Source organism: Sphingomonas sp. 8AM, assembly GCF_902506455.1.
Taxonomy (GTDB): domain Bacteria; phylum Pseudomonadota; class Alphaproteobacteria; order Sphingomonadales; family Sphingomonadaceae; genus Sphingomonas.
Window position 1 is genome coordinate 2,115,427 of the sequence record NZ_LR733844.1, and the last position, 57,671, is coordinate 2,173,097.

The following is a 57,671-nucleotide window of genomic DNA, read 5'->3' on the forward strand; positions in this document are numbered from 1 at the left end:
TATGACGATCCGCCCGCTGCTGCTGCTCGCCGCCCTCGCCGCCGCCTCGCCCGCGCTGGCCGCCGGGCCGCTGCAGGTCGCGTCGAAGGTAATGGTCGAGGCCCGGCAGCGCGCCGCCGACGGCACGACCAGGATCGCGCTGGTGCCGGCACACCGCGTCGTGCCCGGCGACCGCGTCGTCTTCACGCTCGCCTATCGCAACACGGGCGCGCAGCCGCTCGCGGATCTCGTTTTCGACAATCCGGTCCCAAGCGGCGTGGCCTATCGCGCGCCCGCCCCGAACAGCCCCGCACCCGAATTGTCGGTCGATGGACGTCGCTACGGCACGCTCGCGCAGCTCGGCGCGGTCGAGCCCGATGCCGTCACGCACGTCCGCTGGCGGCTCGCGCGCCCGCTCGCGCCCGGCGCGTCGGGCACGTTCGCCTTCCAGGCGGTGCTGAAATGATCCCCCTCCCGTTTCTCGCTGAAAGAAAGACGCTCCCATGTTCGTGAAGAGGACCATCGCCCTCCTGCTCGCCGGGGTCGCGGCCGCCGCGCTCGGCGGCGGTGCGGCGCAGGCGCAGACTCCCGCGGCGCAGCTCACCACCGCCGGCACGCGGATCGATAACACCGCGTCGGTGACCTATTCGGTCAACGGCACCAACCAGTCGATCCAGTCGACCACCGCGTCGTTCGTCGTCGACAAGAAGGTGAACTTCACCGTCGTCACCGCGCAGACCGGACCGACCGTGGTGAACCTCGGCGACCAGAATGTCGTGACCACCTTCCGCGTCACCAACCTGACCAACGACGTGCAGGACTTCCTGCTCGATCCCGATCAGCAGAACCTGTCACTGGGGCTGTTCCCCGGCAGCGACAATTTCGACGTGACCTCGCTGCGCGCCTTCGTCGATTCGAACGGCAACGGCCGCTACGACGCGGGCGTCGATACGCAGACCTATATCGACGAACTCGCGCCCGACGCCTCCGCCACGGTGTTCATCGTCGGCAACGTCCCCAACCAGGCGGGAGCGCAATATGCATACAACTCGCTGCACGTCGTCGCCGCGGCCGGCGGTCAGGCGAACACGCAGGGCGCGGTGCTGGTCGGCACCGACCTCAACCTCGCCGGCGCGGACAATGTCGTCGACATCGTCTTCGCGGACGACGACAGCGACGGCGCGCTGCTCGGCGATGCCGCGCGCAACGGTCAGGGACGCGCCTATTCGGGCTGGCATGTCGCGGTGAACAACGTCGCGCTCAGCGTCACCAAGTCGGCGCGCGTGCTGGCGGATGGCCTCGGCTCTGCCAATCCCAAGGCAATCCCCGGCGCGACGGTCGAATATTGCCTGCTGGTGCGCAACGCGACGCTGACCACCAGCGCGACCGGCGTCTCGCTGGGCGACGTCATCCCTGGCCACACCACCTATGTGCCCGGCTCGATCTCGGTCGGCACCCCCGGCGGGCTGGGAGCGACGTGCAACGTCAACGGCTCGGTCGAGGACGATGACGACAACGACGCCACCGAGACCGATGGCTACACCGCCGCCTTCGACGGCATCGCCAAGAAGGTGACGGTCAACCTTGCCAGTGTCGGCGGCGGCGGTTCCGTCGCGGCGTCGTTCAAGGTCACGATCGACTAGCGCGCTTGCCTCGTCGTCCCGGGCCTGACCCGGGTCCCCGCTTTTTTCCGATCGGTGCGGTCGAAGCGGGACCCCGGGTCAAGTCCGGGGCGACGACCACCAGCAACATGCCTTGCCCACACACCACCCCGGCGACCCCCGCGCGCCGGGCAGGGACCCTTCATGCCCGTCGTCCGCGTCCGATCACTGCTGGCTTATGCCCATGCGCTGGTGATCGCGGCGCTGTGCCTGCTCGCCGCGTTGCCGGTCACAGGACAGACGACGCGCATCGCCAACACCGCGCAGCTCTCGTTCGGCGCGGCCGACATCCGCACCACGATCGCGTCGAACACCGTGACGCTCGACGTCGACCGTACCCGCCGCCCGACATCGCTCAGCTTCCGCCTGCCGCCGATCGGCTATCGGTTCAGCGGCATGCACTGCGACACCGTGCCGGAGCTGCGCTTTTCGCCCGCGCCGGTCGACGCCGCCGACCTCGCCCGCGCCGCACCGCTGCGCACGATCGACACGCGCCAGCCGATGTTCATCGTCCTCGACGCGCCGGCCGAAAACCACGACCCGGCGCTACGCGAAACCGACTATATCGATGTCGCGACCGACCGCGGCACCTACAAGCTGCCGCTGTTCGAAACCGGCCCCAACACCGGTGTGTTCGCCGGCGGGGTGCCGCGAACTGGCGACAATCCCGAGCTGGCGGCCTGCGACCCGACACGTTCGCGCACGCCAAAACTGCGCATGTCGTTCGCGGGCAATGAATTCAGCGATGCCAGCGAAGCGATGCTGCTCGTCGATCCAGCCGGTTACCTCTTCGACTCCGCCACCGGCGCGCTGATCGACGGCGCGGAAGTGTCGCTGCTTGACGCCAACGGCAATCTCGCCACCGTCTACGGCGACGACGGCATGAGCGCCTACCCCGCCACCGTCATCAGCGGCAGCGCGGCGCGCGATGCCAGCGGGCGGCTCTATCCCTTCACCACCGGCAATTACCGGTTCCCGCTGGTCGCGCCCGGCACCTATCACCTGCGCGTCGTGCCGCCGGGCAAATATTCGGCGCCCTCGACCCGCGATCGTGGCGACCTCGCGACGTTGCGGGACCCCGGCGGCAAGCCGTACCTCATCAATGATGCCTCGTTCGGCGCGCCGTTCACGATCGACTCGCCCGAGCCCTTCTATTCCGACATCCCGCTCGATCGCAGCGGCGAGACATTGCTGCTGCTGACCAAGACCGCCTCGACAGGCGAAGCGTCGCCCGGCGATATCGTCCAGTATCGCGTCACCCTCACCAACCGCGGCGACATGCCCGCGCGCGATGTCGCGGTCACCGATCTGCTGCCCGCCGCGCTGCGCTACCAACCCGGCTCGACGCGCGGCGCGGCCGAACCGGTGCGCGGCAGCGACGCGCACAAGCTCGACTTCGTCATCCCCGAGATCGCGCCGCGCGCCACCGCCGAACTGCGCTATACGGTGACGATCGCGATGGGCGCGAAGTCGGGCGAGACCGTCAACCGCGTGCTGGCGAGCGGCGGCGCTGGCGTGACCGGCAACGAGGCGGCGGCGGCGATCCGCGTCCGCCCCTTGCTGTTCAGCGACGGCTTCACCGTCATCGGCCGCGTGACGGAGGGCGCGTGCGGCGATCCGGCGCAGGGCCGGCGCGGCGTGCGCGGCATCCGCTTGCTGCTCGAGGACGGCACGTTCGTCGTCACCGACAAGGACGGGCTCTACCATTTCGAGGGCGTGCGCGCCGGACAGCACGTCGTCGCGCTCGATCGCGCCTCGGTGCCCGCCAGCCACGAACCGGTCGCGTGCGACGCCGACACGCGTCAGGCCGGCAGCGCCACCTCGCGCTTCGTCGAGAGCGACGGCGGCCTGCTCAAGCGCGTCGACTTCCAGCTGCGCCCGACCGGCCGCACCGCCGCCGCCGACGCCGCGCTGCCGGTCCCGGTGCGCAGCGACGGCGCGGCGTCAGGGGCGGGGCGCGACTGGTTCGTCGGCGAGACGCCCGGCACCGCCTTTCTCTTCCCGACCGCCGACCACAATCCGCGCGCGCCCGCGATCCGCGTCGTCATCAAGCATCGCCCCGGCCAGCGCGTCGCGCTGACCATCAACGGCGTCGCCACTGACCCGCTCGCCTTCGACGGCACCGACGCCGACCCGACCGGCACGATCGCGATCGCGCGCTGGTCGGGCGTGCCGGTCGTGGCCGGCGACAATCGGCTGGTCGCGCGCGTGCTCGATGCCGATGGCAATGTCGCCACGACGCTGTCGCAGGTCGTCCATTATGCCGGTGCGCCGGTGCAGGTGATCGCGGTCGCCGACAAGAGCCGGCTCGTCGCCGACGGCCTCACCCGCCCGTTGCTCGCGCTGCGCGCCACCGATGCGCAAGGGAAGCCGGTGCGCGCCGGCACCTTGCTCACCGTCCGCGTCGCTGCGCCGTACTCGGTGGCGGAGGAGATCGCGATCGCGCAGGAGCGCCGCCAGATCGCTGACGGCGCGACGCACAGCGCGCAGGTGGTCGGCGACGACGGCTATGCGTTCGTCGCGCTCGAACCGACGATGCAGAGCGGTCAGGTCCGTGCGCAGATCGACCTCGTCGACCGCGACACGCGCCGCACGATCGACATCACCGGCTGGCTCGCCGCCCCGGCGCGCGGGCTGACCGTCGTCGGCTTCGGCGCGGGCACGCTCGGCTTCGACACGCTGCTTCGCCACGGCGAGCCGCGCGCGCGGGGACAATTGGTCCGCGACGGGCAGCTCGCACTGTACGCCAAGGGGCGGATCCGGGGATCATGGCTGGCGACGCTCGCCTATGACAGCGACCGCCAGCGTGATCGCACGCGCGGGCTGCTCGGCACGATCGACCCCGACCGCTACTACACCGTCTATGGCGACGGTACGCGCCAGGGTTATGACGCGCCGACCGACCGCAAATTGTACCTGCGGCTGGAGCGCCGCGACGTTTACGCCTTGTTCGGCGACTACGAGACCGGGCTGACCGCGACCCGCCTCGGGCGCTACAGCCGGACGCTGAACGGCGTGAAGGCGGAATATGACGGCCGCCGCCTGCTGTTCAGCGCCTTCGCCGCGCACACCGACGAGCGGTATGCGCGCGATGAAATCCCCGGCAACGGCCTGTCGGGACCGTACCGGCTCGCCGCGCGCGACATCGTCCCCAACAGTGACAAATTGCGCATCGAGGTCCGAGACCGCTTCCGCCCCGAGCGGGTCGTCGCCACCACGCCGATGACGCGTCACATCGACTATGACATCGACACCGGCGCGGGGACGATCCGCTTCCGTGAGCCGGTGCTGACCCGCGACCCGAGCCTCAACCCGGTGGTGATCGTCGTCGACTACGAAACCTACGGGCGTGGCCGCAAGAAGGTTGCGGGCGGGCGCGGCGCAGTGAGGGTGGCCGGTGGCAAGGTCGAGGTCGGCGCGACCGTGCTGCACGACGAGACCACCGCCACCGCCGACCTGCTCGCGGTCGACCTGCGCGCGCGGCTGACCGCCACCACCGAGCTGCGCGCCGAGGCGGCGAGCGGCGGACGCGGCGGGCTCGACGCCGGCCGCGCCTGGCTCGCCGAGGCCGAGCATCACGGCCCGCGCGCCGACGTGCTGGTCTACGCCCGGCAGCAGGATCGCGACTTCGGCGTGTCGCAGCAGAATGTCGTCGAGTCCGGCGCGCGCCGGGTCGGGGTCGACAGCCGCGTGCAACTCGCGCCGCGCGTGTCACTGATCGCGACCGGTTGGCACCAGCAACAGCTCGACGGCCCCGAAACGCGCACCGCGCTCGATACACGGCTCGAATATCGGCGTGACCGTGGCACGCTGTTTGCGGGGACCCAGCTCGCCCGCGACCGCGGCGTCACCGGACGCGACCGGACCTCGCAATTGCTGACGCTGGGCGGGACGCAGTCGGTCCTCGACGGCAAGCTGACGCTCACCGGCCAGACGCAATTCGCACCCGGCGGCGCCACCGACAGCCTCGACTTCCCCGCCCGCCACCAGCTGCTCGCCGGCTATCGGCTGACACCCGGCGTACGGCTGATCGGCGGCTACGAGGTCGCGCAGGGTGCCGGTCACGACACCCAGACCGCGCGTCTCGGGTTCGACGTCGCGCCGTGGACTGGCGGCAAGCTGTTGACGACGCTCAATCAACAGGCGTCAGGCAGCGAGGATGCGCCGCGGCTGTTCGCGCAATATGGGCTCAGCCAGTCGCTGCCGATCGGCGCGCGCTGGATCGTCGACGCCTCGCTCGACGCCAGCACCACGCTCCGCGGCCACGCCGATCCGGCCACGTCGCTCGCCGCGTTTGGCGCGCTCGCCCCCGGCATCACCGTGCAGGACAATGGCGGCGGCGATTATACCGCGATTACAATGGGCGCCAGCTATCGGGCGCTGCGCTGGTCATGGAACGGCCGCGGCGAATATCGCGCCAGCGCGCAGGGCAATCGCTTCGGCCTGACCACCAACCTGTTGCGACCATTGGGCGAAGGCCGGTCGCTGGCGCTCGGCGTCCGCTGGTACGGCATCGGCGACGCCGCGTCGCTGGCCGCCGATGCCGCACTGGCGTGGCGGCCGATCGACAGCCGCTGGTCGATCCTCGAGCGATTGCAATGGCGTAACGATCGGGCCGGTGCGGGCACGACTGCCGGCAATGTGCTTGGCATCGCAGCGGGCGGCGACCTGTTCCAGGCGACGCGCCGCGCGATCAACAACATCGCCGTCAATTACCGCAGCGGCGCGGAAGGCGACGGTCACGGCCTCGAATTGACCTTCTATCACGGTATCAAATGGGTGCGCGGCAGCTTCGGCCGTGACGATTACACCGGGCTGACGCAGATCCTCGGCGCAGAGGTGCGCCGCGACCTTGGCGCGCATGTCGACCTCGGGTTGCAAGGCTCGGTCCAGCACGGCGTCACCAGCCGCACGCTGGCGTTCAGCGCCGGCCCGAACATCGGCATTTCGCCAGCGCGCGACTTCTGGATCAGCGCGGGCTACAACGTCAGCGGGTACCGCGACCGCGATCTTGCGCAGGACCGCTACACCCGCCGCGGTCCGTTCGTGACGCTGCGCCTCAAGCTCGACCGCAACGCCGCGCCGCGGTAAGGCCGCTCAGTGCAGCAGGTCGCGGATCTGCGCCCCGAGCGTCAATGGATCGAACGGCTTGACGATCACCCCGACCGCCCCGACTGCGCGCAACGCCGCCAGCTCGTGCGCGCGGCTGTGCGCGGTCATGAAGATCACCGGGAGGTCGGGCATGATCGCGCGCAGCGCCGCGCGCAACGCCGGTCCGTCCATCGCGGGCATCGACACATCCAGCAGCGCCGCGTCGAACGATGGCGCCGAGGCAACCAGCGCTATCGCCTCGTCCGGCGTGCCCACCGCGACCAGTGCGATCATCGGATCGAGACCCAGCGCCAGCGTCACGATCGTGCGGATATCCGCGTCGTCATCGACGAACAGCAGCCGCATCGCCCCGGTCACCGCCGCTCCTCACGGTCGCGCAGCAACCGCCGTATCGTCGCGACCACTGCCGCCAGATCGTGACGCCCCTTCACCAGAACCGCCGTCGCGCGCCGCGTGGCCTCCGGCGGCGCGTCGACGTCGGAAAGCAGCACGAGCGGAACCGGCTGCCCGTTTCGATCAACCAGATCGGGAAGCAATGCGGCGCCCCGACCATCGGCCACGTGCAGGTTGAGCAACACCAACGCCGGTTCCCGCGCGCGCAGCACGGCACGGGCCTCGTCCGGGTCGACGGCGCAGACGGTAGCGGCGACGTCCTCCAGCGCCACGATCATCGCTTCGCACAGCTCGTGATCGTCGTCGACGTGCAGGATCAGCGGCGCCCCCTCGGCCGCGTCGGCGGCGACGGCCAGCAGCGGCAGGTCGAACGCGAACCGCGTGCCCCCGCCGATGCGATCCTCGAACCAGATCGTGCCGTCCAGCCGCCGCACGATCTCGCGCGCGATCGCCAGCCCCAGCCCCGTCCCGCCGGCGGCGCGCTGCGACTGGAAGCGATCGAACAGCCGCGCGCGCAGGTTCACCGGCACGCCCGATCCATCATCGTCGACGCTGACGCGGGCACGTCCCGCCGCCTGCTCGGTGCGCAGCGTGACGGTTGCGCCGCCCGGCGAAGCGTGGATCGCGTTCGAAACCAGATTCGTGACCACCTGCAGCAAGCGTCCGGCATCGCCCGCGACCGGCACCGGCGCGGTCGCGGCGACGTCGACCAGCGTCACGCCGCGGCGGCGCGCCTCGCCTTCCCCGTCGAGCGCCGCCTGCGCGGTGATCGTGCGCAGGTCGAGCGGTGCGCGCGCGATCGTCAGCTGCCCGCTCCCGATCCGGTCGATGTCGAGGATGTCGTTGACCAGGCGGATCAGCCGGCGGGCGTTATTGTCGGCGATATCGACCAGCCGGCCTGCCTGCGGTGACCATTCGCCGGCGGTGCCGGCGCGCAGCAACGCCAACGATCCGACCACCGAGGTGAGCGGCGTCCGCAATTCGTGGCTGACGGTCGAGATCAGCTCGTCCTTGGCGCGCGCGGCGCGCAGCCGCTCCGACGCATCGCGCAGCGAGAGCACGAGCCGATCGCCGTCGGCGCCGTGCATCACGCCGATCGCAACGTCGACACTCACCTCGCTTCCGTCGCGCCGCCGCGCGCGCTGCTCGGGAAAGACCCCGCGCGCCGCGCCGGCGCCGATCTGCGCGCGCAAGTCCGCGCCGCCCGCGCGCGGCGGCAGGATCGTGGTCAGGTCGCGGTCCTTCAGCTCCGCCGCATCATAGCCGAGCAGCGTGTGTCCGGCCGCGTTGATCGTCTCGATCGTCCCGCCCGTGGTGACGATCACCAGCGTGTCGGTGGTGCTCGCCAGGATCGCGGCGTGGCGCGCCGCCGCGGCGTCGCGCGCCGCCTGCGAGCGCCACAACGCGAGCATGACCGCCAGCAGGATCAGGCTGACCAGCGCCCCGATCACCTCGAGCAGCCGATGGCTGTCGTCGCGGTGGAGCCGGAACGACGTCGAACGTTCTGCGCTGCGCGCGCGCTCCGCCACCGCCGCGCGCGCGACCGCGTCGCGCAGCCCGTCCATGATCCGCTTGCCGCGTCCCGACGCGACCTCGCGCCGGACGGCATCGGCCTCCCCGCGGTCGAATAGCGCGATCGTCTCGTCCAGCTCGGCGAACTTGGCGTCGATCGCCGGCCGTAGCGACCGCCCGCCGGCGCCCGCCTCCGCCAGCAGCCGCTCGACCTGCGCACGCGCCGGGGCATAGGGTGCCAGAAACGCCCGGTCGCCGGTCAGCAGCAGCCCGCGCTGCGCGGTCTCGGCATCCTTCACCGCCGACAGCAGCATCAGCAACGACCGCTCACGCTGGAACGAGCTCGCCGCCTCGTCCTGCGCCGCCAGCGAGCGCGCATGTTCGATCCCGGTCCAGCCGATCAGCCCCGCGAGGACCAGCGGCGTCAGCGTCCCGACCAGAATGAAGCGCCATCGCGGCGGCCGGACGGACGGCGCCGCCGCGCTCACTGGTCTGCGCGACCGATCAGCGGGCGCGCAGCGAGCAGCGCCTGCGCGCGATTGCTGACCCCCAGCTTGCGGAAGATCGCGGTCAGATGCGCCTTGATCGTCGACTCGGCGACGCCGAGATCCAGCGCGATCCGCTTATTGGAATGGCCGTCCGCCAGCGCGAGCAACACGGATTTTTGCGCATGGGACAGCAGCATCAGCCGCGCCGTCAGGTCGTCGAGCCCCGGCGCGCCGACCGCCGAAGCTGGCGGAAAGACGCGCTGTCCGTCATCGACTCGCCGCAGCCGCTCGGCCAGTTCGTCGAGCGGCAGGCTTTTGAACAGATAGCCCGCCGCGCCCACCGCCCGCGCCGCCTCCACCAGCCGTGGCTCCTCGCTGGCGGTCACCACGACGATCGGCGTCGTCGGCGCGTGCATCTGCAGGGTCAGCAATCCCGAAAAACCGCGCGCGTCGGGCAGATGAAAATCAAGCAGGATCATCCGCAGCGGGGCGCGTTCCGCAAGCTGGCGCGCCTCGCCGATCGACCCCGCCGCTACCACCGCCACGCCGGGGAGCGCTGCGCGGGCCGCCATCGCCAGCCCCTCGCGGGTCAGCGGATGATCGTCGGCGACCAAAGCGCGCCCTCCCAACCTGCGTCCGTCTTCTGCCATGCCTCGGTGGTTGCAGTTGTTATCGCTCTCGAAGATCGCGATCGAACAGCGTTCTGTCCAGTTCAAAAATTAACAAAAATAACGAAAATAGAGTTACATAACGCATAATGATCCTGCTGGTAGAACCCGTCATCGACGCTGTTGCGGATGCGATTGCCCGCGCCGGTCGCCACGGCTGGACGTATCGTTCGTGTACTGTCGACGACGCGGTCGTCGCGGACGACGACGCGATCCTGCTCCACACCGTCGACATCGCGACGACCGCGGAGATACACCGACTGCGGTCAGCCGTCGCGCCGACGATCGCGGTTGCGTCCGCAAGCTGGATCGCGACCACCGACTGGTCCGGTGAAGGCTATGTCGCAGCGGTTGATCGCAACCAGCTTGCGGCGGCGCTGCCGGGCCTCGTCGCCGAGTGGAGCCATGCCGCGCGGCTCGCGACGATCGACCGGCTCTCCGAGACGTTCGGCGCAGTGCCGGTCGCCGGACTGTTGCGCGGGCTGCGCGGCGCGGTGGAGAACGTACTGGTCACCGACGATCCGGCCCGGCTCGCGGCGGAGGCGCACCGCATCGCCGGGCTCGCCGGGACGCTCGGTTTTGCTGCGCTCGGCCGACACTGGCTGCGCGTCGCCGAAGCCGGCGATCGTCCCTCCCCCGCGACGCGCCGCGCGACCGCGCATGCGCTCGCGACGCTCGATCGCGCCGAGCGTCGCGCTGCTTTCACGATATCTTAGTTACCCGTGTTTTAGGGACGGAGCCTGCCGAGCGGTTTGAGAGCACCATGTCCCGCGCCACCCCGTCCCGATCGTCGATACTGTGTCGCACGCTGTCGCTGGCGCTGGCGATCGTCGTCGGTACGTTCGGCGCAACGCAGGCGACCGCTGCCGCCTGCACCGCCACGGCACTGACCGCCACCGACCTCGGCAGCTACTCGCCCGCCGCGGTTGCCGCTGCTGCAGTGCCGGCGTTGCGCAGCCGCGCCGGGCTGACCTGCTCGCCCGGACTGCTCAAGGTGCTGAGCGGCAATTACATCAAGGCGACCTTCCAGAGCCGCAACGCGCTGAAACTCGCCCCGGCCAGCGGCGTCGCGCTGGCCTATACGCTGTCCGCCGATCCGAACGGCACGGTGCCGATCGCGCAGAACGGCACCGTCGACTATATGCAGAACGATCTGCTCAACGCGCTCGGGCTGCTCGGCGGAACCTCGGCCGACCTCCCGTTTTTCGTTCGCCCGATCGCGACCGCCGGTCTGCCGGAGGGCGTCTATACCGACCGCCTGACGATCAAATGGGACTGGTACATCTGTCAGGGTCTTGGCACCCTTGGCGCGTGCGTTCTCGGGCTGGAGAAGGACACGGCGACAACCGTCGTCGACATCACGCTGACGGTCGCGGCACGCAAGCTGGTTCTCACCGCCACCGGACGCACGACGTGGGACCCGGTCAACGGCACCAGCTTCCCCAAGGCGGTACCGGGCGGCAAGCGCCGGGTCACGGTACAGCTCAACAATCCCGATATCGTCGCCACCGACGGCAACGTCACGGTCGTCACGCCGATCGCGCCGCGCCAGACGCTGGCCCTCGACGGCGACGGCACCAGCACCGGGGTAATGACCTTCGCGGTCAGCCCCTCGGGCAGCGCGGTCGCGCTCAGCTATGATGGCCCGGCGAGCACCAGCGACGACGTGGACTTCTCCGCCGATCAGGGAGTGACCTGGACGCTCGTGCCCGGCGCCGGCACGGCACAGGCCAATGCGATCCGTTTTCGCCCGCGCGGCCGGGTGCCGGCCGGCGCGACGCTGAATTTCTCCTTCCCGGTCGCGGTGCAATAGGCGGCCAGCGGCGGAACCCTCCCACGCTTCCCCTCGGTCGTCAGCCCGGGCATGATACGACGCCTCGCTTCTTCTCGCCGAATGGCGTGCAGGAAGTAGCGGGATCCCGGATCAGGCCCGGGATGACGGAAACTGCGGAGCGCAATGACTGTCGACCCGTCCAGTAAGTCCAACTCCGGGGCGCCCCATCGGACGCCGGATAGCGCCCGTCCAATCTGACCGGATCGCACAAGTTGCGATTGACTCGCAATCCGACACTCGCCAGGGCTTCCAAAAAGGGGAAATGCTAATGCGAACCATTTTTAGCGCGGCCTTGTTGTCGTTGCTGGCTGTCGGGTCGACCGATGCGCAGACTGCCGGGCCGGACGACACCGGGACTGATGACATCGTCGTCACCGGCGAGAAATCGCGGCGCACCGTGCAGGAGACGACGACCAGCGTGGCGGTGGTCACCCCCGCACGCATCCGGCAGGAGAACATCCAGACGATCCAGGACGTCTACAATCGCACCGCCAACGTCGGCGAGACCTATGGCGCGGCAGGATTCACGATCCGGGGCATCAACAACGCCGGGGTCGGCGGGGGCGGACAGGCCGATACCGCGACCGTCTATGTCGATGGCGCACCGATCCCCGGCAGCGCGCTGTTCGGCGGCCCGACCGATCTGTGGGACATCGGCCAGATCGAGATCCTGCGCGGGCCGCAGTCGACCATCCAGGGCTTGAACGCGCTGGCGGGGGCGGTGGTGCTCACGACGCGCGACGCCTCGACCACCGAAACCAGTGCCGACGCGCGGGTGCTGTGGAGCGATCAGCGCGACCGTACCTTCTCCGCCGCGCTCGGCGGGCCGATCGTCGCCGACCAGCTCGGCATCCGGCTCTCCGCCGAGCGCCGCAACGATCGCGGGCTGATCCGCAACGTCACGCTCGGCGGCTATGACGATGCGCTGCGCACGCTCAGCCTGCGCGGCAAGCTGAAATGGACCCCGCTCGCGCTGCCCGGGCTCGAGGTTCAGGCAAGCTACCAGCGCGCGCGCCGCGACGGCGGCTATCTCTACGATAACGCCCGCACCGACGTCGCCGATTTCTACGACCGCCGCATCTCGACCGGCAACGTGCGCGGACGCGGACGCGTGGAGGCGGATATCGCGGTGCTGAACACGGGCTATGACATCCTACCCCGGCTGCGGCTGTCGAGCGTCACCTCCTTCAATCGGGTCAGCTCGCACGCGCTCGCGGATGGCGACGGCGGCCCGGTCGATTCACAGCGCATCGACAATCTCTACCGCTTCCGCACCTGGACGCAGGAGGTGCGGCTCAATTACGATGGCCCGCGGCTCAGCGGCGTCGTTGGCGGATGGGCGTATCGCCGTGCCGGCGGGCTCGACGCCAACAACCGGCTCAACATCGCGACCCCGGTGACGTCGATCGTCGCGCAGCTGCGCGGCAGCGGATTTCCCGCCACCGCCGCGACCGGGCTGGCCGATCGCTATGCCGCCGCACTGCCGCGGATTCCGGTCGCCTATACCGGGGCGCAGCCGCAGCTGGTGCGCACCGCCGCATTCTTCGCCGATGCGCGCTATCGCGTCACCGATCGCCTGTCGCTGATCGCCGGCGTGCGGCTTGATCACGAGGAAAACCGCTATGCGGCACAGGCGCTGGCCCGCTTCACCGGTACCTTGCCCGACCCCGCGACGTTCGGCGCGCCCGGCACCGCGCCGTTCCTGGCGGTGACGGCGATCAACCGTGGCGTGCTGGCGCTGGTCGCCAACGCCGCGTCGCAGGGTGCAGGCAAGACGCGCCGCTTCGACGCCCTGCTGCCAAAGGCCGGCATCAGCATCGACTGGACGTCCGGTCTCACCACCGCGATCAGCGTTCAGCGCGCCTATCGCTCGGGCGGGTCGAGCGCCAATCCGGCGCGCGGGCTGCTGGTGCCTTATGATCCCGAATATAGCTGGAATTACGAAGCGTCATTGCGCTCGCGCTGGTTCGGCGGGCGGCTCACGCTCAACGCCAACGCCTTCTACGTCGACTGGTCGGCGCAGCAGACCAACGTCTTCTTCGGCTCCAGTGCCTATGACTATAACACCGTCAACGCCGGCAGCTCCCACCTTACCGGGTTCGAGGTGGAGGCGAGTGGACGGGTTGCGTCCGGTGTCGAGGCCTATGCCTCGCTCGGCCATGTCCGCACGCGGTTCGACCGCTTCACGGTCCCGAGCGGCAGCACCACGTCGCTCGATCTTACCGGTTCCGAATTCCCTTATGCTGCGCGCTGGACGCTGGCCGGTGGCGTCGATGCGCGCGCCGGATCGATCGTCGGCAACGTCAACGCCAGCTATCGCAGCGCGGTGTTCACCGAAACGGGCGTGATGCAGGGGAGCCGGCGGTTGCCCGGACGCACGATCGTCAACGCCCGGATCGGCCGCGACGTGCGCGACTGGACGCTGTTCGTGTTCGCGCGCAATCTGTTCGACGCCCAATACGAGCAATATACGTTCCAGAGCGGCGACCGCGCGATCCTGGGCGATCCGCAGACCTTCGGCCTGGGTGCGGAACTGCATCTCTGACCCGAACTTTTCCGGTCTCGATCAATCGTTAACCATCGGGCGCTACCGCGGAGGGCGGAGGTGGTGTTTTGACGCTTGATCAAACGATTACCGGGGCTTCGCGAGTCGCGGGCGAGCTGGGGATCCGCACGCTCGACCTGCAGGCGGACATCTCGGAACTGGCAACGCGCGTCACCGCACAGGCACGCACGATCGAAAGCGTCGGCGCCCAGACGAACCGTCTGACAGACGACGTGGAAAACGTCGCCGACGCCGCGCGCGAGGCGTCGGGTGCGACCACCGGCGCACATGGTCTGCTCGCCAGCTCGCATGTGCAGATCGATGCGGCGATGGGCGATGTCGTCGACCTCATCGCGCAGGTCAGCCGCATCCACGACAGCCTCGGCGCCTTCACCTCCGCGCTGGAGGACGTCGGCCGCGTCACCGCGACCATCGATGCGATCGCCAAGCAAACCAATCTGCTGGCCTTGAACGCGACGATCGAGGCCGCACGTGCCGGCAATGCCGGACGCGGCTTTTCGGTGGTGGCGGGCGAGGTCAAGAAGCTCGCGTCCGAAACCGCTGCCGCCACCTCGCGGATCAACACCTCGATCCTCGCGCTGACCACCCAGGCGGATGCGATGCTGGGGCGCGTCGATCTGGGCGTGACCAAGGCGCGCTCCGCGCATCAGGGCACACACGAGGTCAAGGCGTTGGTCGCGCAGCTGCGCGGACTGATGGACGGGCTGGAACGCAACAGCGACAGCGTGGTGCGGCGGATCGGCTCGATGCTGTCCGCGGTCGTTGAGGTGAAGACCGGTCTCGGCGAACTATCCGAAACGTCGAGCGACAATGCCACCGGGCTGCACCGCCTGTCGCAGCGGCTGACCACCGTCAGCAACGACACCAACGACCTGCTCCAGCTGCTCGCGGAAAGCGATGCCGACACCCCCGACCGCCCATATATCCACTTCGCCATCGCTGCCGCGCGACAGGTATCCGAAGGGCTGTCGCAGGCGGTAGCGGCCGGCCCGCTCGACCAGGCGACGATCCTGGGCGATGCCTACAAGCCCGTCGAGGGCACCGATCCCCCGCTGTTCACGCACCCCGCGGTGGCGATCCTCACCGCGCTCGCGCGTCCGCAGCAGGAGGCGGCGCGCGCGCTGCCCGGCTTCTTCGGGATGAGTTTCACCGACCGCCGCAGCTTCGGGGCCGTGGCGATGCCCGAACGCTCGCTGCCGCAGCGTCCCGGGCAGCGGAGCTGGAACACCGAATATTCCCGCGCCGGGGTGTTCTTCCACTTTCCCGAGACCGAAGAGCAGGTGAAGATCACCAAGCCCTTCTGCCTGAAGGCCTATCGCCGGCTGGCCGCGGACGGGAGCGTCATCCTGCTCAAGCAGGTGATCGCCTCGATCAATGTCGGCGGCGCGCACTGGGGCATCCTTCAGCTCGCCTACAAGGATCAGGGCTAGACCGGACAGAGGTACGCCCGTTCCTAGGCGCGCCCGAACAGCTTCGCGACGCTCTTCAGGTCGAGCTTCACCCACGTCGGCCGCCCGTGGTTGCATTGTCCGGAATGCGGCGTGACTTCCATCTCGCGGAGCAGCGCGTTCATTTCGGCTGGCGACAGCACCCGCCCTGCCCGTACTGATCCGTGGCACGCCATCGTTCCCGCGATCGCGTCAAGCCGCTCGCGCAAGCTCAGCGCCTCGTCATAGGCGGCCAGTTCGTCGGCGAGATCAGTGACCAGCCCGCGCGGATCGCCGCTGCCGAGCAACGCGGGGGTGGCGCGCACCAGCATCGCGCGGGCGCCGAACCGCTCAAGCTCGAGCCCGAACTCGGTCAGCTCGGTGGCGCGCGCCTCCAGCCGGTCGCAGGCCGGCTCGTCCAGCTCGACCACCTCGGGGATCAGCAACGCCTGCGAGGCGACGCGCCCGCCGGCGAGTGCGGCCCGCATCCGTTCCAGCACCAGCCGCTCGTGCGCGGCATGCTGGTCGACCAGCACGAGCCCGTCCTCCGCCTCGGCGACGATGTAGGTTTTCGCCACCTGACCCCGCGCCACGCCGAGCGGGAACTGGCTGGTCGCGGGCGGCGGCGTCCAGTCGGGCACGCCGCGCGCGGCCGGTGGCGCGGCGAAGAAGGTCGGGCGCTGGTCGTTGAGCCTGAACCCGTGGTCCGCCGGCGGGTAAGTCGCCGAAGCCACTGACGTTGGCACGTCGATCGACGCCCCTGCCCCATCCGTCGGCGTCAAAGCCGGGACGCCCGGCTCCGGTCGCCACAGCGCCATGATGTCGGTCGGTGCCGAATGCGCGACGCGGTGCCCCGCCGCGTCGAGCGCGCGGCGCAACCCCGAGACGATCATCGCGCGCACCAGCGCCGGATCGCGGAAGCGCACCTCGGTCTTCGCTGGATGAACGTTCACATCGACCTCGCTCGGCGGCACGTCGAGAAACAGCGCCACCACCGCATGGCGGTCGCGGGGCATCATCTCGGCATAGGCGCCGCGGATCGCGCCGATCAGCAACCGGTCGCGCACCGGGCGGCCGTTGACGAACAGATATTGGTGATCCGCCACCCCGCGGTGGAAGGTCGGCAGCCCCGCCACCCCGCCCAGTACATGCCCGTCGCGCTCCAGATCGATCGCGACCGAATTGTCGGCGAGCGCGCGGTCCGTGAGCGCCGCGACTCGCGCCGGGCGGCTGTCGGCGGCGGCGACCGACAGCGCGCGACGGCCATCATGCTCGAGCGAGAAGGCGATGTCGGGCCGCGCCATCGCTAGCCGCCGGACGACATCGAGACAGGCGGCATATTCCGACCGTGCCGATCGCAGGAACTTGCGCCGTGCGGGCACCTGCGCAAACAGCGCCTCGGCGACGACGCGCGTGCCCGGCGGCAACGCGGCGGGGCCGTCGCGATCGAGCACGCCATTGTCGATCGTCCGCGCCCAGCCCTCCGCCCCCGACGGGCGGCTCTCGATCGTCAGCCGCGCGACCGAGGCGATCGAGGGCAGCGCCTCGCCGCGGAAGCCGAGCGTCGCGACCCGGTCGATATCTCCGTTCTCGCCCAGGAGGCTTTCCGGCAGCTTGGAGGTGGCATGGCGTTCCAGCGCCAGCGCGATTTCAGGCGGGGCCATGCCGCAGCCGTCGTCGGCGACTTCGATCCGTTCGATGCCGCCCGCGGCGAGCACAACCGCAATTCGGGTCGCCCCGGAATCGATCGCGTTTTCGACTAACTCCTTTAACGCGCTGGCTGGTCTTTCCACCACTTCACCGGCGGCGATACGGTTGACCAGATGCGAGGGGAGACGGCGTATTGACACGGGGCAACACCTAGACCAAGCCGCGGCATCCCGCGACCCCGCAGATACCATCGCCAGCATGATTCCTGCGGGATGCGCGGACTTGGACGATCACTGCCGGCGCCCCTTATCCGGCGACAAAGACACGGACGACAACGTCAATGATATTCTCGCGCCTGTTCAAGATGACCTCGCACGACATGGCGATCGATCTCGGAACCGCGAACACGGTCGTCTACGTGCGCGGCCGCGGCATCGTGCTCAACGAGCCGTCCGTGGTGGCGGTCGAGACGATCAACGGCGTCAAGCGCGTGAAGGCGGTCGGTGAAGACGCCAAGCTGATGATGGGCAAGACGCCCGGCTCGATCGAGGCGATCCGTCCCTTACGCGACGGCGTGATCGCCGACATCGACGTGGCCGAGCAGATGATCAAATATTTCATCGAGAAGGTGCACGGACGCAGGCGGTTCATGCGCTGGCCCGAGATCGTGATCTGCGTCCCCTCGGGCTCGACGAAGGTCGAGCGCCGCGCGATCCGCGACGCGGCGCAGAATGCCGGCGCCAGCGCGGTGTATCTGATCGAGGAACCGATGGCCGCGGCGATCGGCGCCGATATGCCGGTGACCGAGCCGGTCGGCTCGATGGTGGTCGACATCGGCGGCGGCACCACCGAGGTCGCGGTGCTGTCGCTGCGCGGTCTCGCCTACACCACCTCGGTGCGGGTCGGCGGGGACAAGATGGACGAGGCGATCGTCAGCTACGTGCGCCGCAACCACAATCTGCTGATCGGCGAGGCAACCGCCGAACGGATCAAGCAGGAGCTGGGCTGCGCCAAGCCGCCGGTCGACGGCATTGGCAAGACCGTCCACATCAAGGGGCGCGATCTGGTCAACGGCGTCCCGAAGGAAATCCAGATCAACCAGGCGCAGATCGCCGAGGCGGTGAGCGAGCCGGTCGCGACGATCGTCGACGGCGTCCGTATCGCGCTCGAGAATACCGCGCCGGAACTGGCGGCGGATATCGTCGACCAGGGCATCGTGCTGACCGGCGGTGGCGCGCTGCTGCAAGGGCTGGACGAGGTGCTGCGCGACGAAACCGGGCTGCCGGTGACAGTGGCGGACGATCCGCTGATCTGCGTGGCAATCGGCACCGGCCGCGCACTGGAGGACCCGATGTTCCGCGCGGTGTTACAGAACGGGTAAGTCGGGGATGACCGCGGGTCGTCCTTGCCGTCATCCCGTGCGCAGCGAAGCGAACCGTGGCAGCGCGCGGAACACCGGACTGTTTCGCAGCGCCCGCAATGACTGATCAGGCTGGCATCATCACACTCTAGTTACCAAGGCGGGAGGTGACGGCAATGGCGCCGTCGCGGGATCGGCGCCCCGGCTTTTCGCGGCGCGCGCAATACGGGCTGTTCGTCACCTACATCCTCGGCATCGCCGGGGCGGTGGTGGGGGCGGTGCTGCTCGCGCTCTCGACCTTTCAGCCGGCCGCTTTCTCGATGGCCCGCGCCGCGGTCGCGGAACTGACCGCGCCCGTTTCGGCGAGCACCAGCGCGATCGTCCGCACGGTCGCGACCGTGCCGCAGGAGATCGGAACCTGGTGGCGCGTCCACGACGAGAACAAGGAGCTGCGCGCGCGACTGGCGCGCGCGCGCGGAGCGCTGCTGGTCGGGCGACAGGCGCGGCTGGAGAACGTCCGGCTGCGCGCCTTGCTCGCGCTGCGTGATCGCGCGCCCGAGGTCGTCATCGCCGCCCGCATCGTCAGCACCAGCGGGTCGAGCACCCGCCGCTACGGGCTGCTCAACGCCGGCAGCTGGCAGGGGGTCGCCGAAGGACAGCCGGTGCGCGGGCCGGAAGGACTGATCGGGCGCGTCCTGTATACCGGGCCGAACACCGCGCGCGTGCTGCTGGTCACCGACGCCGAGAGCGTGGTGCCGGTCCGCCGTACGCGCGACGGCCGTCCGGCGCTCGCGGCCGGGCGCGGCGACGGGTTGATCGACATCCGCACGATCGACACGGCCGACGGCAAGTTCCGCCCCGGCGACATCTTCGTGACCTCCGGCACCGGCGGAATGTTCGTTCCCGGCGTACCGGTCGCGCGCGTGTTGCGCGACGGCACCGACGCGGCCCCGGCGCGGCCGTTCGCGCGCCCGGACACGCTGGATGTCGCGATCGTCCACCGCGCGTTCATGCCGCCCGCGCCACCGACCCCCATGCCCGCCCCTTCGCCGACCCCGACGCTTACCCCCGAATCGTGACGCTACCTCCGCGCCCGCCCTTCGAGGAACCGCTCGGCCGTGGGCGCGCGCGGCTGTTGCCGTGGGCGACGGTGATGGTCGGATCGCTGGTCACGATCCTGCCATGGAGTGCCACGCTGCCGTTGCTGCCGCCGGTCGGGCTGCTGATCCTGCTCTCGTGGCGACTGCTCGCACCGCTGTCGCTGCGTGTATGGGCGCCGGCGCTGCTCGGACTGTTCGACGACCTGCTGTCCGGCCAGCCGCTGGGCAGCGCCATGCTGCTCTGGACGCTCGCTTATTTCCTCGTCGATGCGATCGATGCGCGGTCGGGCGTGCACGATTTCCAGCAAAGCTGGTCGATCGCCGCGCTGGCGATCGCGCTGGTGCTGCTCGGCGGGCGACTGGCGGCAACGCCGCTCGATGCCCATGTCGATAGCGTGCTATTGATCCAGATCGTGACCTCCGTCCTCCTCTTCCCCGCCGCCGCGCGGCTGGTCGCGTGGATCGACCTGCGGCGGGCGCTATGAGGCCGCGCGCGCCGAAGATCATGACCGAGGCCGCGCAGAGCTACAGCTTCTCGCGCCGCGCCTGGCTGCTCGGTGCGGGTCAGGCCGGGCTGGGCGCGCTGCTGATCGGGCGGATGGGCTATCTCGCCATCGCGCAGAACGAGCATTACAATCTGCTCGCCGAGAGCAATCGCGTCAGCATGACGATGATCCCGCCGCGCCGCGGGTGGATCGTCGATCGCTACAATCAGCCGATCGCCAGCAATCGCACCGACTTCCGCGTCGACGTCATTCCCGATCGGCTTGAGGACAAGGATCGCGTGCTCGCGCACCTGCGCGGGCTGCTCGGGCTCTCCGACGAGGATCTCGCGCAGATCAACGCCGAGCTGGAGCACGCCCCCGGCTTCCGCCCGATCGAGATTGCCGAGAACATTGACTGGGAACGCTTCGCCGCGGTGCAGGTCCGCCAGCCTGAATTGCCCGGCGTCGCGCCGACCCGCGGCTTCGCGCGCCACTATCCCGCTGGCCCGGCGGTCGCGCACCTGATCGGCTATGTCGGCGCTGCCTCCGCCGAACAATATAAGAAGACCCGCGACCCGCTCTACGTCACGCCCGGCTTCAAGCTCGGCAAGGACGGGCTGGAGAAGACCATGGAGCCGCTGCTGCGCGGCACCGCCGGTGCCAAGCGCGTCGAGGTCACCGCGCGGGGCAAGCTGGTCAAGGAACTTGCCACCCGCCCCGACGTGCCGGGCCGCACGCTGCGGCTGACGATCGATGCGGGGCTTCAGGAATATGCGGCACGGCGGATCGGCACCAATTCCGGTTCGGCGGTGGTGTTCGACTGTACCAACGGCGAGATGCTGGCGATGGTCTCGATGCCCGCCTACGATCCCAACACCTTCTCCGAAGGCATCAGCCAGCTCGAATGGAAGATGCTCAGCGAGGACGATCACGTCCCGCTCATGAACAAGGTGACCCAAGGCCTCTATCCGCCGGGTTCGACCGTGAAGCCGATGAACGGGCTGGCGCTGCTCGCCGCCGGCGTCGGAGCGAACGAGCGCGTGTTCTGCTCGGGCGCGATGCGAGTCGGCAACGGCGTCTTCCATTGCCACAAGCGCCACGGTCACGGCCCGCTCGATCTCAAGAACGCGATCATGCAAAGCTGCGACATCTATTTCTATGAGATGGTGCGCCGCGTCGGTTACGACAAAATCGCGCCGATCGCGCGCGAGCTGGGGCTGGGGCAGAAGTTCGACCTGCCCTTCTCCACCCAACGTTACGGCACCGTACCCGACAGCGCGTGGAAGCGGCGCAAGTACAAGACCGACTGGAAGGTAGCCGATTCGCTCAACGCCTCGATCGGTCAGGGCTATGTGCTCTCCAACCCGCTCCAGCTGGCGGTGATGGCCAGCCGGCTGGCCTCCGGGCGCAGACTGGTGCCCACGCTGATCCGCGATCCGTTCAAGCCGCAGGCCGAGCTGCTGCCGATCGACCCCGAGCATTTCCGCATTGTCCGCGAGGCGATGGACGGCGTCGTCAATCATGGCGGCACCGGGGGGGCGGCGCGGATGCTGGTGCCCGGTGTCGCGATCGCGGCCAAGACCGGCACCGCGCAGGTCCGCCGCATCACGATGGCGGAACGGCGCTCCGGCGTGCTCAAGAACGGGCAATTGCCGTTCAAGCTGCGCGATCACGCGCTATTCGTCTGCTTCGCCCCCTATGACAATCCGCGCTATGCCGCGGCGGTCGTGCTCGAACATAACGGCCATACGGTCCGCAACCTCGACACGCCGATGATCGGCCGCGACATCATGACCTATCTGTTCGACCGCGACCGCGCGATGAAGAGCCTTGCCGAGGTCGAGCCGACCTGGGGTGGCGACATCGCGACGCGCATGGCCGCGCAGCGTGCCGCCTATCGCGCCGCCCACCCGCCGGCGCCCCCGGTGATCGACGACGACGACGTGCCCGCCTCGAACTCGCCCGCCGTCGAGGCCGCGACCGACGCGTCCAACGCGAGCGCCGAGGCGACCGCGCGCGACGTGGCGGCCGGCGACGGCCCGGCGCGCACCGGCTCGCCCGAACCCGACAACGAGGGCGAGCGCCGCGCCACTCCGCTCGACCGCGCCGCGGACCCGCAACGGTGAGCGGCTTCGTCCCCGCTCCGCTGGCGGTGCTGCCGTGGCGGATTCTGCTGCTGGTCACCGCGATCGGCGGCTTCGGGCTCGTCGTCCTCTATTCCGCCGCCGGGGGAAGCCTGCGCCCGTGGGTGATCCCGCAGGGGCTGCGCTTCGCGATGTTCATGATCGGGGCCGTGGCGCTGTCGCGCGTGCCGCTCGACTGGTGGAAGAAATCGGCCTTCTACATCTACGGCACCTTCCTGATCCTGCTGATCCTCGTCGAGCTGCTGGGTGCGGTGCGCGGCGGCAGTCAGCGCTGGCTCGGTTTCGGTCCGATCCGCATCCAGCCGTCCGAGATGATGAAGCTGGCGATCGTGTTGGCGCTCGCGCGCTTCTACGACCTGCTTCCTGCCGCCGAGACGCGCCGTTTCCAGGCGATCTGGCCGGCGGCGGTGCTGATCGGGATGCCGGCGCTGATCGTCATGGCACAGCCCGATCTGGGCACCGGGCTGATGATCTGCGCCGGTGGCGCGACGCTGATGTTCCTCGCCGGCGTCCCGCTACGGCTGTTCGTCGGCGGCGCCCTGGCCGTGGCGACCGCGATCCCGCTCGCCTTCAACTATGTCCTCCACGAATATCAGCGTCACCGCATCCTGATCTTCATGGACCCGGAAAGCGACCCGCTCGGCACCGGCTATCACATCAGCCAGTCGAAGATCGCGATCGGTTCGGGCGGGCTGTTCGGCAAGGGCTTCCTGCAGGGCACGCAAAGCCACCTCGATTATCTGCCTGAAGGCCACACCGACTTCGTCTTCGCGACGATGGCGGAGGAGTGGGGGCTGGCAGGCGGCGCCTTCCTCATCATCGCCTTCCTGCTCGTTATTCGCTGGGGCGTGAACGTCGGCGTGCGCGCCGAGGATCGCTTTGCCAAGCTCGCCGCGGCCGGTCTGGCGACGACGATCTTCTTTTACATGGCGATCAACCTGATGATGGTGATGGGGCTGGCGCCGGTGGTCGGTATCCCTTTGCCGCTGGTCAGTTTTGGCGGCTCGGCGCAAATGACCGTGCTGATCTCGCTCGGCATCCTGATGGGGATCGACCGTTCGATCTCGACGCGTCAACCGACGCGCTGGTGAAAAAAGTCAAAAAAGGGGTTTGCGAATCCGGGAAGCGCTGTTAGAGGCGCGCTTCCCGATCGCGGGGCGGTTCTTCGGAAACGCTTCTCCCACGATCGCTGGACGCATAGCTCAGTTGGTAGAGCAGCTGACTCTTAATCAGCGGGTCCTTGGTTCGAGCCCAAGTGCGTCCACCAGTTTCCTCAACGGCCTTGCGAGCAATCGCGAGGCCGTTGTTTTTCGGTCGGGCGTCACCGCGACGCGTAGAAACCGGACAACGGCGCTGCCAGCCTTCAGTGAGATCGGCCTGGCACGCGGCAGCAGTCTCGCCCTTGCCTCTGCCGCGCAAACATATAGGCAGCCATCTGGCCATTTCGCTTCCGTATGGCCCTGTCGAACCGGTCGGACGAGTCGGCTAACGTTCCTCGCCGTCGAGGCGTCCCGCCCTGGCTCCGGCACATCATTTCTCGTAGGAGCAAATAAGGCAGCCTCGCTCCCGTATATGCTCGTGCAAGCCGTACGGTCATGCCCAGCGACCGCCTTCATCGCTGTTTCATCTCAGTGGTTTGTCTCGCCAGCTTTGACGAAGACGCTTGCCAATTCCTGCGCGCCTGCTAGGCGAATGTAGGAGTAATGGCCGACGACAGATCGGCCATCTTGAGACGTCACGACAAAAATGGGGAGGATCACCATGGCACCCAAGCTGCTTTTCCTGGCATCGGTCTCGGCCGCATCGCTGCTCGCCGCTTCGCCGGCGGTCGCACAAAGCGAGGCGGGTGCCGCCGTCGCCTCACCCGGCACCGCGCAGGCGATCGACGGCAGCCAGCCGCCCGCCGCGCAGGAGCAATCGCCCGATGACATCGTCGTCACCGGCGTCCGCGCCTCGATCGTCGGCGCGATCAACCGCCGTCGCGAATCGACGCAGATCGTCGACTCGGTCGTTGCCGAGGATGTCGGCAAGCTGCCCGACAACAACGTCGTCGAGGCGCTGCAGCGCGTCACCGGCGTGCAGGTCACCGATCGCGGTCAGGGCGAAGCCGCCGGCATCCAGATCCGCGGCCTCCCCGACGCCCTGACCACACTCAACGGCCGCAACATCTTCACCGCAGCCGGTCAGTCCTTCTCGTTGCAGGACATCTCGGCCAACCTCATCAAGCGCGTCGACATCTTCAAGACGCGTGCCGCCGACCAGATCGAGACCGGCCTGGCCGGGCAGGTCGACGTGGTGACGCGCCGCCCGTTCGATTTCGACGGCTTCGCGATCTCGGCGCTGGCGCGCGGGATCTATGATCAGGAAGCCGACAAGTTCAATCCGAACGGTGCCTTGCTCATCAGCGATCGCTGGGAAACCGGGATCGGCGACATCGGCGTGCTGGTCAACGGCAGCTACACGCGCTCGAAGTTCCGCACGATGTCGACCACTGCGGGCGCGTTCGTGCCGTTCGCGACGCTCAATCCGCCGGCGGGCAGCGGGCTGGCCGGCTTCCAGCGGATTTTCCCGGCGGCAACCGACCCGCTCACCGGGCAGTTCATCAACGCGCCTGCGCTCGGCAATTGGCAGGTCGGCACCGAGACGGGCCTCCCGACTGCGCCGGGTTCGACGATCAACGTCAATGGCGTCGATACGCCCTATTACCTGTCGCGTGACGCGGTGTTCAGCTCCGACCTGTACGGCAAGCGCGAGCGTCCGTCGGTCAACGTCGCGCTGCAATGGGCGCCGAACAGCAGCTCGGTGTACACCGCCGAGGCCTATTACGCCGGCTTCCGCAACGAGACGTTCAACAGCCTCCAGTTCAGCTTCGTCGACTTCTGGGCGAACCCGGTCGCGCCGGAAGTGTACGACGGCACCAATATCGTGAAGTCGCGCGTCGCCAACAGCGTCTACGGCTTCAACAGCGCCGATTATTCGCGCAGCCAGACCGACAGCTTCGTCTATGCGCTGAACGGCAAGTGGGACGTCGGCGAGCATGGCGGGATCGTCGCCGACGTCGCCTATCAGACCAGCACCAACAAGACCGCGTTCTTCGCGATGCGGACCGATCGGGTCGCGAACCAGATCACCACCGACTTCAATGCCGGTGGCGGCATCCCGTCCTACCATTTCGACAATGACGCGCTGCTCGCCGATCCGAGCGTGTGGAACGTCGCGCAATTGTATGACAATTCCGGCCGTGACAAGGGCAGCGCGATTACCGGGACGCTTGATGGCTTCTACCGTTGGGACACCGGCTTCCTGCGCCAGATCAAGGCCGGCTTCCGCTTCGACAATCGGCGTGCGTCGAGCGAGATCCGCACCGCCGATGCCGCCGCGCTCAACCGCCCGCTCTCCAGCCTGCCGGCGGGTGCGACGTTCACCAATTCGGACTTCTTCGAAGGTCGCGGCGACGTCCCGACCAGCTGGGTCTCGGCGAACGGCTATTACAATTACGCCAATGCCGATCAGATCCGCGGGCTGTACGGGCTGAAGACGTCGGATCAGCTGACGCTGACCAAGGTGTTCGACGTCGATGAGACGACGCTCGCCGCCTATATGCAGGCTGACGCGCAGGTCACGATCTTCGGGCGTCCGCTGAACCTGCAGGGTGGCTTCCGCTACGTCACCGTCGATACCGACGCGACGTTCCGCGATCGCTTCAACAACGGCGCGATCTCACGCGCCTCGCCGGGATCGGCGCGCTTCCTGCCGAGCTTCACCGCGCGCTACGACATTACGTCGGCGATCCGCGCGCGCTTCAACTATGGCGAGACATTGCGTCGTCCGAACTTTGGCGACATCAATCCGAACTTCAATCTCGTCGGCGATCTGACCAACGTCGGGTACGGCAGCGGGTCGGCGGGCACCGCCGGGCTGAAGCCGACCACGTCGAAGAATTATGACGTGGCACTGGAATGGTATTTCGATCGCAGCAGCGCGATCACCGTCACCGGCTTCCGCCGCGAGATCGACGGACTGGTCGTTCCGGTCAGCCAGCTCGAATCTATCCCCAACAACGGCATCGTCGCCGGCGCGACGAACAATTTCGTCATCAGCCGTCCGGCGAATGCCTCGAACGGCGTGCTCAAGGGCGTCGAGGTCGGGCTCACCTATTTCCCGACCTACCTGCCATCCGTGCTGAACGGGCTTGGCTTCCAGGGCAGCCTGACATTGCTCGACTCAGACCAGAACGTGCCGATCTACAACAATTCGGGGCAGCAGGTCGGCGAGCAGCGTTCGGGCTTCTTCGGCGTGTCGGACCTCTCGTACAACGCCACTTTGGCCTATGATAATGGCCCGGTCGGCGCGCGGCTGTCCTATGTCTACCGCAACGCGTGGCAGGCCCGCTACGAGGCACGGCTGTTCGCCAATCCGCTCGGCGTGTGGCGTCGCGCGGAGGCGAGCCTCGATCTTCAGCTGACCGCGCGGCTGACCGACCGGCTTGGCCTCACCTTCGACGCGGTCAACCTGACACGCACGAAGCAGCAGGAATATTACCGCTTCGACAATGTCGGCGACAAGGATCGCTACAACCTCGGCACGGTGCTGATCCCGCGCACCTTCGCGGTCGGCGTCCGCTACAGCTTCAACTGACCTCATCAAGGGGCGGACCAGCCGGTCCGCCCCTTTCTTCTGTCGCAAAGGAATTTGCCGTGAAGCGCTTCCCCACGCTCGCGTTGCTCCTGCTCGCCTCCGGTTGCGGCGGCAGCGACGGCGCGCCGTCCGCCAGCACCGCCCCGTCCGCCACGCCGACCCCGGTGCCGTCACCGACGCCCTCGCCCAGCCCTGCACCCACGCCCACGCCAACCGCCAGCGCCACGCTCGCGCTCACCGGCAATTTCGCGCCCGCGCACGATCCGGCGATCCTGAAGGACGGCAACACCTATTACCTGTTTACCACCGGCAATGCCGGCGATGCCGAGGGGCTGCTCGCGCTGCGCACCTCCACCGACCTGCGTGACTGGACGCTGCGCGGCGGCAGCTACACCGCGCTGCCGGCGTGGACCGCCACCGCGGTGCCGGGCGCGACCGGCATGTGGGCGCCCGACATTTCGAAGGTCGGTAACGAGTACCGGCTCTATTATTCGATCTCGACCTTCGGGAAGAACCAGTCGGCGATCGGTCTCGCCACCGCGACGGTCATCGACCCTGCCAGGCCGGCCGCCAACTGGGTCGACCGCGGCCCGGTGGTGCAGTCGCAGACCAGCGACGATTACAATGCGATCGACCCGATGGCGTTCACCGACACCGACGGCCGCGCATGGCTGGCGTTCGGCAGTTTCTGGACCGGGATAAAGCTGATCCGGCTCGATCCGGCGACGGGCTTGCGGCTGTCCGGCGATTCCGCGCCGCGCGCGCTGGCGCAGCGCCCCTTCCCCGGCGCGATCGAGGCACCGTACATCATCCGCCACGGTAATTTCTATTATCTGTTCGTGTCGTTCGACACCTGCTGCGCGGGTGCGAACAGCACCTACAACACCGTCGTCGGCCGCGCATCGGCACCCGATGGCCCGTATGTCGATCGTGACGGCACGCCGATGCTACAGGGCGGAGGCACGCCGGTGCTCGGCAACGGGCAAAGCGACGGCAGCCGCTTTGTCGGGCGCGGGCACGTCGCGGTGCTGCAACAGGCGGACGGCGACTATATCGTCTACCACGCCTATGACCGGCAGAAGAACGGCTTTCCGACACTCCAGATCCAGCCGCTGACGTGGAGCGCGGACGGCTGGCCGGGCGTGCAATAGCCAGTCGTTGACCGTGTCGCCCCGGACAGTGACCGGGGTGACGGACGCTGCGACGTCAGCCGGCGTACAACCAGGCGCGCGCGTCCTCGACGTTGTCGAACAAGGCGCAGCGCTCGTCCGCGATGCGCTTCACCTGCATCCGGTGCAGCGGGCCCGAGAACACCAGCGCGATCCGCTTCGAGGGCGAATCGGGCCGCACCATCTTCGCAAAATCGGCGACGACGGTTTGCGGCAGCACGTTCTTGCGCTTCATATCGATCAGCGTCCGCAGATAGCCATGCCGGGTGCCAGCCGCCAGCATCTGCCGCAACGTCACTGCGACCTCCGCACCGAAGCGCGCCGACACGGCCGAATCCCAGTCGCCCGCCAGCGTCAGTTTCAGGAATTCTCCCGGCGCGTCGGCTTCGATATGGAAGGTGGGCGGTGTCATCCCCTTTGATCGCACACCAATGCTTGCATAATCGTTTCCCCGACACGTCAGAAAGGCCGCCATGATCCTGCGCAGCGATGAAATGCTCACCGTCGAGGTGCCGGGCAGCGGTGCGATGCAGATGCACCTGTTCCGTCCGGTCGCGGAGGGACGTTATCCGGGCGTGCTGCTCTATTCGGAAATCTATCAGGTCACCCCGCCGATCCGGCGGCTGGCGGCGATGCTGGCGGGCAACGGCTATGCCGTCGCGGTCCCCGAGGTCTATCACGAGTATGAACCCGCCGGAACCGTGCTCGCCTATGACGCGGCCGGGACCGAGCGCGGCAACGCGCTGAAGTTCACCAAGCCGGTCGCGTCCTTCGATGCCGACGCCACCGCCGCGATCGGCGCGCTGGCGGCGCATCCCGCCTGCACGGGGAAGCTGGCGACGTTCGGCGTCTGCCTCGGCGGGCATCTCGCGTGCCGCGCCGCGCTCGACCCGCGCGTGGCGGCGGCGGCGTGCTTCTATCCGACCGACATCCACTCGGGCGCGCTCGGAGAAGGGCGGAGCGACGACACGCTGGCGCGGCTGGCGGAGCTGGAGGCCGAACTGATGCTGGTGTGGGGACGGCAGGACCCGCACGTCCCGCTCGACGGCCGCGCCGCGATCCGCGCCCGGCTGGAGGCGGTCGGCGCCAGCTACGAATGGCACGAATGGAACGCGCAGCACGCCTTCCTGCGGGACGAAGGCCCCCGCTACGACCCCGCGCTGTTCCTGCAGGCGATGATGCAGACACTCGCCTTCTTCCGCCGCACGATCGGGTGATCACCTCGTCATTGCGAGCGTAGCGAAGCAATCCAGGGCCGGATCAGGACGCCCTGGATTGCTTCGCTACGCTCGCAATGACGAATGAAGGCCGGATCAGCTATCCTCCGCAGCTTACCGCTACCGCGCCAGCCACCCCCCATCGACCGCCAGCACATGCCCTTGCACATAGGCCGCCGCGTCGGAGGCGAGGAACACCGCCGCGCCGCCCAGATCGGTCGGCGCGCCCCAGCGCCCCGCCGGGATACGCTCGACGATCGCACGATTGCGCTCCGGATCGGCCTGCAACGCCGCGGTGTTGCTGGTCGCGATATAGCCCGGCGCGATCGCGTTGACGGTGACGTTATGCTTCGCCCATTCATTGGCGAGCAGCTTGGTCAGCCCGCCAACCCCGCTTTTCGCGGCGGTATAGCTCGGCACGCGAATGCCACCCTGAAAGGTCAGCATCGACGCGATGTTGATGATCCGGCCGCCGCCCGCCGCGATCATGTGTCGCCCGGCGGCCTGCGACAGAAAGAACACCGACTTCAGATTGGTGTCGATCACCGCGTCCCAGTCTTCCTCGCTGAAGTCGACCGCATCCGCGCGTCGGATGATCCCGGCGTTGTTGACGAGGATGTCGACCCGGCCGAACGCCTCCAGCGTCTCCGCAACCACCCGCCTCACCGGCTCGATCGTGGCGAGATCGGCATGGATCACCGCCGCCCGCCGGCCCAGCGCTCGAATCTGCGCCGCGGTCTCTTCCGCCGCGGTACGCCCGACGCAGGCGACGTCAGCCCCCGCCTGCGCCAGCGCAACCCCGATCGCCTGCCCGATCCCGGTGTTCGCCCCGGTGACGATCGCGACCCGGCCGGTCAGGTCGAACGGATGGTTCAGCGCAGCTGGCATATGTCGCACACCTGCATGTCGTTATAATCCTGGTTCTCGCCCGCCATCGCCCAGATAAAGGTATAGTTGCTGGTCCCCGCGCCCATGTGCACCGACCACGGCGGACTGATCACCACCTCCTCGTTGTCGACGACGATATTCCGCAGATCGTCGGGGCGCCCCATGTAATGGAAGACGCGATTGTCATCCTCCAGATCGAAATAGAGATAGATTTCGCTGCGCCGCTCATGGACGTGCGGCGGCATCGTGTTCCACACCGATCCCGGCTTGAGCTGCGTCAGCCCGAGGCACAAGGACGCGCTGGCGCACAGATGCGGCAGCACCAATTGATAGATGGTGCGGTCGTTCGACGTCTCCAGACTGCCGCGCTGCATCGGATTGGCATCATCCAGCGTCACCTTGCGCAGCGGGAACGGCGCATGCGCGGGGACGCTGAGCAGATAGAAGCGCGCCCCATCGCCCGCGAACGTCACGTCCGCCGATCCCATCGGCACGTACAGCGCCTCATATCGCGTCAGCTCGAACACCTGCCCGTCGACGGTCACACTGCCGGTACCGCGCCCGATATTGACCACCCCCAGCTCGCGGCGTTCGAGCAAGGGATGCCCCGCCGCGCTCTCCGGCTCGCTGTGCGTCGGCAGCGCCAGCGGCGTCGCGCCCGGCACCGCGCCGCCGATGATGAAGCGCTCGCCATGCGAATAGGTCAGCACGATCTCGCCGTCACGGAACAGCCCGCCGACCAGATAGCGGTCGCGCAGCGCCTGATTGGAGGCGCCGTCCATCATGTCGGGGTGGGTAGCGTAATAGGTCTTGGCGTACACGTCGGTGCTCCTGTTCAACGGGCGCGGTCGAGCTGCGCGACCTGCGTCGCTGCCAGCAGGAACGCGCCCACGCCGTAATATTGCGTCTCTTGTGCGGCGACCTTGTCGGGCCGGTCGCTGACCTGCTGCACCCAGCCGAGCCGCCCATCGGGCTGGATCGAACGCTCCAGCGCCGCCCAGCCACGCTTCGCGACCGGCGCATAGTCGGCGCGCGGCAGCACCCCGGCATTGACGCCCCACGCCATGCCATAAGTGAAGAAGCCGGTCCCGCTCGACTCCGGCGGCGATTCCTCCGGGGCCAGCAACGACGGCGCCCAATAGCCATCGGGCTTCTGCAACGCCTTCAGCTTCGCCGCCATCTTGCGGAACAGCCCTTCCATCTGCACGCGGTCGGGGCTGTTCTTCGGCAGCAGCGGGATGATCCGCGCCATCCCCGCAAAAACCCAGCCGTTGCCGCGCGCCCAGAATTGCTTGCGGCGTTGCGCGTCGCGGCGCTCGAAGAAGCGGCTGTCACGGTAATAAAGCTGTTCGACGGGATCGAGCAGGAAGTCGGTCGTCGCCCAGAACTCCTTCAGCGCGAAGTCGCGATATTTCGGATCGCGCGTCTGGCGGCTAAGTTCGATCAACGCGGGCGGTGCCATGAACAACGCGTCGCACCAGCACCAGCGCGTCAGGCACTCGGTCGCGCCATAGCCTTCCGGCGGCACCGCAAAGGCGAGCGTCGTCACCGCCGGCTTGTCCACCACCCGGTCGAACGTCGCCTTTGCGCTGGCCAGCGCCTGCGGCGGCCCGCCATGCGCGGCCGCCCACAGATAGCTCTGCACGATCGTATGATCGTCCGCGAAATAGGGCTTCTCGCCCGCGCGCCAGCCGTTCGCGCGCCCCATCGCCATGATCGCATCCTTGATGCGCGGCGGTGCGCCGGCATCGGCGAGCGCGGTCATCCCGACCCAGAACACCGCCGGCTCCCACGCGCGCATGTCGCCGCTGCGCGGGTTCACGTCCATATGCGCAAGCTGCCAGTCAGCCAGCTTCACCGCCTGCGCAATCGGCCCCTGTTGCTGCGCCGCCGCCGACGCAGCGACCGCCACCAGGCTGGTGGCGAGGGCAAGGTGTCGAAGGATCATGCGGCGCTCTCCATGGACGCGAAACGGGCCGGTGTCAGCTGGGGGCTGATGACGTGCAGCGACAGCAATGCCAGCAGATAGGCACCCCCCGCCACCGCGAAGATCGGCGCATAGCTGCCCGATATACCAAGGACGTGCCCGACGAACTTGGCGATCAGCATCCCGCCGATCGCCCCCGCGGTCCCGCCGATTCCCACCACCGAGCCGACCGCGGCGCGCGGGAACAGGTCGGACGGCAGGGTCAGCAGATTGGCGGAAAACGCCTGATGCGCCGCGGTCGCCAGCCCGATCAGCGCGACCGCGATCCACAGGTGGTCGACATACTGGACGGTGACGATCGGCAGCACCGCGATCGCGCAGCCCAGCATCGTCGCCTTGCGCGCGGCGTTCGCGGACCAGCCGCGCCGCAGCAGCCGCGACGAGGTCCAGCCGCCCAGCACGCTTCCCGCGTCCGACAGCAGATAGATGACGACCAGTGGCGGCCCGAACGACTTGAGATCCAGTCCGTACCGCTTGCCGAGAAAATCGGGCAGCCAGAACAGGAACATCCACCAGATCGGATCGGTCAGGAACTTCGGCACCGCATAGGCCCAGGTCTCGCGATACGCGAACAGCCGCAGCCACGGCACGCGCTGCACCGCCGGCGCGGGATCGCTGCGGATCAGCGCCAGCTCGCCCGGCGTGACGCGCGGATGCTCCTCGGGGCGGCGATAGATCGCGACCCATGCGATCAACCACAGCACGCTGAACGCGCCGGTCGCGATGAACGCCATCCGCCAGCCGTAGGCGAGCGTGATCGCAGGGACGAGCAGCGGCGTCGCGATCGCCCCGACATTGGCCCCGGCGTTGAACAGCCCGACCGCGAACGCACGCTCGCGCTGCGGAAACCATTCCGTCACCGCCTTCAAGCCGGAAGGGAAATTGCCGGCCTCGCCCAATCCCAGCGCGAACCGCGCCGCGCCGAATTGCGCGACGCTGCTCACCAGCCCGTGCGCGACATGCGCCAGCGTCCAGAACGAGAAAGCCAGCGCATAGCCGAGCCGCGCGCCGAACCGGTCGATCAACCGACCCATCATCAGGAACCCGGCGGCATAGGCGGCCTGAAACCAGAAGACGATGTCGGCATATTGCGCCTCGCTCCACCCCAGATCCTTCTGGAGCACCGGCTTGAGCACGCCGATCATCTGCCGGTCGATGTAATTGATCGCCGTCGCCGCGAACAGCAACGCGCAGATCGTCCAGCGATAGCGCCCGGTCGGCGGCGCGGCGGCGATGTCCGGCATGGCGGTGGCGCTCCGGGAAGAAAGGACGCGCGACACCGCCGCGCGCCCAGGTGGGGGACGGGTCAGAACTTGCCGCGGATGCCGAAGGCGATCGTCGTGCCATTGAAGAAGGAATTGTCACGGCGCGACGACCCGTTGCCCTTCGCCTGATCCGGGTTCTCGTAATAGGTGTAGAGGTTGGTGTTGGTGATGTTCAGCGCATCGACGCGCAGCTCGAAATTGTCGTTCAGGCGATAGCTGACGGTGGCGTCGAGGAAACCTTGCGGCGCGGTATAGGCGATCTGGTCGTTGCCGCTATTGACCGAGCTGCCACCGGCACGCGCACGATAATTCCATGATCCGCGCAGCGCAAACGGACCCTTCTCGTAGAAAGCCGTCGCGCTGTACGAATAGTCGGGTACCCCGGCCATGCTGACGCGCGTCCCCTTGCTGGTGACGAAGTCGTTGCCGTCGCGCCAGACCTTGGTGAAGCTGCCCAGCACGCCCAGCCCGTCGAACGGCGCGGGCAGGAAGGTCAGGTTCTGCTGGTAGGCGATCTCCAGCCCCTTCAGCCCCAACGTGCCGAGGTTCTGCACCGTGGTGACGGTGAATGGCTGATCGGGCGCAATCGTGCCGGTGTCGCTGCCCGTGATCGAACGCCGGTCGAACAGATCCTGCGATAACTGGAGCGTGCTGAACGGCACGCCATAGATGGTGACCGACGAGGGCGTATCGCGCAGCGACTTCTTGAACACCCCGATGCTCAGCACCGACGCCGGCTGGAAATACCATTCCGCGCTGAAGTCATACTGCGTCGCGACCTGCGGGCGCAGGTTCGGGTTGCCGACCGTCACGTCGGGGTTGAAGCGATTGGGGATCGCGATCCCGCTCGCGATATCGACCAGCGCCGAGCGGGTGATCGTCTTGCCCGCCGAGCCGCGCACCAGCACCTTGGGCGTGATGTCCCATGCCAGGCTGAGCGACGGCAGCCAGTTGTCATACCCGCCCCGGCGCTGACGCGGCCCGAACGCGCCGCCGCCAGTCGGCGCGTAATTGTCGATGATCGTCTCCGTCTTGGCGTAGCGCATCCCGAAATTGCCACGCAGACTGCCCTGCCCCAGCGGCAGCTTCATGTTCGTCTCGACGAAGGCTGCCTTCACCTGCTCTTCGGCGCGGAATTTGGAATTGAGCTGTACCGGTGCCGCAGCATTGGCGCCATTGGCGTCCAGGTAATCCATCACGAAAGCGCGGGGGAAGGTCGCGAATTGCGACGGAAAGCCCGCGTTGCCGCCGTCGCGCGTCGCGCCATAGGGCAGGAACGGCACCATGTGCGAGAAGACGTCGATCGTCGCGAACGTGCCGCCGCCCGGCAGCGTCCGGGTACGCCCAATCGCCGTACCATCCCGCCGCTCGATCTCCTTGATGCTGGAAATGTAACTCGCGCCGACCAACGCTGACCATTCCGCGCCCGCGAACTCGCCCGCCTCCCAGGTCGCGACCAGCCGGCCGCTCTTCTGCTCGTCCAGCTCCCGCGCCGAACCGAAGCCGAGGCTGGGATCGGTGAAATTGCGCGGGTCGGTGAAGGACACCGGCGAGCTGATCGTCGGATAGCTGACGTTGACGGTCGGGTCGAAGGTGGTGCGGATCGAATAGATGTTCGACACGATCCGGTTGCCCGACGAAAAGGCTTCGCTCTTGTTGATATTGCCCTGCGCCGAGAGTTTCAGCGTGTCGGTCGGGCTCCAGACCGCGCGCACGATCCCGTAGCGGAATTGCGTCTCGGCGTTGCGATAGAAGCTCTCGGTCAGCAGCGAGCTGTTGTCGAAGGTGCCGTACAGATTATTGTACTGGTCGATCTTCACGTCGACGGGGATCAGGCCCGAATTGGTACCACGTCCTGGCAGGCTGGTCGTCCCCTGCACCGTGCGGGTGTTGCGCACCGGCACGCCGAACGTGAATTCGTCGTTCACGTCGGTGACCCGCGAGTAGATGCCATCGACGCTCGCCTCGAACCGGTCGCTCTTATATTGCAGCGAGCCGACGAACCCGAGCCGCTCGCGCTGGTTGCTGGAAGTGAACACGCGGTAGAAGCGCGGCAGATACGCGCCCGCCACCTGCTCGCGGGTCAGATTGCCGAGATTGGCGGCCGGATTGTCGAGGTCGAGCGCGAACGGCGTGAAGGGCCCGCGGTTATCCGGCTGCCCGGCCGTGGGTGCCGGTCGATTGGCGAGCGTCGTCGAATTGTACCCGCCAGTCGATTGAAAGCCGGACCGCTCGTTGACGTTCTGCGCGTAAGCGACGCCGAACAGCGCGCCGAAATTGCCGACCGTATCGCTGACCAGCAGCGAGGCGCGCGGGCGGATCTGCCCGGAGCCTGTGTTGTAGTTCTGCGCGAGATTGTAGCGGACTACCCGCCCCTTGCTGTCGAACGGCCGCGGGGTCTGAAGATCGACGTTGCCCGAGATCCCGCCCTCCTCGAGGTTGGCGAGCGGGCTCTTGTAGATGTCGACGCGCCCGAACAACTCCGACGGGAAAACGTCGAAGTTGAACGTCCGCGACGAATTGCCGACCCCACCGGTCGAGGTGGTGCGCACCGGGGCGCCGTTGATCGTCGTCACCGAAAAAGACGGACCAAGTCCGCGGATACTGATCTGCTGCCCCTCGTTCGATGCACCGTCGCGCGACAGGAAGATGCCCGGGATGCGCTGCATCGAATCGGCGACGTTCGCCTCGGGAAACTTGCCGATGTCCTCCGCGACGATCGAATCGCGAATGCCGACCGCCTCGCGCTTCAGCTCCAGCCCTTCGGCAAGGCTGCGGCGGAAACCGGTGACGACGATATCCTCGCTCGCCGCCTCGGCGGGTGCCTGATCGGCGGGTGTCTGGGGGTCGCTGGCCGGCGCCGTGGCAGGCGCCGCCGCTTCGGTCTGCGCTGCGGCGGGAATCGCCACCAGCGCCAATGCGATGGCATGCGCCGAAGCCATGCCGATGAACAACGACCTGCCCACGATAACCCCTCCTGCTACGCCGCTGATCGCGGCTTATGGATCGGGTTATCATACAACTTTCGGATCGCGTCAATCCGCTTGAATCATCCGTCGCGAGACAACCCCGCCGCCTCGCTCAGCTCGGTATGGCGACTGAGGCTTTCCTGCATGTGGTGCCGCGCGGCATCGCGCGCGCCGGCGGGGTTCATGCGCACGATCGCGTCGACGATCGCCTCATGCTCGATACGGACTTTCTCGACATAGGCGCGCTGCGCTTCGGGCGGCTGGTCGCGCAAATACAGGTTGCGCGGCGGCACCAGCCGCACGCCCAGGAAGTCGATCAGCTTGACGAAGGTCTCGTTCTGCGTCGCGCGCGCGATCGCGGTGTGGAAGCGCGTGTCCGCCGCTGCCGAGGCGACCGGATCGTCGGCGACCTCGGCCATGTCGCGCAACGCCGCGCGCATCGCGGAAATGTCGGTCAACGTGCGCCGCGCCGCCGCAAAGGCCGCCATCTCCGACTCGACCGACAGCCGCACCTCGAGCAGCCGGATCACATCGGCCAGCTCGCTCATATCCTGCCGCGTGATCTGGAACGCCTGATACCGCGCGTCGTCGGACACGAACACGCCCGACCCCTGTCGCGCGATCGCGATCCCGTGCGCCTCCAGCCGCGCGACCGCCTCGCGCACGACCGTGCGGCTGACCTTCTCGTCCTCGGCGATTTCCTTCTGCGTCGGCAGCCGCGCGCCCGGCGGCATCTCGCCCGAGCGGATCCGCGCCTCCAGCTTCACGTACAAGGCATCGGCCAACGACATGCTTTTCGTCATTCGCGCTCTATATCAAGGTCGCGCGTCCAGCCCCACAGGCAAAAGCGCCAGCTTGGCAAAATAGATATGATACCCTAGGTTGTCGTACAACATTCAGGGAGTGGCTCGGCATGAGGATCACCGCGCGAATATACGCATCAGCGGCCGTGTCGCTGCTGGCCGGCGCCCCCGCGGTCGCGCAACAAGCGCCGCCGCTGCCGGTCGTGTCACCGCTTCCGCCCCCGCCCGACCGCACGCCGCGCGCCGTCGCGCTGCTCGCCGACTATCGCTACGACGATCTGCTGTGGGAGAATGACCGGACCGCGCACCGCATCTACGGTCACGCGCTGGAGGCGGCAGAACCGCCGTCGGGCTCCGGGATCGACAGCTGGGGCAAGAACGTCCGCTGGCCGTTCGCCGACCGCCAGCTCCGCACCGGCGACCAGCACGCCTATCATGGCGAGGGAATCGACTTCTACAATGTCAGCACCACGCGCGGCGCTGGCGGGCTGGGCATCTGGCACGACAACAAATTGTGGACGTCGCGCAATTTCGTTCGCCACCGCATTCTCGCGAGCGGGGGCGACCGCGCCGACTTCACCGTCGATTACGCACCGTGGCCGGTCGATACGGTGCGCAAGGTGTGGGAGACGCGCCGCTTCACGTTGCCGCTCGGCACGCATTTCACGCGCATGGTGTCGACCCTCAATTCCGACCGTCCCGAGCCGTTGCTGGTCGGCATCGGCATCGGCAAGCGCACCACGGGTCAAGGCGCGGGCGAGCTGACCGTCGACCGCGCGCGCGGACTGCTCTCGTGGTGGGGGCCGGACGATCCCGGCCACGGCCGGATCGCGATCGCGATCCGCGTCGACCCGCGGATGATCGCCGATGTGCGCGCCGATGCCGACAACCAGCTGGTGCTGCTGCGCGTCACGCCGGGTACGCCGTTCGTCTATTATTCGGGCTCGGCATGGAATCATGGCGAAGGCGACTTCCGCACCCGCGCGCAATGGGACGATTATGCCGAACGTGCGGCGCTCGACTTCACGGTACCGAAGGCAGGGCAATAGTGATGCGACTGGATCGACGCGCGGTGCTGGCCGGCGGGCTGACCGCGACCGCTCTTGCGACGACCTCCGCCGATGCGCAGGCACGCCCCGCCGACACGCCGCTCCCCGATGGCGCGACCGACCGCGCCGACGCGCTTGCGCTGCTGCGCCGGATGGCCGAGCCGGTGCTCGGACGCATGGCGCGCGGCCGGCTCCGCGCCGAATGGACACCTGAGCTGAGCCCGACATGGGACGGCCGCAACCCCGGCGTCGCCTATCTCGAGGCGTTCGGGCGGCTGATCGACGGCATCGCGCCGTGGCTCGCGCTCCCCGACGACGCCAGCGCCGAGGGACGGCTCCGCGCGCGGCTGCGCTCTCAGGCGCTGAAGAGTTACACCCATGCGGTCGACCCGAAGAGCCCGGATTATCTCCTGTGGCGCGGCCACGGACAGGCGCTGGTCGATTCTGCTTACTTCACCAGCGCGTTGCTGCGTGCGCCCGATGCCTTGTGGAAGCCACTTGACACGAAGACGAAGGCGCGGATCGTCGAGGAGATCAAGGGCCTGCGCCGCATCTCCCCGCCGTACCAGAACTGGCTGCTGTTCGCGGCGATGAACGAGGCGTTCCTGTTCGCGATCGGCGAGGACTGGGATCCGATGCGCGTCGACCTGACGATCAAGAAAATGCTCGAATGGTATGTCGGCGACGGCTGGTACGGCGACGGCGAGCGCTTCCACTACGACTATTACAACAGCTACGTCATTCACCCGATGCTGGTGCAGATCCTCGCCACGCTCGCGGCGGGCAAGCCCAGCTTCAACAATCTCCGCCCCGCCGAGGAACTGGCACGCGCGGTGAAGCGCGAACAACGCTACGCCGAACATCTCGAACGCATGATCGCGCCCGATGGCAGCTATGCCGCGATCGGCCGCTCGCTCACCTATCGCACCGCCGTGCACCAGCCGCTCGGGCATCTGGCGTGGCGCGGGCAATTGCCCGACACGCTGCCGCCGGGACAAGTGCGCGCCGCAACGATGGCGGCGCAACGGCGCGTGTTCGCCGATCCGGGCAACTTCAACGCCGATGGCTTCCTGACGATCGGCTTCGCGCGCCACCAGCCGACGCTCGGCGATGTCTATTCCAACGCCGGCAGCATGTATATCGCATCGGAAAGCCTGATCGCGCTCGGCCTGCCCGCCTACCACGCGTACTGGACCGCGCCGCCCCAACCATGGACGATGCGCCGCGCCTTCGCCGGGCAGGATTTCCGCAAGGACTACCCGGTCAATTATTGAAAGCCCCGTCGTCCCGGACGGCGTGAAGCAAGGGGTGAGATCGTAAATCAGAGCGGGATCATGCGGGCTGAAATCGTTCACCCGTCATTGCGAGCGTAGCGAAGCAATCCAGAGCCGGATCAGGAAGCCCTGGATTGCCGCGCTACGCTCGCAATGACGGATCAAGTCGTGGTCTACCCACCCTAATCCCCCGCCGCCGTCACCACCGGCTGCGTCTCACCGTCCAGCTCGGTCAGCTCGCGCTCGACCGCGATCGTATCGCCCAGGTCACGCATCGCATACAACTTGCCGCGCGCCTTCTCGAACGGGCGGTGCAGCACCATCGTCAGCTTGCCCGCGAACGTGCGGAACAGCATGCCGTGCCCGCTGTCGCCGCGCACCAGCGGCGGCAATTGCTCCCACGGTCCCCTAACCTCGCCGCTCTTCGACCGTGCGAGCGACTGGACATAACCGCGCCGGTCATAGCTCGACCACAGCATCAGCAACCTGCCGGTACGGGTACGAAACAGCTCCGGCCCGTCGGTGACGTTGCCGCCCTTCACGTCGGCGGGATCGGCCCGCTTCACCCACGGCGCGTCGGAGGCGCGAAACAGCAATTGTGGCGGCCCCGCGGCGGCGAGCGTGGCGTCGAGCGGCACCGCCTCGATCGTCCCGTCGCCGACCTGCACCCATTCGTGCGCATAGACCATCCACGGCTTCCCCGCGCGATCGACGTGCAGCGACCCGTCGAGCGTCATCCGCCCGGCGGCGACGATCGGTGCCCCGCCGCGCTCCAGCCGGTATGGCCCGCCCAGGGTCGCCGACGAGGCGAGCAGGGTCGAGCGCCGCACCGGCTGACGCCCGTTCTCCTCGGGCAGCTTCAGCCCGTCATTGTAGAAGGTCGAGAACAGATACCATCGCCCCTTCCAGCGATGCACCTCCGGCGCCCACGCGCCGTCGTTCGCCCAGCTATCCTCGGGTAACGCGAACACCATCACCGGCCGCTGCCAATGCTTCAGGTCGCGGCTGCGATAGGCCATGATCCCCAGCCGATTGTCGCCGGTCAGCTGCTGCTCGTTGCGGGTGAACAGCCAATAGGTGCGGGTGGCGCGGTCGGCGACGATCCATGGGTCGTGGAGCGGCATGTCGGGCAACAGCAACGGCGCATCCGGCGTGCCCGGGGCGGCAGCGGTCGCCACCGGCAAAGCGACGCAGGCGAGCGCCATCAGGAGAACAGCGCGCAGCGCGGCGGTGGCGCCGGTGCGGCCGGCAGCAAGGATGGTCATCCGTCGTCTCTCCCAATTATGTCGGACATAACCGGGCGCGAGAGCGGGTCAACCCGCCGCCACGACCTCCCCGCTTCGCTCGCGCGCCGGATTGCCCGCGACGGTCGCGCCCGCCCGCACGTCGCGCGTCACGACGCTGCCCGCGCCGATGATCGCATCGTCGCCGATCGTGACGCCGGGCAGGATCAGCGCGCCGCCACCGATCCACACGTTGCGTCCGATCACGATCGGTCGCCCCCATTCCGCGCCGGTCGCGCGCGCCGCCGGGTCGCGCGGATGATCCGCGGTCAAAATTTGCACCGCGGGCCCGATCTGCGTCCCTTTTCCGATCGTGACCGCCACCACATCGAGAATGATGCAGCTATAATTGAGGAACACATCGTCCCCGAGGCGGATATTATAGCCATAGTCGCAATGGAACGGCGGCCGGATCACCGCCCCCTCCCCCACCGCCGCCAGGCGCTCGCGCAGGATCGCGCGCCGCTCCGCCGCCGGCAACGCCGCCGCGGCATTGTAGCGCTCCATCCACGCCAGCGCCGCCTGATGGTCCGCGATTAACTCAGCATCGGCAGCATGATAGGCCTCCCCGGCCAGCATCTTCTGCTTCTCGCTACGCTCTGTCATCGCCCTCAATCCCGCGCCGTCAGCGGCACCGAGGATCGCCCGGCTGCACGCGCGTCTTCTCCCGCCGCCTCCTGCCGCGTCGCGTAAAGATGCCGCAATATCAACGCCAGATCCGCCTCGCTCAGCCCCGACGCCGGGTCGATCACGACCCCGGCCGGCAAGGGTTCGACCCACGCCGCAAGACGGTTGCACGCAGCGCCGAGCGCCGGATCGGTGGAATCATCGAAAGCAGCCATAGACTTACGTATGCCGCGCCCGCCGCATCCGACCAAGCCTCAGCGCAGCGTCAGTTCGACCACTTGATCCCAGCGCTCGCCGAGCGGCGGTAACCCGCTGATTTCAACGCGGTCCCCGCGCCGCGTCACCGCGACGCCTGCTCCGCCATCGAGCAACCGGGCCGTTGCGACCTGCGCCTTCAGCGGCAGCGCCACCCGCCCGTCATGCGCGCGCAGCAGATGGACGTACACCGTCTTCCCCTTCTGCGTGGTGACGCCCCACTCACCCGCCGACACCGGTCCCCCGCGCGTCCCGTAGATGCTGGCGCCGTTCACCTTCAGCCACTCGCCAATCGTATGAAATGTCGCCAGATTGTCCGGCTGGATCTCGCCATTGGGCATGGGCCCGGTGTTGAGCAGGAAGTTGGCGTTGCGCCCCGCCGCCCCGACCAACGTCTGCACCAGCGTCTTGGGCAACTTGTATTGATCGTCGGTCAGGTTGAAGCCCCAGCTGCCGTTCATCGTCTCGGCGGTTTCCAGCGGCAGCGCGCCGATCGTCGCGGTGCCGCTGAACCCGGTCTTGTTCTCGCCGGGCAAATCGCGCTCAAACGTCTGATAATCCTCGCCCGCGAAGGGCGCGTGATGGTGGTTGTTGACGATCAGCGCGCCGGGCTGAAGCTGGTGGATCAGTCTGTAGGTGCGCTCCAGCCGCCAGCGGTCGCGCAGCGGCGTCTTCTCCTGATCCCACCAGCCGTCGAACCAGATGCCGCCGATCGGCCCATATTGCGTCAGCAACTCGCGCAGCTGCGCGTCCTGATAGTCGAGATACTTGTCCCAGTTGCCCGTCTCGGGCCGCCCGGCCGAATGACCGGTGCGGCCGCGCGGGAAATAATCCGGATGGTGCCAGTCGAGCTGCGAATAATAGAAGAACAGCTTTACGCCCTGCCGCCGGCACGCCGCGGCCAGCTCCGCGATCGGATCGCGCTTGAACGGCGTTGCCTTCACGACATTGTACGGCGACACCTTGCTGTCGAACATCGCGAAGCCGTCGTGATGCTTGCTGGTGATGACGATATAGCGCGCGCCGGCATCCTTGAACGAGCGCACCCAGGCACCGGCGTCGAATTTCTCCGGATAGAAGAACTTCGCGAGCCGCTCATATTTGGTGGCCGGGATCTTGTTGTCCTGCATGATCCATTCGGCACCGCCCGACGACCCCGTCCCGCCCAGCTCGCTGTACAGGCCCCAGTGGAGGAAGATGCCGAACTTGGCGTCCTGAAACCATTCGCGCGCGGCGAGATTGGCGGGGGCCGGGGTGTAGGTCTCGGCCGATTGCGCGTCGGCGGCTGGCACGGCGAGCATCGCCGCGATCGCCACAGTGAAACCCCTCCACAAGCGACGTCGTACGCACTTCATCCCGCTCTCCCGCTTTGTCTTTCAAGCAGGATGACGAGGAAGCGTCGCCCTGTCATCCTCTCCGTCGCCCTACTTCCTTGAGAAATACGCCCGCAGCCGCTCGGCCTCTTCAGGCGTGATCGCCATCACCGTGCCATGCTTGGGCGCGGTGAAGTTCGTCGTCTTCATTGTCGACCCCGGATCGTTGAACCGCCCGATATTGCGGAACGTCTTGAAATCGGTCGTCTCGGCGAAACCCATATTGTTCGGCTTGGCCCCGAACACGTCGTACATCAGCACATAGGTGCTGGTGCCGTACCGCTTCCACAGATTCGGCGCCTCGGCCGCGACCGTCTCGGGGTCGATCTTCTGCGCGTCGTAGACGTATCCGCCGTCGACCCGCCGCGACACCGCCTGCCGAATGCTGCCGGGCTGCTCATGCGCGACATAGAACATGCGATAGCGGTCGCCGACCTTGGTGATGTCGGCGTCGATCGTGTTCACGGCCGGGCGCGGATAGTGCAGGATCTGCTTGGGCTCGGTCGTCAGCGTCGTAAAGGCTGGGTCGGCGAGCGACTGCACCATGAAGTTCGGCCCGTTGCCGATCCGCGTCGTGAAATAGACCATCATCCGCTTGCGCGTCGGATTCCAGATGGTCTCCGGCGCCCAGGCGTTGCCTGCCTTAGCAAAGGCCGGGAACAAGACGCTGACGTTCACCTTCGCCAGCGTCCAGTGCAGCAGGTCGTGGCTCTTCATCAGGATCAGGTTGCGGTTGTTGCCCCAGCCGTAATCCTTCTCGGGCCGCTCCCAGTCGGTCGTGCGCAGCCCCTCGCGCTTGGCGAAAATGTGCAGGTCGGTCATCGACATATAGAAGTCGCCGTCCGGCCCGCGCATGATGTGCGGATCGCGGATACCCTTCTGGTCGGCGACCACGCGTCCTGACAGCACCGGCGCGCCATGGTTGACGTCCGTGAAGGTATAGCCGTCGGCCGAGGTCGCGAAGTGCAGGGAGTGCGTCTCGTCCTTGAAGTAAGCAAGCAGATACGCCGATCGCGCGGAAGCAGTGACGTCGGGCGCGGGATGGCCGGCAAGCGCGGGCACCACGGCCAACTGCCGCGTGGCCAGTGGAGCGTCCGGCGCCGTCGACTGCGCGGACGACGCCGCCGTGCCAAGCACGAGCGCCATAGCCGTAGCTGCAAAAAACGCCTTCATATCCTCTCCCTCGCCGGCCGCCGGGCTGGTCACTGCACGACCTAAATACTCCGACAAGAGGTTGCAACGATTACGATTTGTTTCGCCCGTTCTGCGCAGCCGCCGCGGCGCGCGCCAAGCTGACCTTCTCCGCCGCAAAGAATTGGCCCGTTCGCTAATCCCATCTGATTAGTGTGGATTACGTAACGACTCATCCGGCGGGGGGCCGGGGCGACGAACGGATCGGCAATGACTCGCACGACATCGACCGGATCACGCTTTTCCCGGCACCGGGCGCGGCGCGCCCATGCGGCAGTGGATCGCGCGACGATGGTCGCGCTGCCGGGTGCCACCTTCGCGATGGGATCAACGCGCTTCTATCCGGAGGAAGCGCCGGTGCGCCACGTGCGGGTCGACGCGTTCTGGATCGACCCACACCCGGTCACCAACCGGCAGTTCGCCAAGTTCGTTGCCGCGACCGGCTATCGCACCGTGGCGGAGGTCGCGCCCGATCCGCGCGACTATCCGGGCATGGCCCCCGGCATGGCGCAGGCGGGATCGGCGGTGTTCATGCCGCCTGCGCAGCTGACCGACCCGCGCGACCATCACGCATGGTGGCGGTTCGTCTTCGGCGCCGACTGGCGACACCCGACCGGACCTGGCAGCACGATTGACGGGCTGGACGACCATCCCGTCGTCCATGTCGCGCATCCGGACGCCGCTGCCTATGCGGAATGGGCAGGCAAGTCGCTCCCGACCGAGGCTGAATGGGAATATGCCGCACGCGGCGGGCTCGACGCTGCCGATTACGCCTGGGGTGACGAGCTCGCGCCGGGCGGGCAGATCCTCGCCAATTACTGGCATGGCGCGTTCCCGCTCGCGAACGAGACGCCCGATGGCTGGCTCCGCACATCGCCGGTCGGCAGCTATCCCGCCAACGGCTTCGGCCTGTCCGACATGATCGGTAACGTCTGGGAATGGACCGACGACTGGTATGCGGTCGCCAGCACCGCGACGCGCAGCTGTTGCGCGCCCGCCAACCCGCGCGGCGGCACCCGCGTCGACAGCGGCGGGCGCAAGGTGCTCAAGGGCGGCTCGCATTTGTGCGCGGACAATTACTGCCGCCGCTACCGCCCGGCGGCGCGCCACGCGCAGGCGACCGACACCGGCACGACGCACATCGGCTTTCGCTGCGTCTGGCGCCCCGCGCCGCCCGCTACCGCATTCATCCAAAAGGGGAAGAGACGATGAGACGACCCATGACCGCGCTCGCCGCGATCCTGATGCTGACCGGACAGGCGCAGGCGCAGACGCAACAGCCGTTTTCGGGCAAGATCGGCCGCACGCTCGCGGACTCGGTCGAGGCATGGCCCACCCCGGTCCGCGCGCCGGCCGGTGCGCCCAACATCGTGTGGATCCTGCTCGACGACGTCGGTTATGGCGCCGCCAGTGCGTTCGGGGGCGGGATCAGCACGCCGCGGCTCGAGGAGCTGGCGCAACAGGGGCTGCGCTACACCAACTTCCACACTACCGCGATCTGCGCCCCGACCCGCGCCGCGCTGCTGACCGGGCGCAACAGTTCGTCGGTGCACGTGGCGGGCTTCTCGCATCATCGCCTCGCCGCCGGCTTTCCGGGGTGGGACGGCTATCTGCCGTCTAGCGCGGGCACGGTCGCCGAGATCCTGCACGACAATGGCTATGGCACCTTCGCGGTCGGCAAATATGGTGTGACCCCTGACGAGGACGCGACGGATGCCGGACCGTTCGACCGGTGGCCGACCGGCAAGGGCTTCGACCATTTCTTCGGCTTCCTCGGCTCGCAGACCGACCAGTACAAACCGGATCTGGTGGAGGATCAGGCGCATGTCACCCCTGACGGTCGTCACCTGGGCGAGCAGATCACCGACAAGGCGATCGCCTTCATCGACCGTCAGCGCCACGCCGCGCCGGCGCGCGCCGACGCCGCCGCACCGCCTCCCAAACCATTCTTCCTCTATTATGCGCCCGGTGCGACCCACGCCCCGCATCAGGTACCCGCCGAATGGAGCGACCGCTATCGCGGCAAGTTCGACGCCGGCTGGGACGTCTATCGCCAGCAGGTGTTCGCGCAGCAGCAAAAGCTTGGCACGATCCCGCGCAACGCCGTCCTGCCCGATCGCGACGCCGGGGTTACCGCCTGGGCGAAACTCGGTCCCGACGAGCGACGCCTCTACGCGCGCTTCATGGAGGTCTATGCCGGCTATCTGACCTACACCGATGCGCAGATCGGCCGGCTTGTCGATCACCTCAAGCAGATCGGCCAGTATGACAACACGTTGTTCGTGGTTATGGTCGGCGACAATGGCGCCAGCAAGGAAGGCACGCTCAACGGCGACGTCGATCGTGCGATGACTGCGCCGCCGCTCGGCGCAAAGGAGAATATCGCCTATAACCTCGCGCACATCGACCAGATCGGAAAGCGCGAGGGGATCGAGGCCAATTATCCGCTCGGCTGGGCGCAGGCCGCCAACACGCCGTTCCGCTGCTGGAAACAGGACGCCAATTGCGAGGGCGGGACGCGCAACCCGCTGATCGTGACCTATCCGAAAGGGATCGCGGCCCGTGGCGTTCGATCGCAATACGGCCATGTCATCGACATCCTGCCGACGACGCTCGAGCTGGCGAACGTCGCTGCGCCGACCACGATCCGCGGCGTCGCGCAGCAGCCAATCGAGGGCATTTCGCTCGCTTATTCGATCACCGACGCCGCGGCGCCGTCGCGCCACCGGACGCAATATTACTACATCTTCGGCGCCCGCGCGATCTACCGCGACGGCTGGAAAGCGTCGCTCGCCGCGCACAATCCGCTCATCAACGACGCTGATGTAGGCGTGCCACGCGGCGCGCCGTCGTGGCGGCTGTTCAACCTCGACACCGACCCGACCGAGCGCAACGATCTGGCCGCGAAAAACCCGTCCAAGCTCGCCGAGTTGCAAGCGCTGTTCGACACCGAAGCGCGCACGCACAACCTCTATCCGCTCGTCACCTGGGACGACGTGCGCGCGCGGGGTCGTGCGGCGGCGCCGGAAAGCGGGGCGCATTGACCCCCGCCACACTCCCGTTCACCCCGTCAGCGAAGGCCTCGATACGATGACCGATCAACAATCCGCCGTTGTCGACCGTAAGGACTCCGCCCCGCGCGCCGCCGTGCTGCGCGCGGTCGAAGAGGCGATCGCTGGCCTCGACTATGGCTCGATCATCCTCACCGTGCACGGCGCGCGGGTCGTCCAGCTCGACGTCACCCGCCGCCGCCGCTTTGCCGATTGAACTTTTGGCGTTGATACCAAAGCTTTCGTGACCTGATCTCCTATTAGAACGATAGGTATTCATACAGCGGACTGGCCCGCCGCTTCCGGTTCACCGGGAAAAGGGCCCGCGGCTTTTGATCGGGATGCAGCTTGCTCCGCGTCACCAACGGCTAAAGCGCACGATGCCGAGGCGACCGCGCCAGGTCTCGTGTCTTCCCCCTGATGCGAAGGGGAATGTGATGCGCTTCATCGACTAGACGATCACGCGCCGGCGTACCGTCCGGCGCGCCTTGGACCCAACGACAATGCAGCGACCGGTTTGTGCCGCCTTCGGGGGACGGGCGCCGGATCGCGACGGGAGTTCCACATCTTGTTGCCATCGACCACCTTGGCGGGCGGCGTATCGCGCCGTGCCTGGCGTATCCTGCTGACCGGCCTGCTGGGCGCCACCGCGACCGGCGCGCTCGCCGCCGAACCGCGCGCGGACACCGACCTCACCACTGTTGCCCCGGTTGATCCCGCCGGCACGCCGACCGCCGATCCCGCCACACCCGACGAGGCCGGCGCTGAAGTGCTGGTCACCGCACGCCGCCGGCAAGAGCGCGCGCAGGACGTGCCGATCGCGCTCAGCGTCGTCGGATCGGAAGCGCTGGAACGCACCGGCAATTTCACGCTCGGGCAGGTGCAGCAACTGGTGCCGAGCCTGCAGGTCTTCAGCTTCAACCCGCGCAACACCAACATCAACATTCGCGGGCTCGGCTCGAACGTCGCCCTGACCAACGACGGGCTGGAGAATGGCGTCGGCATCTATATCGACAACGTCTTCTACGGCCGCGTCGGCCAGTCGCAGTTCGACCTGGTCGATCTCGACCGCATCGAGGTGCTGCGCGGGCCGCAGGGAACGTTGTTCGGCAAGAACACCACCGCCGGCGCGATCAACATCTCCACCCGCGCGCCGAGCTTCACGACCGAGTTCGCGGGCGAGGCGACGCTCGGCGATTATGGCTATCATCAGGTGCGCGGCTCGCTGTCGGGGCCGATCGTCGCCGACACCATCGCCTATCGGCTGAGCATCGCCGACACGCATCGCGACGGCTTCCTCACCAACGTCACTACCCGGCAGCGTGCGCAGGACTATGATAATTTTTCCGCGCGGGGACAGTTGCTCATCACGCCGACGCCGACGCTCGCGATCAAGCTGATCGGCGATTACGCGCAGCAGAAGCAGCATTTCGTACTCGGCATCTTCGCCGATTATTTCGGCACCTACGACAACGGGGCCGCGATCCCGAACAACTTCCGCGATCGCACCGCCCGCGCCGGCTACACGCCGCTGCCAGTCGACCCGTTCGCGCGGCGCGGCGAAGCCGACAGCCATTATCAGTCGGACATGAAAAGCTATGGCGCCTCGGCGCAGCTCGACTGGGATCTGGGGCAGGCGGCCCTCACCTCCATCACCGCGTATCGCTGGTGGGACTGGGACCCGGCGAACGATGGCGACAATACGGGACTGGCGGTCACCACCAGAGCCCAGCAGGCGAACCGCCAGCGCCAGTTCAGCCAGGAGATCCGGCTGGCCTCGACCGGCACCAATACGGTCGATTACGTCGTCGGCGCCTATTACTTCTGGCAGATCGTCCGCGGATACGGCGCGACCGCCTACGGCCCCGCTGCCGCGAACTGGAACCTGCCGGCGGTGTCTGCGACAATCGGCAACGCCGCGCTGTCGGGGTTCGAGGCACGCTCGACCTCGACGCCGGAAACCAAAAGCCTCGCCGCCTTCGGGCAGGCGACGTGGAACGCGACCGACGCGCTGCACCTCACGGTCGGGCTACGCTACACCACCGAGCGCAAGAACGGCCGCTTCCAGCAGTTCCATTTCACCGGCGCGGATTTGTCGTCGCTGTCCGCGCAGGCGCGCGCCGCCGCACTTGCGATCCGCAGCCAGTTCAACCCGGTCATGGATTTCACCACCCGGCTCAACGACGACAGCCTCTCGGGACTGGCGACGCTCTCGTACCGTGTCGCGCCGGACGCGTTGCTTTATGCCTCCTATTCGCGCGGCAGCAAATCGGGCGGGCTCAACCTCACCGCGCTGCCCGCCGGAATCGACCCGAACGTCCGGCCGGAAGGCGTCAACGCCTACGAAGTCGGGCTGAAATCGCAATGGTTCGATCGTGCGGTAACGCTCAACCTCGCCGGCTTCTGGACCGACGTCGCGGATTATCAGACCGGCATCACCGAGCAACTCGCCAACACCGTCACCTATCGCCAGTATATCGCGAACATACCCTCGGTGCGCTCGCGCGGGGTCGAGGGCGATCTCGTCTGGTCCCCGACCCGGCACGCCTCGCTCAACGCCTCCTTCAGCTACACCGACGCCACCTACCGCGATTACCGCAACGCGCCACAGGCGCCCGAGCGGCTCAATCTCGGCGGCATCCAGAACCTGACCGGGCAACAACTCGCGGGCGTGCCGAAGTTCACCTACACGCTCGGCGCCGACGCCGCGCAGCCGCTCGGCGGCGCGCTCGAACTGTACGGCCATGCCGATTATGCGCATCGCTCGTCCTTCAACACCACCGCCGGCAACTCGCGCTACGGCATCATCGACGCGTACGGCGTGCTGAACCTGCGCGTTGGCCTGCGCACCGAAGACGCCCGCTGGGACCTGTCCGCCTGGGTCAGGAACGCCGGCGATACCGATTACTTCCAGACGCTGTCGCCGACCAACTTCGGGCTGGTGACCGGCATCGTCGGCGACCCGCGCACGTGGGGCGTCACCCTCCGCACGAAGCTGTGAGGATCCAGCGTTATGGCCACACTCCACGCATCCGTCCTCGCCCCGGTATCGCGCAGCGGCGCGCGGCTCACCCCGCTGCGGCTGGCGGCTTTCTCGTCGCTGACGCTGCCGATCTATGCCGCGCAGGGGCCGCTGGCGGTCTATCTGCCTGCGATCTATGCCGAGCATTACGGGCTGTCGCTGGCGACGATCGGGCTGATCTTCCTGCTCGAACGGGTTTGGGGCGCGGTTGCGGACCCGTTGATCGGCGTGCTCGGCGATTACGGCAGCAGCCGGCTCGGCCGGCGGCGAACGTGGATCCTCGCCGGCGCGATCGTCTATGCCGCCGCCGCCTCGACCCTGTTCTTCCCGCCGGCCGGGTTCGGCGCGCCGCTGCTCGCGGTGGCCCTGTTCCTCTTCTATCTCGGCTGGTCGATGATCCAGATCCCGTATCTGGCATGGTCGGGCGAAATCTCGCGCGACTATGACGAGCGCACCCGTATCGCCACCTATGGCACGGTAGCGGGGTCGATCGCGCTGTTGCTGGTGCTGATCCTGCCGACGATTATCGACCAGCTGCGTCCCGACGATGCCGCGCTGAAGCTCGCCTCGTTCGGGCTGGTGGTGATCGGCGGGCTCGTCGTGACGCTGCCGCTGACGCTGGCCGCGGTCGAGGATAACGGTCGCCCGCCGGTGGCAACCGCGCGGATGCCGTTCGCGCGCGCGGTGCGGCTGATCCTCGGCGAAACGTTGCTGCTGCGCGTGATCCTGTCCGACTTCGCGGTCACGACCGGACAGCTGATCCGCTCGGCGCTGATCGTCTTCTTCGTCAGCGCCTATATGGGGCGCCCTGAATGGGCGAGCGGGCTGTTCCTGTTCCAGTTCGTCTTCGGCATTGCCGCGGGGCCGATCTGGCTGCGGATTTCCACGCGGCTCGGCAAGCACCGTACCGCGATGGTCGGCGAGCTGGTGCAGGTCGCGATCAACCTCGGGCTGTTGCTCGTCACCCCGGCGCGCTTCCCGCTGCTGCTCGCGCTTACGCTGGCGCAGGGGCTCGCGCAGGGCTCGGGCAATCTGATGCTGCGGTCGATGGTCGCCGACGTCGCCGACAAGCACCGGCTGGAGACGGGCGCGGATCGCACCACGCTGTTCTTCTCGGTGTTCAGCCTGACCAGCAAGGCCGGGATGGCTGCCGCGATCGGCATCGCGCTGCCGCTGGTGGCGTGGCTCGGCTTCACGCCGGGCGCGCCGAACAGCGCCGCCGCGCTGCATGGGTTGCTGCTGGTCTTCGCGCTCGGCCCCGCGCTCGCGCACCTGATCTCGGCCGCGAGCCTCTACCGTTTTCCGCTCGACCAGGCCGAGCACGCGCGCATCCGCCGCGCGCTCGCCGACTGAACCATTCCCGCCATCAACCACGAAGAAGGAGAAGTGCCATGACGTCTCTCGTCCACCGGTTCGTGAACGCCGCCGAAGCGGAAAGCCCGCTCGACATCCACCCCGTCGCCGGACGGATCGGCGCCGAGATCCGCGGCGTGAAGCTGGGCGGCGATCTCGACCCGCTGACCGTCGCCGCGATCGAGGCTGCGCTCGTCCGCCACAAGGTGATCTTCTTCCGCGAACAGCATCTCAGCGATGCTGCACACGAGGCGTTCGCGGCGTTGCTCGGCGCGCCGATCGCGCACCCGACGGTGCCGGTCGCCGAAGGATCACGCTACCTGCTCGAACTCGAATCGAAGGAAGGCTACGCCGCGTCGAGCTGGCATACCGATGTCACCTTCGTCCCCGCCTATCCCAAGGCATCGATCCTGCGCGCTTTGGTGATCCCGGACGCAGGCGGCGACACGCTGTGGGCAAACGGCGAGACCGCCTACGAGGAGCTGCCCGACTCACTGCGCACGCTCGTCGACGGGCTCACCGCGATCCATAGCAACGACTATGACTATGCCGAGGTCCTCGCCGGCGCGTCGAAGGCGCAGGAGGAACATCGCAAGGTCTTCACCTCGACGATCTACGAGACCGAACACCCGGTGGTGCGCGTCCATCCGGTAAGCGGCGCACGCTCGCTGCTGCTCGGCCATTTCGTCAAGCGCTTCGCCGGGCTGAACACTGCGGATTCGCAGCGGCTGTTCGCGATCCTGCAGGATCACATCACCAAGCCGGAAAATGTCGTGCGCTGGCGCTGGCAGGCCGGCGACGTGGCGATCTGGGACAATCGCTCGACGCAGCATCGCGCCGTCGCGGACTTCGGATTGCAGCGCCGCCACCTGCGCCGCGCCACCGTCGCCGGTGACGTGCCGCGCGGCGTCGATGGCCGCACCAGCCGCGCGCTCAAGCCCGAGCCGGCGGCGGCCTGACCCGGTCCGGCCCGCCCCGCCAAGGGGCGGGCCACGATCGGCGATCCTCAGCCGGTTTCTGTAAATTAACGCTTATGCTTCATGTGGTTGCGCGACCGCCCCTCAGGCGTCCAGCAAAACAACAGGAAATTGGAAGCGTCTTATGCCGGGTCTGGCAGCAAGGATTCGTGATCTCAGCCTTTCGGCGAAGGTGACGTGGCTCATCGCGCTGTCGCTTTGCCTGCTCTCGCTGGTCACGGCGGGCGTCACCGCCACCGTCCTGGCCGTCAATGCCGAGCGAAGCGCGACCGAACGTCAGGAAGCCAACATGCGCGTCGCGTGGAGCGTCCTCCAGCGCCACGGACGCTCCGTCGCGGTCCACGGAGACCAACTGTCGATCGACGGGCACGTCCTCAACGGCGATCACGGCGCGGTCGACCGCGTCAAGGAACTGGTCGGCGGCACCGCGACGATTTTCCGCGGCGACACGCGCATCGCCACGAACGTCAAGAACAAGGACGGCAGCCGCGCGACCGGCACCAGGCTGACCAGCGATGCGGTGCGCGAGACCGTGCTGCGCGACGGCCGCAACTATCGCGGGCGCGCCGACATCCTCGGCACCAATTATTTCACCGCCTATGATCCGATCAGGGATGCGCACGGGGCTGTCGTCGGCATCCTCTACGTCGGCATCCCCGCCGCTGATTTCCTCGCCAGCGTTCATGAGGTCCAGCGCAGCATCGCGATCGTCGCGGTGCTGGTGACGCTCTGTGCGGCGTTCGCCTGTCTGGCGGTGACGCGCAAGATGTTCCGCCCGCTCGGCGAGATGCGTCACGCCATGACGGCACTGGCCGGCGGCCGCCTCGACGTCGCCGTACCAGGCACCGACCGCCGCGACGAGATCGGCGCGATGGCCAAGGCGCTGGTCGTGTTCCGCGATGCCGGCGAGGCCAAGGCGCGCGCCGATGCCGAGCAACGGCAGGTGGTCGACACGCTCGCGGAACAGCTTGCCGCGCTCGCCAACGGTCGCCTGACCCAGCGGCTCGGGCAGACGCTACCCGCCAGCTATGCGACGCTCGCACGCGATTTCGACCGCGCGCTGTCGTCGATCCATGGCGCCCTGCGAGGGATCAGCACCGGCAGCGAGACTGTCTATCGCTTCACCGCCGAACTGACGCAGGCGTCGGACGATCTGTCGTGCCGCACCGAGCAACAGGCGGCGAGCCTTGAGGAAACCGCCGCGGCGATGAGCGCGATCGCCGATACGGTGAACAATGCCGCCACCGGCGCTGCGGGCGCGCAGGAGGCGATGCACCGCGTCCATGGCGAGGCGCGCGATGGAGGGCAGGTGGTGCGCGAGGCGGTGGCGGCGATGGGCCGGCTGGAGCAGGCCTCAAACGAGATCTCGGAGATCATCGCGGTGATCGACGGCATCGCCTTTCAGACCAACCTGCTGGCGCTCAACGCCGGTGTCGAGGCGGCGCGCGCCGGTGACGCGGGCAAGGGCTTTGCGGTGGTCGCCAGCGAGGTGCGCGCACTCGCCGGGCGCTGCTCTGACGCGGCCACCGACGTGCGGCAGCGGATCGTGCTGAGCAGCCAGCAGGTCGAGACCGGCGTGCGGCTGGTCAACGACACCGGCAGTGCGCTGGCGCGGATCACCGACCAGATCGGCGCGATCACGATGCAGGTGTCCGACATCGCCACCAACGCCGCCGCGCAGGCCGAGGGCCTGCGACAGATCGACATCGCGCTGGCGCAGATCGACGGCACGACGCAGCAGAACGCCGCGATGGTCGAGGAAGTCACCGCGGTGACGCGCAAGCTGGAGGCGCAGGCCGGTGCGCTCGGCAGCCAGATCGCACGCTTCGACGTCGCGGAAAGCCCCGCACCGCTTGCCCGCGCGGCGTGACCGCGGCGCGTCAGCCGACCTCGAAGCGGTAGCCGCCCGCCGGGACGCGGAGGATCGCTTCGCGATCGGTGCGTTCCGCGGTGGCGACCGGCTTGCCGGCTTCGAGAATACGCGCGCCCGGTGCCGCGGGCAGGTGGACCCGTGCCACGCTGCCAACCGGCACGGTCAGGTCGAGCGCGAAGCGATCCTTCTCCTGCGTCCACCGCGTGCTGATCCGCCCCAGCCGCGAGTCATAGGTCGCGCCCGCTGTCGTCATCCGCGCATCGCGTAGCGGGCGCACCGTAAAGCGCGTGAAGCCCGGTGCGGCCGGCGCGATCCCGGCAATGCGCCGGAACATGAAGCCGACCACCGCGCCGAGCGCGTAATGGTTGAACGAGTTCATCGACCGGTCACCCGCGTCGCTGTTCCAGCGTTCCCAGGTCGTCGTCGCGCCCTTGGCGATCATATAGCCCCATGACGGATAGCCGGTGCGCAGCAACAGGTCGTAGACCAGCGCGATCTCTCCCGCATCCGCCAGCACGTCGAGGCTGTACGGCGTGCCGAGGAAGCCGGTCGACAGCAACGTGCCGCGCCGCCGGATGTCCGCCACCAGCCGCTGCGCCGCCCCTGCACGCGCGCCCGGCGCGAGCAGATCGAAATGCAGTGCAAGGATGTAGCCGGTCTGCGATCCGTTGCCGATCGTGCCGTCCACCTTGACGAAGGTGCGACGGAACGCCTCGCCCAGCCTGCCGGCCAGTGCCGCATAATGCGTCGCCTCCGCGGCGCGTCCGCTGGCGCGCGCCATGTCGGCCATCTGGTCGGCCGCGCCTTTCCAGAAAGCGGTGCCGATCAGATCCTTGGGCGTGGTCGGATCGCCGGGATTGACCGCGTCCAGCGCCAGCCAGTCACCATAGTCCACGCCGCGCGCCTTCGACCAGACGAAGCCGGGATTGCTGGCCTCGATCGACGCAAGGAAGCGCGCCATCGACGTCCAGTGCTGGTCGATGATGCCGGTATCGCCGTAACGCTGCCACACCGTCCACGGCAGCGCGACCCCGGCATCGCCCCAGCCGGGCGAGGAACCGGGTTCGGCGAAATGATCGTGGCGCGCGACCGGCGCGATGTCCGAATAGGCGCCGCTGTCGCGCTGTGCATCGCGCATGTCGCGCATGAAGCGCTGCGTGAACGCAGCGGTGTCCATGTTGAAGCTGGCCGCGTCCCAGAAGACGTGCGCGTCACCGGTCCAGCCCAGCCGCTCGTCGCGCTGCGGGCAGTCGGTCGGGAGGCCGGTGAAGTTCGAGCGCTGGCTCCACCGGCTGTTCTGCCACAGCCGTTGCGGGACGTAGCTGCCGAGGCGCAGGTCGCTGGTCTCGGTCAGGTCGCTGCGGATCGAGATGCCGGTGATCTCCGCCGCGGTGATCGGTCGTCCCAGCCCTTCGACCTGCACATAGCGGAAGCCGTGGTAGGTGAAGCGTGGTTCGTAGCGTTCGATGCCATCGCCAGCGAACGTATAGTGATCGGTGGCGTCGGCGGCGCGCAGGTTGCTCTGGTCGACGCTGCCATCGGGGTTGAGCAGCTCGGCGTAGCGAAGCCGCACCGTCTGCCCGCGCCGTCCGGTCAGCGCGACGCGCACCCAGCCGGTGAAATTCTGGCCGAAGTCCACGACCGACGCGCCATCGGCGAGCGTGGTGACCGCCAGTGCCGGCATCCGCTCCTTGCGGCGGATCGGTGGGACCGTCGCTGCGATCAGCGCCGCGGTCGCGGATGTGGCCGGCACCGCCGGTGACCAGTCGGCCCCGGGCGTGACATCGGCGCGGCTCCACCCTGCCCGCGCGCGCCGCGCGTCATAGCGTTCGCCGTCATAGATCGTCGCGCTGGTGACCGGCGATTCCGCGACCGTCCAGCCGGGTCCGGTCGCGACCGTCTGCACACGTCCATCGACATAGCGAATCTCGAGCTGCCCGAAGATGCGCAGCGGCGGCTCGCCGAAGGAATAGCGACCGTCGGGCGAGATATAGCTGCCGTACCAGCCATCGGCGACATGCACGCCCAGCACATTGTCGCCGGGCACCAGCGTGTCGGTGACGTCCTCGACGCAATACAGGCAGTGCTTTCGATAGTCAGTGAACTCCGGGCGCAGCAGCGCGTCGTCGAGCCGCCGGCCGTTCAGCTCGGCCTCGTACATGCCCAGCGCGGTCAGGTAGAGTCGCGCGTCGGCCACGCGCCCGTCGACGCGGAACGGGCGCCGCAGCAGCGTCGCCGCGCGCGCGGGCATCGTCGCCTGCCCGCCGGTCGCACCGGTCGGCAACCAACCGTCGTCGGCGGCGCGCTCGCCGATCCGGTATTCGAGCGTTTCGCCGCCGACGCGGAGCGTGCGCCTGCCGCGGGTGGCGATCCGCAGCAACGTCGCCGCCTGCGCGGGCGCGGCTCCCGACGCGCGCGTTTCGATCGTCAGGACATGCGCACCGGCCGCCACCGGAACCTGCGCGCTGCGCGGGCCGGGTGCGCCCCAGCCGCCACGCTTCGGCGCGATGATCTCGGCGTCGTCGAGCCGCACCCGGCCATTGCCGCTGCAGCCGATCAGCGCAGTCAACTCGCCGTCCTGCGCGGCGTCGAAGCGCAGCCGGAACGTCACGCGCTCGCCGCGCACCGCGGGTGCCGCGCTACGCCACGGCAGCCCGAGGTCGCGATCGTCGCGCTGCGCCGGTGTCTCGGCCGACAGCCACGCCGCCGACCAGTCGGACGGCGCGAGCAACCCCATCTCCCAGAACGCGACCGGCGAGGTGGCGACGGCGCCGGCCTCGTCCCATGCCGTTACCCGCCACCACGCCCGCTGGCGCGCGGCGAGCGGCGCGCCGGCGTAAGCGACGTCAAAGCATTGCTCGCCCGCGACCCGGCCACTGTCCCAGAGATCGTACCGGCCAGCCGCCGCCGCGGCCGCCGACGAAGCGACCCCCACGCGCCACGCCGCTTGCCGCGCGCCCCGGCGGTCCGAGCGAAGCTGCCACGACAGCCGCGGGCGCGCCTCATGCAGCCCCATCGGATCGCGCAAC

Annotated in this window: 41 protein-coding genes and 1 tRNA gene (1 of these 42 running past the window's edge); 25 read left to right on the top strand and 17 right to left on the bottom strand. The window is 68.0% G+C overall.

Going from position 1 to position 57,671, the window contains the following annotated elements:
• Nucleotide 1: 1 nt before the first annotated feature.
• The 3 genes from BACI71_RS09925 (at nucleotide 2) to BACI71_RS09935 (ending at nucleotide 6,731) form a co-directional block, all read left to right on the top strand.
• The gene (locus tag BACI71_RS09925; RefSeq protein ID WP_159758212.1) at nucleotides 2-445 is read left to right on the top strand and encodes a DUF11 domain-containing protein; all 444 of its coding nucleotides are present in this window, start codon (nucleotides 2-4) and stop codon (nucleotides 443-445) included.
• A 37-nt stretch (nucleotides 446-482) separates the two neighbouring features.
• Nucleotides 483-1,622 carry a hypothetical protein gene (locus BACI71_RS09930; RefSeq protein ID WP_159758213.1) on the top strand — a complete coding sequence of 380 codons (1,140 nt, stop codon included), beginning with the start codon at nucleotides 483-485 and terminating at the stop codon, nucleotides 1,620-1,622.
• Nucleotides 1,623-1,784: 162 nt separating this feature from the next.
• On the top strand, nucleotides 1,785-6,731 hold the full coding sequence (locus BACI71_RS09935; RefSeq protein WP_159758214.1) for a DUF11 domain-containing protein: 4,947 nt from the start codon (nucleotides 1,785-1,787) through the stop codon (nucleotides 6,729-6,731).
• 6 nt (nucleotides 6,732-6,737) lie between these two features.
• On the opposite strand, the gene BACI71_RS09940 is transcribed toward BACI71_RS09935, so the two are convergent.
• From BACI71_RS09940 to BACI71_RS09950, 3 genes are read right to left on the bottom strand one after another with little or no spacing between them, the layout of a single operon-like run.
• Entirely contained in the window at nucleotides 6,738-7,109 is a 372-nt protein-coding gene (locus BACI71_RS09940) for a response regulator (RefSeq protein ID WP_159758215.1), read from the bottom strand.
• Complete coding sequence (locus BACI71_RS09945; protein ID WP_159758216.1) at nucleotides 7,106-9,145, bottom strand: ATP-binding protein; 2,040 nt, start codon at nucleotides 9,143-9,145, stop codon at nucleotides 7,106-7,108. Before BACI71_RS09945 ends, BACI71_RS09940 begins: the two co-directional genes overlap by 4 nt.
• A complete protein-coding gene (locus BACI71_RS09950) occupies nucleotides 9,142-9,795 on the bottom strand; it encodes a response regulator (protein ID WP_159758217.1) in 654 nt (217 codons plus the stop codon). Before BACI71_RS09950 ends, BACI71_RS09945 begins: the two co-directional genes overlap by 4 nt.
• 107 nt (nucleotides 9,796-9,902) lie before the next feature.
• Here BACI71_RS09950 and BACI71_RS09955 point away from each other — a divergent pair, with 107 nt between their 5' ends.
• From BACI71_RS09955 to BACI71_RS09970, 4 genes are all read left to right on the top strand, one after another.
• Complete coding sequence (locus BACI71_RS09955) at nucleotides 9,903-10,529, top strand: hypothetical protein (protein WP_159758218.1); 627 nt, start codon at nucleotides 9,903-9,905, stop codon at nucleotides 10,527-10,529.
• 47 nt (nucleotides 10,530-10,576) lie between these two features.
• The gene (locus BACI71_RS09960) at nucleotides 10,577-11,626 is read left to right on the top strand and encodes a spore coat protein U domain-containing protein (RefSeq protein WP_159758219.1); all 1,050 of its coding nucleotides are present in this window, start codon (nucleotides 10,577-10,579) and stop codon (nucleotides 11,624-11,626) included.
• Nucleotides 11,627-11,915: 289 nt separating this feature from the next.
• On the top strand, nucleotides 11,916-14,192 hold the full coding sequence (locus tag BACI71_RS09965) for a TonB-dependent receptor (RefSeq protein ID WP_159758220.1): 2,277 nt from the start codon (nucleotides 11,916-11,918) through the stop codon (nucleotides 14,190-14,192).
• A 68-nt stretch (nucleotides 14,193-14,260) separates the two neighbouring features.
• On the top strand, nucleotides 14,261-15,643 hold the full coding sequence (locus BACI71_RS09970; RefSeq protein ID WP_159758221.1) for a methyl-accepting chemotaxis protein: 1,383 nt from the start codon (nucleotides 14,261-14,263) through the stop codon (nucleotides 15,641-15,643).
• Between the two features lie 23 nt (nucleotides 15,644-15,666).
• Here the strand turns inward: BACI71_RS09970 and mutL are convergent, their stop codons facing one another.
• Nucleotides 15,667-17,490: a DNA mismatch repair endonuclease MutL gene (mutL, locus tag BACI71_RS09975; RefSeq protein WP_159758222.1), complete on the bottom strand. Its 1,824-nt coding sequence runs from the start codon at nucleotides 17,488-17,490 to the stop codon at nucleotides 15,667-15,669.
• Between the two features lie 140 nt (nucleotides 17,491-17,630).
• Between mutL and BACI71_RS09980 the strand changes: the two genes are divergently transcribed.
• The 8 genes from BACI71_RS09980 (at nucleotide 17,631) to BACI71_RS10015 (ending at nucleotide 28,168) form a co-directional block, all read left to right on the top strand.
• Entirely contained in the window at nucleotides 17,631-18,671 is a 1,041-nt protein-coding gene (locus BACI71_RS09980; protein WP_159758223.1) for a rod shape-determining protein, read from the top strand.
• 155 nt (nucleotides 18,672-18,826) lie between these two features.
• Complete coding sequence (gene mreC, locus BACI71_RS09985; RefSeq protein WP_159758224.1) at nucleotides 18,827-19,729, top strand: rod shape-determining protein MreC; 903 nt, start codon at nucleotides 18,827-18,829, stop codon at nucleotides 19,727-19,729.
• The gene (locus BACI71_RS09990; protein WP_159758225.1) at nucleotides 19,726-20,235 is read left to right on the top strand and encodes a rod shape-determining protein MreD; all 510 of its coding nucleotides are present in this window, start codon (nucleotides 19,726-19,728) and stop codon (nucleotides 20,233-20,235) included. The genes mreC and BACI71_RS09990 overlap by 4 nt, the downstream gene beginning before the upstream one ends.
• On the top strand, nucleotides 20,232-22,361 hold the full coding sequence (mrdA, locus tag BACI71_RS09995; protein ID WP_159758227.1) for a penicillin-binding protein 2: 2,130 nt from the start codon (nucleotides 20,232-20,234) through the stop codon (nucleotides 22,359-22,361). Before BACI71_RS09990 ends, mrdA begins: the two co-directional genes overlap by 4 nt.
• The gene (gene rodA, locus BACI71_RS10000) at nucleotides 22,358-23,470 is read left to right on the top strand and encodes a rod shape-determining protein RodA (protein ID WP_159758229.1); all 1,113 of its coding nucleotides are present in this window, start codon (nucleotides 22,358-22,360) and stop codon (nucleotides 23,468-23,470) included. Before mrdA ends, rodA begins: the two co-directional genes overlap by 4 nt.
• A gap of 100 nt (nucleotides 23,471-23,570) precedes the next feature.
• Nucleotides 23,571-23,646, top strand: a tRNA-Lys gene (locus BACI71_RS10005).
• Between the two features lie 494 nt (nucleotides 23,647-24,140).
• The gene (locus tag BACI71_RS10010) at nucleotides 24,141-27,017 is read left to right on the top strand and encodes a TonB-dependent receptor (protein ID WP_159758231.1); all 2,877 of its coding nucleotides are present in this window, start codon (nucleotides 24,141-24,143) and stop codon (nucleotides 27,015-27,017) included.
• A gap of 59 nt (nucleotides 27,018-27,076) precedes the next feature.
• Nucleotides 27,077-28,168: an arabinan endo-1,5-alpha-L-arabinosidase gene (locus BACI71_RS10015; protein ID WP_159758233.1), complete on the top strand. Its 1,092-nt coding sequence runs from the start codon at nucleotides 27,077-27,079 to the stop codon at nucleotides 28,166-28,168.
• Nucleotides 28,169-28,223: 55 nt separating this feature from the next.
• On the opposite strand, the gene BACI71_RS10020 is transcribed toward BACI71_RS10015, so the two are convergent.
• Nucleotides 28,224-28,598, bottom strand: coding sequence for a hypothetical protein (locus BACI71_RS10020; RefSeq protein WP_159758235.1), 375 nt, complete (start codon nucleotides 28,596-28,598; stop codon nucleotides 28,224-28,226).
• A 61-nt stretch (nucleotides 28,599-28,659) separates the two neighbouring features.
• On the opposite strand from BACI71_RS10020, the gene BACI71_RS10025 reads away from it, so the two are divergent.
• Nucleotides 28,660-29,403, top strand: a complete 744-nt coding sequence (locus BACI71_RS10025) for a dienelactone hydrolase family protein (RefSeq protein WP_159758237.1) — start codon at nucleotides 28,660-28,662, stop codon at nucleotides 29,401-29,403.
• Between the two features lie 120 nt (nucleotides 29,404-29,523).
• Here the strand turns inward: BACI71_RS10025 and kduD are convergent, their stop codons facing one another.
• From kduD to BACI71_RS10055, 6 genes are all read right to left on the bottom strand, one after another.
• Complete coding sequence (gene kduD, locus BACI71_RS10030; RefSeq protein ID WP_159761076.1) at nucleotides 29,524-30,279, bottom strand: 2-dehydro-3-deoxy-D-gluconate 5-dehydrogenase KduD; 756 nt, start codon at nucleotides 30,277-30,279, stop codon at nucleotides 29,524-29,526.
• Nucleotides 30,276-31,112: a 5-dehydro-4-deoxy-D-glucuronate isomerase gene (gene kduI / locus BACI71_RS10035; protein WP_159758239.1), complete on the bottom strand. Its 837-nt coding sequence runs from the start codon at nucleotides 31,110-31,112 to the stop codon at nucleotides 30,276-30,278. The genes kduD and kduI overlap by 4 nt, the downstream gene beginning before the upstream one ends.
• A gap of 14 nt (nucleotides 31,113-31,126) precedes the next feature.
• Nucleotides 31,127-32,239: a glycoside hydrolase family 88/105 protein gene (locus BACI71_RS10040; protein ID WP_159758241.1), complete on the bottom strand. Its 1,113-nt coding sequence runs from the start codon at nucleotides 32,237-32,239 to the stop codon at nucleotides 31,127-31,129.
• Complete coding sequence (locus BACI71_RS10045; RefSeq protein ID WP_159758243.1) at nucleotides 32,236-33,522, bottom strand: MFS transporter; 1,287 nt, start codon at nucleotides 33,520-33,522, stop codon at nucleotides 32,236-32,238. The genes BACI71_RS10040 and BACI71_RS10045 overlap by 4 nt, the downstream gene beginning before the upstream one ends.
• Nucleotides 33,523-33,584: 62 nt before the next feature.
• On the bottom strand, nucleotides 33,585-36,509 hold the full coding sequence (locus tag BACI71_RS10050; RefSeq protein ID WP_236552933.1) for a TonB-dependent receptor: 2,925 nt from the start codon (nucleotides 36,507-36,509) through the stop codon (nucleotides 33,585-33,587).
• Between the two features lie 83 nt (nucleotides 36,510-36,592).
• Entirely contained in the window at nucleotides 36,593-37,303 is a 711-nt protein-coding gene (locus BACI71_RS10055; RefSeq protein ID WP_236552934.1) for a FadR/GntR family transcriptional regulator, read from the bottom strand.
• A 122-nt stretch (nucleotides 37,304-37,425) separates the two neighbouring features.
• Here BACI71_RS10055 and BACI71_RS10060 point away from each other — a divergent pair, with 122 nt between their 5' ends.
• Nucleotides 37,426-38,364: a DUF4861 family protein gene (locus BACI71_RS10060; protein ID WP_159758247.1), complete on the top strand. Its 939-nt coding sequence runs from the start codon at nucleotides 37,426-37,428 to the stop codon at nucleotides 38,362-38,364.
• A 2-nt stretch (nucleotides 38,365-38,366) separates the two neighbouring features.
• Complete coding sequence (locus tag BACI71_RS10065) at nucleotides 38,367-39,638, top strand: DUF2264 domain-containing protein (protein ID WP_236552935.1); 1,272 nt, start codon at nucleotides 38,367-38,369, stop codon at nucleotides 39,636-39,638.
• 182 nt (nucleotides 39,639-39,820) lie between these two features.
• Here BACI71_RS10065 and BACI71_RS10070 read toward each other — a convergent pair whose 3' ends face one another.
• From BACI71_RS10070 to BACI71_RS10090, 5 genes are all read right to left on the bottom strand, one after another.
• Nucleotides 39,821-40,903 carry a glycoside hydrolase family 43 protein gene (locus BACI71_RS10070; RefSeq protein ID WP_236552936.1) on the bottom strand — a complete coding sequence of 361 codons (1,083 nt, stop codon included), beginning with the start codon at nucleotides 40,901-40,903 and terminating at the stop codon, nucleotides 39,821-39,823.
• Nucleotides 40,904-40,951: 48 nt separating this feature from the next.
• A complete protein-coding gene (locus BACI71_RS10075; RefSeq protein ID WP_159758249.1) occupies nucleotides 40,952-41,527 on the bottom strand; it encodes a sugar O-acetyltransferase in 576 nt (191 codons plus the stop codon).
• 5 nt (nucleotides 41,528-41,532) lie between these two features.
• Nucleotides 41,533-41,763, bottom strand: coding sequence for a hypothetical protein (locus tag BACI71_RS10080; RefSeq protein WP_159758251.1), 231 nt, complete (start codon nucleotides 41,761-41,763; stop codon nucleotides 41,533-41,535).
• 39 nt (nucleotides 41,764-41,802) lie between these two features.
• Nucleotides 41,803-43,119, bottom strand: a complete 1,317-nt coding sequence (locus tag BACI71_RS10085; RefSeq protein WP_201297347.1) for an alpha-L-fucosidase — start codon at nucleotides 43,117-43,119, stop codon at nucleotides 41,803-41,805.
• A 108-nt stretch (nucleotides 43,120-43,227) separates the two neighbouring features.
• Complete coding sequence (locus tag BACI71_RS10090; protein WP_201297348.1) at nucleotides 43,228-44,322, bottom strand: glycoside hydrolase family 43 protein; 1,095 nt, start codon at nucleotides 44,320-44,322, stop codon at nucleotides 43,228-43,230.
• Between the two features lie 336 nt (nucleotides 44,323-44,658).
• Here BACI71_RS10090 and BACI71_RS10095 point away from each other — a divergent pair, with 336 nt between their 5' ends.
• The 7 genes from BACI71_RS10095 to BACI71_RS10125 all read left to right on the top strand — a co-directional run bounded on the left by BACI71_RS10095 (nucleotide 44,659) and on the right by BACI71_RS10125 (nucleotide 54,639).
• On the top strand, nucleotides 44,659-45,579 hold the full coding sequence (locus tag BACI71_RS10095; RefSeq protein WP_159761084.1) for a formylglycine-generating enzyme family protein: 921 nt from the start codon (nucleotides 44,659-44,661) through the stop codon (nucleotides 45,577-45,579).
• A complete protein-coding gene (locus BACI71_RS10100) occupies nucleotides 45,576-47,411 on the top strand; it encodes an arylsulfatase (protein WP_159758257.1) in 1,836 nt (611 codons plus the stop codon). The genes BACI71_RS10095 and BACI71_RS10100 overlap by 4 nt, the downstream gene beginning before the upstream one ends.
• A gap of 46 nt (nucleotides 47,412-47,457) precedes the next feature.
• The gene (locus BACI71_RS10105) at nucleotides 47,458-47,634 is read left to right on the top strand and encodes a YezD family protein (RefSeq protein WP_159758259.1); all 177 of its coding nucleotides are present in this window, start codon (nucleotides 47,458-47,460) and stop codon (nucleotides 47,632-47,634) included.
• Nucleotides 47,635-47,988: 354 nt separating this feature from the next.
• Complete coding sequence (locus BACI71_RS10110) at nucleotides 47,989-50,418, top strand: TonB-dependent receptor (RefSeq protein WP_236552937.1); 2,430 nt, start codon at nucleotides 47,989-47,991, stop codon at nucleotides 50,416-50,418.
• Between the two features lie 12 nt (nucleotides 50,419-50,430).
• On the top strand, nucleotides 50,431-51,792 hold the full coding sequence (locus tag BACI71_RS10115) for an MFS transporter (RefSeq protein ID WP_159758261.1): 1,362 nt from the start codon (nucleotides 50,431-50,433) through the stop codon (nucleotides 51,790-51,792).
• Nucleotides 51,793-51,830: 38 nt separating this feature from the next.
• A complete protein-coding gene (locus BACI71_RS10120; protein ID WP_159758263.1) occupies nucleotides 51,831-52,751 on the top strand; it encodes a TauD/TfdA dioxygenase family protein in 921 nt (306 codons plus the stop codon).
• Nucleotides 52,752-52,893: 142 nt separating this feature from the next.
• Nucleotides 52,894-54,639 carry a methyl-accepting chemotaxis protein gene (locus tag BACI71_RS10125; RefSeq protein WP_159758265.1) on the top strand — a complete coding sequence of 582 codons (1,746 nt, stop codon included), beginning with the start codon at nucleotides 52,894-52,896 and terminating at the stop codon, nucleotides 54,637-54,639.
• Nucleotides 54,640-54,649: 10 nt separating this feature from the next.
• Here BACI71_RS10125 and BACI71_RS10130 read toward each other — a convergent pair whose 3' ends face one another.
• On the bottom strand, nucleotides 54,650-57,671 hold the 3' portion of the coding sequence (locus BACI71_RS10130) for an alpha-L-rhamnosidase (RefSeq protein WP_159758267.1). Its footprint extends 119 nt past the window's final position; only the last 3,022 of its 3,141 coding nucleotides appear in the window; its start codon lies beyond the right edge, outside the window — the gene reads right to left on this strand; it ends in the stop codon at nucleotides 54,650-54,652.

Coding starts and splice junctions, on each gene's coding strand:
- BACI71_RS09925 (WP_159758212.1), top strand. CDS start 2: ATGACGATCCGCCCGCTGCTGCTGCTCGCCGCCCTCGCCGCCGCCTCG.
- BACI71_RS09930 (WP_159758213.1), top strand. CDS start 483: ATGTTCGTGAAGAGGACCATCGCCCTCCTGCTCGCCGGGGTCGCGGCC.
- BACI71_RS09935 (WP_159758214.1), top strand. CDS start 1,785: ATGCCCGTCGTCCGCGTCCGATCACTGCTGGCTTATGCCCATGCGCTG.
- BACI71_RS09950 (WP_159758217.1), bottom strand. CDS start 9,795: ATGGCAGAAGACGGACGCAGGTTGGGAGGGCGCGCTTTGGTCGCCGAC.
- BACI71_RS09955 (WP_159758218.1), top strand. CDS start 9,903: ATGATCCTGCTGGTAGAACCCGTCATCGACGCTGTTGCGGATGCGATT.
- BACI71_RS09960 (WP_159758219.1), top strand. CDS start 10,577: ATGTCCCGCGCCACCCCGTCCCGATCGTCGATACTGTGTCGCACGCTG.
- BACI71_RS09965 (WP_159758220.1), top strand. CDS start 11,916: ATGCGAACCATTTTTAGCGCGGCCTTGTTGTCGTTGCTGGCTGTCGGG.
- BACI71_RS09980 (WP_159758223.1), top strand. CDS start 17,631: ATGATATTCTCGCGCCTGTTCAAGATGACCTCGCACGACATGGCGATC.
- mreC (WP_159758224.1), top strand. CDS start 18,827: ATGGCGCCGTCGCGGGATCGGCGCCCCGGCTTTTCGCGGCGCGCGCAA.
- mrdA (WP_159758227.1), top strand. CDS start 20,232: ATGAGGCCGCGCGCGCCGAAGATCATGACCGAGGCCGCGCAGAGCTAC.
- BACI71_RS10010 (WP_159758231.1), top strand. CDS start 24,141: ATGGCACCCAAGCTGCTTTTCCTGGCATCGGTCTCGGCCGCATCGCTG.
- BACI71_RS10020 (WP_159758235.1), bottom strand. CDS start 28,598: ATGACACCGCCCACCTTCCATATCGAAGCCGACGCGCCGGGAGAATTC.
- BACI71_RS10025 (WP_159758237.1), top strand. CDS start 28,660: ATGATCCTGCGCAGCGATGAAATGCTCACCGTCGAGGTGCCGGGCAGC.
- BACI71_RS10040 (WP_159758241.1), bottom strand. CDS start 32,239: ATGATCCTTCGACACCTTGCCCTCGCCACCAGCCTGGTGGCGGTCGCT.
- BACI71_RS10045 (WP_159758243.1), bottom strand. CDS start 33,522: ATGCCGGACATCGCCGCCGCGCCGCCGACCGGGCGCTATCGCTGGACG.
- BACI71_RS10055 (WP_236552934.1), bottom strand. CDS start 37,303: ATGTCGTTGGCCGATGCCTTGTACGTGAAGCTGGAGGCGCGGATCCGC.
- BACI71_RS10060 (WP_159758247.1), top strand. CDS start 37,426: ATGAGGATCACCGCGCGAATATACGCATCAGCGGCCGTGTCGCTGCTG.
- BACI71_RS10065 (WP_236552935.1), top strand. CDS start 38,367: ATGCGACTGGATCGACGCGCGGTGCTGGCCGGCGGGCTGACCGCGACC.
- BACI71_RS10070 (WP_236552936.1), bottom strand. CDS start 40,903: ATGACCATCCTTGCTGCCGGCCGCACCGGCGCCACCGCCGCGCTGCGC.
- BACI71_RS10075 (WP_159758249.1), bottom strand. CDS start 41,527: ATGACAGAGCGTAGCGAGAAGCAGAAGATGCTGGCCGGGGAGGCCTAT.
- BACI71_RS10080 (WP_159758251.1), bottom strand. CDS start 41,763: ATGGCTGCTTTCGATGATTCCACCGATCCGGCGCTCGGCGCTGCGTGC.
- BACI71_RS10090 (WP_201297348.1), bottom strand. CDS start 44,322: ATGGCGCTCGTGCTTGGCACGGCGGCGTCGTCCGCGCAGTCGACGGCG.
- BACI71_RS10095 (WP_159761084.1), top strand. CDS start 44,659: ATGGTCGCGCTGCCGGGTGCCACCTTCGCGATGGGATCAACGCGCTTC.
- BACI71_RS10100 (WP_159758257.1), top strand. CDS start 45,576: ATGAGACGACCCATGACCGCGCTCGCCGCGATCCTGATGCTGACCGGA.
- BACI71_RS10105 (WP_159758259.1), top strand. CDS start 47,458: ATGACCGATCAACAATCCGCCGTTGTCGACCGTAAGGACTCCGCCCCG.
- BACI71_RS10115 (WP_159758261.1), top strand. CDS start 50,431: ATGGCCACACTCCACGCATCCGTCCTCGCCCCGGTATCGCGCAGCGGC.
- BACI71_RS10120 (WP_159758263.1), top strand. CDS start 51,831: ATGACGTCTCTCGTCCACCGGTTCGTGAACGCCGCCGAAGCGGAAAGC.
- BACI71_RS10125 (WP_159758265.1), top strand. CDS start 52,894: ATGCCGGGTCTGGCAGCAAGGATTCGTGATCTCAGCCTTTCGGCGAAG.